The 57671-nt window shown below is 46.2% G+C and carries 66 protein-coding genes, 1 pseudogene and 1 other annotated feature (2 of these 68 only partly in view); of the genes and pseudogenes, 1 reads left to right on the forward strand and 66 read right to left on the reverse strand.

Annotated elements, in window-relative coordinates; genetic code table 11:
- From hisC to BK126_RS12155, 43 genes are all read right to left on the reverse strand, one after another.
- Positions 1–263 carry the start of a histidinol-phosphate transaminase gene (gene hisC, locus BK126_RS11950; RefSeq protein ID WP_076312881.1) on the reverse strand. 835 nt of this gene lie to the left of the window's left edge, so only the first 263 of its 1098 coding nucleotides appear in the window; the start codon lies at positions 261–263; its stop codon lies beyond the left edge, outside the window.
- Positions 264–312: 49 nt separating this feature from the next.
- Entirely contained in the window at positions 313–1119 is an 807-nt protein-coding gene (gene trpA, locus BK126_RS11955) for a tryptophan synthase subunit alpha (protein WP_076313517.1), read from the reverse strand.
- Positions 1120–1127: 8 nt separating this feature from the next.
- Complete coding sequence (trpB, locus tag BK126_RS11960) at positions 1128–2324, reverse strand: tryptophan synthase subunit beta (protein WP_076312882.1); 1197 nt, start codon at positions 2322–2324, stop codon at positions 1128–1130.
- A complete protein-coding gene (locus tag BK126_RS11965; RefSeq protein WP_076312883.1) occupies positions 2321–3007 on the reverse strand; it encodes a phosphoribosylanthranilate isomerase in 687 nt (228 codons plus the stop codon). The genes trpB and BK126_RS11965 overlap by 4 nt, the downstream gene beginning before the upstream one ends.
- Positions 3004–3807 carry an indole-3-glycerol phosphate synthase TrpC gene (gene trpC / locus BK126_RS11970; protein WP_076312884.1) on the reverse strand — a complete coding sequence of 268 codons (804 nt, stop codon included), beginning with the start codon at positions 3805–3807 and terminating at the stop codon, positions 3004–3006. Before trpC ends, BK126_RS11965 begins: the two co-directional genes overlap by 4 nt.
- Entirely contained in the window at positions 3797–4846 is a 1050-nt protein-coding gene (gene trpD, locus BK126_RS11975; RefSeq protein ID WP_076312885.1) for an anthranilate phosphoribosyltransferase, read from the reverse strand. Before trpD ends, trpC begins: the two co-directional genes overlap by 11 nt.
- A gap of 16 nt (positions 4847–4862) precedes the next feature.
- Positions 4863–6413 (reverse strand): anthranilate synthase component I, encoded by a 1551-nt coding sequence (trpE, locus tag BK126_RS11980; RefSeq protein ID WP_076312886.1) that lies wholly within the window; start codon positions 6411–6413, stop codon positions 4863–4865.
- A 462-nt stretch (positions 6414–6875) separates the two neighbouring features.
- Positions 6876–7253 carry a chorismate mutase gene (gene aroH, locus BK126_RS11985; RefSeq protein WP_076312887.1) on the reverse strand — a complete coding sequence of 126 codons (378 nt, stop codon included), beginning with the start codon at positions 7251–7253 and terminating at the stop codon, positions 6876–6878.
- A complete protein-coding gene (gene aroB / locus BK126_RS11990) occupies positions 7253–8356 on the reverse strand; it encodes a 3-dehydroquinate synthase (protein WP_076312888.1) in 1104 nt (367 codons plus the stop codon). The genes aroH and aroB overlap by 1 nt, the downstream gene beginning before the upstream one ends.
- 2 nt (positions 8357–8358) lie before the next feature.
- On the reverse strand, positions 8359–9528 hold the full coding sequence (aroC, locus tag BK126_RS11995; protein ID WP_076312889.1) for a chorismate synthase: 1170 nt from the start codon (positions 9526–9528) through the stop codon (positions 8359–8361).
- Positions 9529–9714: 186 nt separating this feature from the next.
- Positions 9715–9894 carry a hypothetical protein gene (locus BK126_RS12000; protein WP_076312890.1) on the reverse strand — a complete coding sequence of 60 codons (180 nt, stop codon included), beginning with the start codon at positions 9892–9894 and terminating at the stop codon, positions 9715–9717.
- Positions 9895–9961: 67 nt separating this feature from the next.
- Positions 9962–10762, reverse strand: coding sequence for a CheR family methyltransferase (locus BK126_RS12005; protein WP_076312891.1), 801 nt, complete (start codon positions 10760–10762; stop codon positions 9962–9964).
- Between the two features lie 36 nt (positions 10763–10798).
- Positions 10799–11242 carry a nucleoside-diphosphate kinase gene (ndk, locus tag BK126_RS12010; RefSeq protein WP_047911134.1) on the reverse strand — a complete coding sequence of 148 codons (444 nt, stop codon included), beginning with the start codon at positions 11240–11242 and terminating at the stop codon, positions 10799–10801.
- A 141-nt stretch (positions 11243–11383) separates the two neighbouring features.
- Positions 11384–12358, reverse strand: coding sequence for a polyprenyl synthetase family protein (locus BK126_RS12015; RefSeq protein ID WP_076312892.1), 975 nt, complete (start codon positions 12356–12358; stop codon positions 11384–11386).
- Complete coding sequence (locus tag BK126_RS12020) at positions 12355–13158, reverse strand: menaquinone biosynthetic enzyme MqnA/MqnD family protein (protein WP_256702870.1); 804 nt, start codon at positions 13156–13158, stop codon at positions 12355–12357. The genes BK126_RS12015 and BK126_RS12020 overlap by 4 nt, the downstream gene beginning before the upstream one ends.
- Before the next feature lie 56 nt (positions 13159–13214).
- The gene (locus BK126_RS12025) at positions 13215–13817 is read right to left on the reverse strand and encodes a UbiX family flavin prenyltransferase (protein WP_076312894.1); all 603 of its coding nucleotides are present in this window, start codon (positions 13815–13817) and stop codon (positions 13215–13217) included.
- 3 nt (positions 13818–13820) lie between these two features.
- Positions 13821–14687: a UbiA-like polyprenyltransferase gene (locus BK126_RS12030; protein ID WP_076312895.1), complete on the reverse strand. Its 867-nt coding sequence runs from the start codon at positions 14685–14687 to the stop codon at positions 13821–13823.
- Positions 14680–15408 (reverse strand): demethylmenaquinone methyltransferase, encoded by a 729-nt coding sequence (locus BK126_RS12035; protein ID WP_076312896.1) that lies wholly within the window; start codon positions 15406–15408, stop codon positions 14680–14682. The genes BK126_RS12030 and BK126_RS12035 overlap by 8 nt, the downstream gene beginning before the upstream one ends.
- Positions 15409–15433: 25 nt before the next feature.
- Positions 15434–16294, reverse strand: coding sequence for a heptaprenyl diphosphate synthase component 1 (locus tag BK126_RS12040; protein WP_076312897.1), 861 nt, complete (start codon positions 16292–16294; stop codon positions 15434–15436).
- A 134-nt stretch (positions 16295–16428) separates the two neighbouring features.
- Positions 16429–16968 (reverse strand): hypothetical protein, encoded by a 540-nt coding sequence (locus tag BK126_RS12045; RefSeq protein ID WP_076312898.1) that lies wholly within the window; start codon positions 16966–16968, stop codon positions 16429–16431.
- 114 nt (positions 16969–17082) lie between these two features.
- Entirely contained in the window at positions 17083–17307 is a 225-nt protein-coding gene (gene mtrB, locus BK126_RS12050; protein WP_047911127.1) for a trp RNA-binding attenuation protein MtrB, read from the reverse strand.
- A gap of 83 nt (positions 17308–17390) precedes the next feature.
- A complete protein-coding gene (locus BK126_RS12055) occupies positions 17391–17663 on the reverse strand; it encodes an HU family DNA-binding protein (protein ID WP_047911126.1) in 273 nt (90 codons plus the stop codon).
- A gap of 346 nt (positions 17664–18009) precedes the next feature.
- Complete coding sequence (gene spoIVA / locus BK126_RS12060; RefSeq protein WP_047911125.1) at positions 18010–19488, reverse strand: stage IV sporulation protein A; 1479 nt, start codon at positions 19486–19488, stop codon at positions 18010–18012.
- Between the two features lie 899 nt (positions 19489–20387).
- Positions 20388–21149: a hypothetical protein gene (locus BK126_RS12065; RefSeq protein WP_076312899.1), complete on the reverse strand. Its 762-nt coding sequence runs from the start codon at positions 21147–21149 to the stop codon at positions 20388–20390.
- Between the two features lie 58 nt (positions 21150–21207).
- Entirely contained in the window at positions 21208–21561 is a 354-nt protein-coding gene (locus BK126_RS12070) for a 2Fe-2S iron-sulfur cluster-binding protein (RefSeq protein WP_076313518.1), read from the reverse strand.
- A 45-nt stretch (positions 21562–21606) separates the two neighbouring features.
- Positions 21607–22221 carry a hypothetical protein gene (locus BK126_RS12075; RefSeq protein ID WP_076312900.1) on the reverse strand — a complete coding sequence of 205 codons (615 nt, stop codon included), beginning with the start codon at positions 22219–22221 and terminating at the stop codon, positions 21607–21609.
- Between the two features lie 103 nt (positions 22222–22324).
- Positions 22325–22504, reverse strand: a complete 180-nt coding sequence (locus BK126_RS12080; RefSeq protein ID WP_047911124.1) for a DUF2768 family protein — start codon at positions 22502–22504, stop codon at positions 22325–22327.
- A gap of 153 nt (positions 22505–22657) precedes the next feature.
- On the reverse strand, positions 22658–22933 hold the full coding sequence (locus BK126_RS12085) for a stage VI sporulation protein F (protein WP_047911123.1): 276 nt from the start codon (positions 22931–22933) through the stop codon (positions 22658–22660).
- 118 nt (positions 22934–23051) lie between these two features.
- Entirely contained in the window at positions 23052–24092 is a 1041-nt protein-coding gene (locus tag BK126_RS12090) for an NAD(P)H-dependent glycerol-3-phosphate dehydrogenase (RefSeq protein WP_076312901.1), read from the reverse strand.
- A complete protein-coding gene (plsY, locus tag BK126_RS12095; protein ID WP_076312902.1) occupies positions 24085–24705 on the reverse strand; it encodes a glycerol-3-phosphate 1-O-acyltransferase PlsY in 621 nt (206 codons plus the stop codon). Before plsY ends, BK126_RS12090 begins: the two co-directional genes overlap by 8 nt.
- A gap of 12 nt (positions 24706–24717) precedes the next feature.
- Positions 24718–26040 (reverse strand): ribosome biogenesis GTPase Der, encoded by a 1323-nt coding sequence (gene der / locus BK126_RS12100; RefSeq protein ID WP_076312903.1) that lies wholly within the window; start codon positions 26038–26040, stop codon positions 24718–24720.
- A 218-nt stretch (positions 26041–26258) separates the two neighbouring features.
- Positions 26259–27479 (reverse strand): 30S ribosomal protein S1, encoded by a 1221-nt coding sequence (gene rpsA / locus BK126_RS12105; protein ID WP_076312904.1) that lies wholly within the window; start codon positions 27477–27479, stop codon positions 26259–26261.
- A gap of 128 nt (positions 27480–27607) precedes the next feature.
- Positions 27608–28198: a lysophospholipid acyltransferase family protein gene (locus BK126_RS12110; protein ID WP_076312905.1), complete on the reverse strand. Its 591-nt coding sequence runs from the start codon at positions 28196–28198 to the stop codon at positions 27608–27610.
- A complete protein-coding gene (cmk, locus tag BK126_RS12115) occupies positions 28195–28899 on the reverse strand; it encodes a (d)CMP kinase (RefSeq protein WP_076312906.1) in 705 nt (234 codons plus the stop codon). Before cmk ends, BK126_RS12110 begins: the two co-directional genes overlap by 4 nt.
- A 97-nt stretch (positions 28900–28996) precedes the next feature.
- Positions 28997–29230: a hypothetical protein gene (locus tag BK126_RS12120; RefSeq protein ID WP_076312907.1), complete on the reverse strand. Its 234-nt coding sequence runs from the start codon at positions 29228–29230 to the stop codon at positions 28997–28999.
- Positions 29231–29305: 75 nt separating this feature from the next.
- Positions 29306–29959: a flagellar brake protein gene (locus BK126_RS12125; RefSeq protein WP_076312908.1), complete on the reverse strand. Its 654-nt coding sequence runs from the start codon at positions 29957–29959 to the stop codon at positions 29306–29308.
- A gap of 121 nt (positions 29960–30080) precedes the next feature.
- Positions 30081–31424, reverse strand: a complete 1344-nt coding sequence (gene ypeB / locus BK126_RS12130) for a germination protein YpeB (protein ID WP_076312909.1) — start codon at positions 31422–31424, stop codon at positions 30081–30083.
- An 83-nt stretch (positions 31425–31507) separates the two neighbouring features.
- A complete protein-coding gene (locus BK126_RS29395) occupies positions 31508–31657 on the reverse strand; it encodes a hypothetical protein (RefSeq protein WP_177178677.1) in 150 nt (49 codons plus the stop codon).
- A 110-nt stretch (positions 31658–31767) separates the two neighbouring features.
- The gene (prsW, locus tag BK126_RS12135; protein ID WP_076312910.1) at positions 31768–32463 is read right to left on the reverse strand and encodes a glutamic-type intramembrane protease PrsW; all 696 of its coding nucleotides are present in this window, start codon (positions 32461–32463) and stop codon (positions 31768–31770) included.
- 39 nt (positions 32464–32502) lie between these two features.
- Positions 32503–33120 carry a genetic competence negative regulator gene (locus BK126_RS12140; RefSeq protein ID WP_076312911.1) on the reverse strand — a complete coding sequence of 206 codons (618 nt, stop codon included), beginning with the start codon at positions 33118–33120 and terminating at the stop codon, positions 32503–32505.
- A gap of 200 nt (positions 33121–33320) precedes the next feature.
- A complete protein-coding gene (locus BK126_RS12145) occupies positions 33321–33671 on the reverse strand; it encodes a hypothetical protein (RefSeq protein WP_076312912.1) in 351 nt (116 codons plus the stop codon).
- A gap of 110 nt (positions 33672–33781) precedes the next feature.
- A complete protein-coding gene (locus BK126_RS12150) occupies positions 33782–34174 on the reverse strand; it encodes a hypothetical protein (RefSeq protein ID WP_076312913.1) in 393 nt (130 codons plus the stop codon).
- A complete protein-coding gene (locus BK126_RS12155; RefSeq protein WP_076312914.1) occupies positions 34171–34764 on the reverse strand; it encodes a CPBP family intramembrane glutamic endopeptidase in 594 nt (197 codons plus the stop codon). The genes BK126_RS12150 and BK126_RS12155 overlap by 4 nt, the downstream gene beginning before the upstream one ends.
- Before the next feature lie 219 nt (positions 34765–34983).
- Positions 34984–35219: a binding site (T-box leader), on the forward strand.
- 201 nt (positions 35220–35420) lie between these two features.
- Between BK126_RS12155 and serA the strand changes: the two genes are divergently transcribed.
- Entirely contained in the window at positions 35421–37016 is a 1596-nt protein-coding gene (serA, locus tag BK126_RS12160) for a phosphoglycerate dehydrogenase (RefSeq protein WP_076312915.1), read from the forward strand.
- A gap of 95 nt (positions 37017–37111) precedes the next feature.
- Here the strand turns inward: serA and BK126_RS28790 are convergent, their stop codons facing one another.
- The 23 genes and pseudogenes from BK126_RS28790 to BK126_RS12275 form a co-directional block, all read right to left on the reverse strand.
- Positions 37112–39922: a collagen-like protein gene (locus tag BK126_RS28790; protein ID WP_083655868.1), complete on the reverse strand. Its 2811-nt coding sequence runs from the start codon at positions 39920–39922 to the stop codon at positions 37112–37114.
- A 197-nt stretch (positions 39923–40119) separates the two neighbouring features.
- Positions 40120–41577 carry an ATP-binding protein gene (locus BK126_RS12170; RefSeq protein WP_076312916.1) on the reverse strand — a complete coding sequence of 486 codons (1458 nt, stop codon included), beginning with the start codon at positions 41575–41577 and terminating at the stop codon, positions 40120–40122.
- The gene (locus tag BK126_RS12175) at positions 41578–42294 is read right to left on the reverse strand and encodes a response regulator transcription factor (protein WP_076312917.1); all 717 of its coding nucleotides are present in this window, start codon (positions 42292–42294) and stop codon (positions 41578–41580) included. It abuts the gene before it with no gap.
- Between the two features lie 86 nt (positions 42295–42380).
- Positions 42381–43649 carry a cytochrome c biogenesis protein CcsA gene (gene ccsA, locus BK126_RS12180; protein WP_076312918.1) on the reverse strand — a complete coding sequence of 423 codons (1269 nt, stop codon included), beginning with the start codon at positions 43647–43649 and terminating at the stop codon, positions 42381–42383.
- Entirely contained in the window at positions 43646–45322 is a 1677-nt protein-coding gene (gene resB / locus BK126_RS12185) for a cytochrome c biogenesis protein ResB (protein WP_076312919.1), read from the reverse strand. The genes ccsA and resB overlap by 4 nt, the downstream gene beginning before the upstream one ends.
- Before the next feature lie 24 nt (positions 45323–45346).
- The gene (locus tag BK126_RS12190) at positions 45347–45874 is read right to left on the reverse strand and encodes a redoxin domain-containing protein (protein WP_047911104.1); all 528 of its coding nucleotides are present in this window, start codon (positions 45872–45874) and stop codon (positions 45347–45349) included.
- A 211-nt stretch (positions 45875–46085) separates the two neighbouring features.
- Positions 46086–46835: a pseudouridine synthase gene (locus BK126_RS12195; protein WP_076312920.1), complete on the reverse strand. Its 750-nt coding sequence runs from the start codon at positions 46833–46835 to the stop codon at positions 46086–46088.
- Positions 46836–46969: 134 nt separating this feature from the next.
- The gene (locus tag BK126_RS12200; protein ID WP_076312921.1) at positions 46970–47503 is read right to left on the reverse strand and encodes a spore maturation protein; all 534 of its coding nucleotides are present in this window, start codon (positions 47501–47503) and stop codon (positions 46970–46972) included.
- A 6-nt stretch (positions 47504–47509) separates the two neighbouring features.
- Positions 47510–48157: a nucleoside recognition domain-containing protein gene (locus BK126_RS12205; RefSeq protein WP_076312922.1), complete on the reverse strand. Its 648-nt coding sequence runs from the start codon at positions 48155–48157 to the stop codon at positions 47510–47512.
- 34 nt (positions 48158–48191) lie between these two features.
- Complete coding sequence (locus BK126_RS12210; protein WP_083655869.1) at positions 48192–49385, reverse strand: D-alanyl-D-alanine carboxypeptidase family protein; 1194 nt, start codon at positions 49383–49385, stop codon at positions 48192–48194.
- Between the two features lie 118 nt (positions 49386–49503).
- Positions 49504–49866: pseudogene (gene ytfJ / locus BK126_RS12215) on the reverse strand (GerW family sporulation protein); the annotation flags it as partial.
- A gap of 58 nt (positions 49867–49924) precedes the next feature.
- Positions 49925–51376 carry a recombinase family protein gene (locus BK126_RS12220; protein WP_179085541.1) on the reverse strand — a complete coding sequence of 484 codons (1452 nt, stop codon included), beginning with the start codon at positions 51374–51376 and terminating at the stop codon, positions 49925–49927.
- Between the two features lie 366 nt (positions 51377–51742).
- Positions 51743–52555, reverse strand: a complete 813-nt coding sequence (locus BK126_RS12225) for a sigma-70 family RNA polymerase sigma factor (protein ID WP_076312924.1) — start codon at positions 52553–52555, stop codon at positions 51743–51745.
- Positions 52556–52639: 84 nt separating this feature from the next.
- A complete protein-coding gene (locus BK126_RS12230; protein WP_076312925.1) occupies positions 52640–52942 on the reverse strand; it encodes an HU family DNA-binding protein in 303 nt (100 codons plus the stop codon).
- Positions 52943–53014: 72 nt separating this feature from the next.
- A complete protein-coding gene (locus BK126_RS12235) occupies positions 53015–53851 on the reverse strand; it encodes a lytic transglycosylase domain-containing protein (protein WP_076312926.1) in 837 nt (278 codons plus the stop codon).
- A 23-nt stretch (positions 53852–53874) separates the two neighbouring features.
- Positions 53875–54510 (reverse strand): dTMP kinase, encoded by a 636-nt coding sequence (locus BK126_RS12240; RefSeq protein ID WP_076312927.1) that lies wholly within the window; start codon positions 54508–54510, stop codon positions 53875–53877.
- A 1-nt stretch (position 54511) separates the two neighbouring features.
- Positions 54512–54799: a hypothetical protein gene (locus BK126_RS12245; RefSeq protein WP_076312928.1), complete on the reverse strand. Its 288-nt coding sequence runs from the start codon at positions 54797–54799 to the stop codon at positions 54512–54514.
- Positions 54800–54803: 4 nt separating this feature from the next.
- Entirely contained in the window at positions 54804–55067 is a 264-nt protein-coding gene (locus BK126_RS12250; protein ID WP_076312929.1) for a hypothetical protein, read from the reverse strand.
- Positions 55068–55577: a dUTP diphosphatase gene (locus BK126_RS12255; protein WP_076312930.1), complete on the reverse strand. Its 510-nt coding sequence runs from the start codon at positions 55575–55577 to the stop codon at positions 55068–55070. It abuts the gene before it with no gap.
- Positions 55578–55580: 3 nt separating this feature from the next.
- Positions 55581–55784 carry a hypothetical protein gene (locus BK126_RS12260; protein WP_076312931.1) on the reverse strand — a complete coding sequence of 68 codons (204 nt, stop codon included), beginning with the start codon at positions 55782–55784 and terminating at the stop codon, positions 55581–55583.
- Positions 55784–56194 (reverse strand): hypothetical protein, encoded by a 411-nt coding sequence (locus BK126_RS12265; protein ID WP_076312932.1) that lies wholly within the window; start codon positions 56192–56194, stop codon positions 55784–55786. Before BK126_RS12265 ends, BK126_RS12260 begins: the two co-directional genes overlap by 1 nt.
- Before the next feature lie 73 nt (positions 56195–56267).
- Entirely contained in the window at positions 56268–56624 is a 357-nt protein-coding gene (locus BK126_RS12270) for a hypothetical protein (RefSeq protein WP_076312933.1), read from the reverse strand.
- 221 nt (positions 56625–56845) lie between these two features.
- A protein-coding gene (locus tag BK126_RS12275) for a ribonucleotide-diphosphate reductase subunit beta (protein ID WP_076313520.1) crosses the window boundary here: on the reverse strand, positions 56846–57671 show its 3' portion. It continues 227 nt past the right edge of the window; the window shows 826 of its 1053 coding nt (coding positions 228–1053); its start codon lies off the right edge, out of view; it ends in the stop codon at positions 56846–56848.

The raw sequence follows: 57671 nt of genomic DNA on the forward strand, positions 1-57671 counted from the left end.
GCTCCGAAGATAATCTGCTCTCTGCCTACGTGAAGATGCTCAGCTAGATCAGCTGTCAGATCTCCGGCACTTCCATCAGGATAAATACTTAAATTCATCAGCTCAGCCTGAATCGCTTCTCTTGCTTTTGGCGAGCTGCCATAAGGGTTCTCATTGGAGGCAAGCTTGATCACTTCGCTTAACCCCAGTTCACGTTTGACTTCTTCAATGGGCTTCCCTGGTTTATAGACGGGTATGTTAACGATCTGTGATTTAGGTTTCATTGTTAAAGCCCCTCCTCTGTATACTTAATAAGAATAGCTGCAGCATTCGCTACAGCTTTAATTGTGCCACAAAATTCCGGATTTGCAAAAGCCCCTCTTGCTTGGTTGCCGGATCTGACAGTAATGGAATGCTTGTCTCAATCTGTCTAACGATCGCACTCCCTACGACAACCCCGTCACATAGCTTAGAGAACCGCTCCACTTGCTCACGGCTTGAAATGCCAAAGCCAACAGCAACGGGAAGAGAAGTGTACGATTTTACCGTGTCAATAAACTCTTCAACTTCCCGGTGGAACGAGGATCTTTCTCCTGTCACACCGAGCGATGATACGCAGTAGATGAATCCTCTTGCTTTTTTAACAATGTTCTCTATTCTTGTCTTTGATGTCGGAGCCACCAGAGGTATAAGGTGGATATTAGCTTTGTCTGCATAGGCTCTAATTTCTTCCGACTCCTCAATTGGCAGATCAGGTATAATGATTCCACTGATATCGTGAGCTTTCAGTAATTCAAAGAAAGTCTCCAGTCCGGTTTGTAGAACAGGATTATAATAAGTAAACAGTACAAACGGCAGCTTCGCCCCTGCTTCTCTGGCTCTTCTTGCTGCCTCCATGCATGTGCGAATGGTAATATGCTGCTTCAATGCACGCTCAGAAGCCCGCTGGATAACAGGTCCATCTGCAAGAGGATCCGAATATGGAACACCAAGCTCGATGACGTCAGCTCCTGCTGCTTCCAGCTCGAGTATAATTTCAATACTTGTCTCGATGTCGGGATCACCAATCGTAAGAAAAGGAATCAGTGCCGTTTTGTCCTCAGATTTGAGCCTCTCAAACGTAAGATCCATTAGATTCAATTGTATGCTCATGAGAGTTGACCTCCCGTGTATTTCATGATGGATTCAACATCCTTGTCTCCCCGGCCGGATAGACAGATGACCACAATCTGATCCTTCTCCATGGCTGGTACAATCTTGGCCACCTCTGCCACTGCGTGAGCGGATTCGAGCGCAGGAATAATTCCCTCTGTACGGCTGAGTAATTGAAGTGCATCCAGCGCTTCCTTGTCTGTAATCGGAACATACTGAGCACGCTTGATCTCTTTGAGATAGGAATGCTCGGGTCCGACCCCTGGATAATCCAGCCCGGCTGAAATTGAGTGTGCTTCCTGAACTTGTCCGAATTTATCCTGGAGTAAGAGACTCATTGAACCTTGGAATACGCCATGTGTTCCCTTGCTCATCGTAGCCGCGTGAAATTCCGTATCGACGCCTTTGCCTGCAGCTTCACAGCCAATAAGCTCTACGGAGTCGTCATTTAAAAATGGGTAGAACATGCCGATTGCATTAGAGCCTCCACCGACAGCTGCTACAATCTTATCAGGCAGTCTTCCTTCTGCTTCAATAATCTGTCTTCTCGTTTCGTCTCCGATGACGCGCTGAAAATTACGAACCATCAGCGGATATGGATGGGGTCCGACTGCTGAACCGAGAATATAGAAGGTGTCCTCTACATTACTCACCCAGTACCTAAGAGCTTCATTCCCTGCATCCTTCAGCGTCCGGGTGCCCGATGTGACGGGAACAACTTCAGCTCCCAGCATATTCATCCGAAATACATTTAGCTGTTGACGCTTCGTATCCTCTTCTCCCATGAACACCTTGCATTCCAAGCCCAGCAGTGCTGCAACCGTTGCTGTTGCCACCCCATGCTGTCCTGCCCCTGTTTCAGCGATGACCTTTTTCTTACCCATGCGCTTAGCAAGCAGTCCTTGTCCCAGTGCGTTGTTAATTTTATGAGCACCCGTATGGTTTAGATCCTCACGCTTCAAATATATTTTGGCCCCGCCAAGCTGCTGGGTTAAATGTTCTGCATAATAAAGAGGAGTTTCCCTGCCCGAATACTGCTTCAGCAAATAGTTCAATTCCTCATTAAACTCAGGATCCTCTGAAAAACGCTTATACTCCTGCTCTAATTCGATCAGGGCATTCATTAACGTTTCCGGCACATACCGCCCTCCAAAAGGACCAAAACGACCATATTCATCCGGTAATTGCGTCATGCCTTCTTCACCCTCTCCACAAAAGCTGTCATTTTAACGATGTCTTTATGTCCATCTGTCTCAACGCCGCTTGAAACATCTACTCCGTCCGGAGCATAACGACGCACAAGCCCGGTTACGTTCTCCGCATCAAGTCCGCCGGCTACAAACAGCGGAATTCCCGTACGATCAGCCCACTGCTGATAGGGCAGGCTCTTCTCCCAAGCAAAGGTCTTACCGGATCCCCCGCCATATACTCCATCGTAAGTATCGAGCAGAATGGCATCTACTTTACCTTTATACGGGTTCAGCTGATCATGGGCACTCATGCCTGGAGTCTGATTCTCGTGAATGGAGAAAGCTTTAAACACCTGTACCCCAAGCACTTCTCTGACCTTCTGGCAAAAATCCGGGGATTCCTGTCCGTGCAGCTGAATCACGTCCAGTGGAGCTTGATCGAGTACGTCTGTAAGCTCTTCCCAATCAGGATTAACAAACACCCCTGCTGATCTGGGAGAAGGTATGGCTTCCCATTCATTCAGTACCTTACAGAGCTGCGCTGCATGTTCCGCAGATACTTGGCGTCTTGACTTCGCGAATACAAACCCAATAAAATCAACAGTTAAGTGCTTCATTGATTTTAGCACTTCAACGTCCTGAAGTCCACAAATTTTTAGAAGTGGTTGATCCTTCTGTACCGTCATTTCCTCACCTGTTCCCCTGCACCCATAAGCTCAAGAACAGCCTGACTCACATTATCCTGGCGCATAAACTGCTCGCCGACAAGGATGCCTTTGGCACCTGCCTGCTTCACATATTCCACATCTTCCGGTGTGCGAATGCCGCTCTCACTGATTAAGGTGACATGCTCAGGCACAAGGTCTGCAAGTTCAGCGGTCGTTTCAAGTCGAGTTTCAAATGTACGAAGATTGCGGTTGTTAATCCCGATTAGAGTTGCGCTGCCAATATCCAGAACACGTAGTAACTCTTCCTTATCATGAACTTCTACGAGTGCATCCAGGCCCAAATCCCGTGCATAGCTTATATATTTAGACAGCTGGGCTGAATCCAGTATGCTTGCAATAAGCAGAACCGCATCCGCACCGATGATCCGGGCTTCCGCAATTTGCTTCTCATCAATAATAAAATCTTTGCGCAGCAGCGGAACGTTAACCTGCTGACGGATTGCTGTCAAATATTCGGGCTTCCCTTGAAAGTAATGGATATCTGTCAGCACCGACATACAATCTGCACCTGCGGCCTCATATGCCTGGGCTATGTCGACAGGATCGAAATTACTCCGAATTAATCCTTTTGACGGAGAGGCCTTCTTTACTTCAGCAATCAGCCCCATTCCCCTCGCATGCTCCTTGGACAATGCTCTTTCGAAGCCTCTCGTAGCCGACAGTGCCGCAATCCTTTTTTCCGCCTCGTTCATGTCGAATACACTGGATAATGCTGCGACTTCTTCCTTCTTCGTTGCGACAATTCGATCAAGATACATATTCATACTCTCCCGTCTTCTGTATAAGCTGTGTCAATTTATCGGATGCTTTACCGGAATCAATGGCATTTTTGGCCAAGTGAACCCCTTCTGCGATACTTCCTGCAAGTCCTGCTACATAGATGGAAGCCCCTGCGTTTGCAAGAACGATATCCCGATATCCTCCCTGCTCGCCGGAGAGCACACGTTTAATAATGTCTGCATTCTCAGTAGCTGTTCCTCCAAGGACCTGCTGCAAAGGATATACCTTAAGTCCCAGATCATCAGGGTGAATATCATAGGTTTGAACAGCTCCATCCTTTAATTCCGATATCTTCGTCCGGTCTGAAATACTAATCTCATCAAGTCCATCATAGCTTGCTACGACGAGTGCCCGTTTCAGTCCAAGTCTGCCGAGCGATTCCGCAATGGCTTCTGTTCTGGTTACGTCATATACCCCGAGTACTTGCCGGTCTGCTCCAGCTGGATTGGTAAGCGGCCCAAGCAGATTAAAGATCGTCCTTACCCCCAGTTCCTTACGCGGTGCAGCCGCATACTTCATGGAAGGATGATATACCTGAGCGAATAAAAAACAAATATTGATCGCATCCAGGCAGTCTCTCGCCTGCTCTTGATTCAGATGAATGTTAACTCCTAGTGCTTCGAGTACATCCGCACTCCCTGCTCTTCCGCTTGCAGAACGGTTCCCGTGCTTCGCAACCCGTACGGATAAAGAGGAGGCGATGATGGCGGAAGCCGTTGAAATATTGAATTTGCTGATCCCTGATCCCCCGGTTCCACAGGTATCCAGCAGATTGTTCTGCTCTGTGTGGACTCTCGAACAGGATTCTCGCATTGCTTCAGCAAATCCAGTAATTTCATCAACCGTTTCTCCTTTTAGCCGCAGAGCCGTCAGCAGTCCGCCGATTTGTGCTGCAGTCGCTTCTCCGCTCATAATGTGACCCATGACATTCCTTGCTTCAATCTGCGTTAGATCTTTGCCTTCCATGATGCTCATGAGGCCTTGCTGAACAGCATTTCCTGTGATGATGGTGCTCATCGTGATCTCCTCCTTATCAGTTAGATGTATAAATATAGTCTTGATTCGCGTAGTTCTGTGGCACAGCTGCTTTTGGAAACATTTGTTCAGCATATCGAATTGCCGTTAGAAGTGCCTTCGCTTTGTTTACTGTCTCTTCATATTCCATCTCGGGAACCGAATCCCAGACGATGCCAGCCCCTGCCTGAACATAGGCCTTGCCTTCCTTGAATATAATCGTGCGAATCGTGATACAGGAGTCCATATTCCCGCTGAAGCCTAAGTATCCGATCGCTCCAGCATAGGCACCACGTGCTTCACGCTCCAGCTCTGCAATGATCTGCATGGCTCTCAGCTTCGGTGCACCGGATACAGTACCTGCCGGTAGACAGGATAGAAAAGCATCAAAGAAATCCTTATCCTCCCTTATCGTACCGGATACATTCGTCACCATATGCATGACGTGCGAGTATTTCTCAATCTCCATAAATGAATCGCATTTTACGGTTCCAAACTGACTGACCTTTCCGATATCATTACGGCCGAGATCAACGAGCATCAGGTGCTCTGCACGTTCCTTCTCGTCCTGAAGCAGGTCTTGAGCTAGACGCTCATCTTCCGCAGCTGTTGCTCCTCTCGGTCTCGTGCCAGCGATTGGCCTAGTTTGAACCCTTCCGCCGTCGACCTTGACAAGCGCTTCTGGCGAGGTGCCCACGATTACTTCTTCTCCAAGCTTTAAATAATACATATACGGTGATGGATTCAGTGTTCTAAGCACCCGGTATACCTGAAGCGGAGATACCTCGGTCTCAATATGAAAGCGCTGGGACAGCACTACTTGAAAAATATCCCCTGCACGGATATATTCCTTAGCCTGTTCAACATTGGAAATAAACTGATCTTTTGTCAGATTCGACTTCACATCACCAAGTTCCACCCCATTTGGCATAGAATGACGATTGGCATTTTCCTTCGGTCCTTCATCCGCTAATATCCTTGCGAGCTTCTCCAGCTTCTGATCCACTAGCTGATAATTACGCAGAATATCCTCATCCCGATCCCCTGGTGCTACATGAACGTTGCCTATTAACAGCAGCTGCTGCTTCACATGGTCAAATACAATGACCTGGTCGCAGAACATAAACTGAATATCATCCATCTGAAGATCATCAACCGCATGCTTCGGCAGCTTCTCGTAATACTGCAGCAGGTCATATCCGAAAAAACCGATCGCTCCGCCCGTAAACGGCGGCAATCCGTCCACCATAGGACTTCGGTACTGCCTGAGCAGCGCCTTTAGCTCTTCTATCGGCTTGCCTTCCATTTGTTGTCTTCGTCCATCGTGCTCTACAGTAATAACTCCGTTCTTACCGGAGATCGTAATGAAAGGATCGGTGCCGATAAATGAATATCTCGCCCAATTGCTCCCGCCTTCCACACTCTCTAGCAAAAATGCGTATTCCTGCTCTGCGAACCGGCTGAATAATCGGATGGGTGTCTCCATATCAGCAAGAATTCGCTTAACGACAGGAATCAGATTATATTCCCTGGCTTGCCTAAGTACCTCTTGTGCTTCTATATTCAACATCCTTAAAACACTCCCTTGAGCTTAAGATGGGCGAAAGATGAAGTTCAAGAAGTATGCGTGTATGCAAAAAAACCTCTACGAGACTGTAGAGGTTCATTAACGAATATATGAGTATGTAAGCATAAGAAACCCAAAGAAAATATACTTACCCTATAGTGATTACGCCAATAACATCAGTAGCAGAATCTATTATTAATAATCCTGTACTTACAGCTAATCAGGGTATCTATATTCTTATTCTTCCTGTTTCTCAACTCTTCAAAGGCCTTGCCTTATGCTTAAAGGCCAAGGACTTCTCCCATTTCATCAGCCATGCTACCGTCATGCCTTATGCACTGCCGGCCACAGCCTTCTGATAATGGCTAAGCTCTGCTCTACTCATCAAACGTCTTAACTCTTCTCATCTCTGCTACAGTTCACTATACATAGTTTAACTCGTTTTGGCAAGGTTCTATTTACCCTTTAGCTTTCAGCGGAAGCAGCCAAATCTGGACGCAGTGCCTTCGCACCGTTTAAATAAACATGCTGAATTTCCTTCTGTGATTTCGCTGTATTCACATGGAACATAAAGCGAATGCACTTCTCCAGTGCCCCTTTGACAGGAACCTCCAGGGAGCACATTAAGGGCACAAGCTCCCATCCATCCAGCTCACGGATCGCTTTGGCTGGAAATGCAGCATCAAGATCTTGCGTAAGTGTAATCCATACACTGCAGATTGCTTCCGGCTCAAGCTGATTACGTTCTACGATCTCTTCAAGCAGCTTCGAAGTTTCCTTCATGATTTCAACTTCCGTGTTGCTCGTTACCGTCGTTGCCCCACGTATACCTCTTGTGTACATCATACGTTTACTCCTCTTTCCTTCAGCCCATCTATAACATCCCTGACGTCCTGTACCCGAACATCATTCGCAACGACAACTTCACCGATCTTGGTCGGGATGATAAAGACCATTAGGCCTTCTCTAAATTTTTTGTCATGCATCATGGCAGCCAGAATATCATCTGTACTGATGTCTGCCGGAAGTGAAGTCGGCAGATTCAATGCTTCAAGCATGCGCTTGGTCGTAGTGTATAGCGCCGGATCAGCTCCTCTTAATACTCCGAGCTGTGCGGCACCAACCATCCCGATCGAGATCGCCTCACCATGAAGAAATTTGCCATAACCTGCGATCGCTTCAATCGCATGACCAATTGTGTGACCCAAGTTAAGCGTTGCCCGAATCCCATTTTCTCTTTCGTCCTGGGATACGATATCTGCCTTGATCGAACAGCCGCGCAGCAACCCATACACAAGTGAGTCCTTATCTAAGGAGAGCAGCTTATTCGCATGCTCTTCACACCAGTAGGCAAAATCCTCGTCTTGAATCAGTCCGTGCTTCAGCATTTCTGCAAGACCTGCCGAAACTTCCCGTGGAGGCAGCGTCTTCAGCGTATCCACATCATACAGAACAAACTCAGGTTGGTGGAATGCACCGATAATATTTTTGGCAAGCGGATGGTTGACCGCTACCTTACCCCCTACACTGCTGTCATGAGCAAGGATTGTTGTCGGAATCTGCACAAATCGAACCCCACGCATATATGTAGCGGCTACGAAGCCAGCCAGATCACCGACGACTCCTCCGCCAAGGGCTAGAATAGCCGAGCTTCGATCAAGACCTCCTTCGATCGCAAGGGTCATCATTTCCGTGTAAACGGAGAGAGACTTGGACGTCTCTCCGCTCTGAACCACGGCGGATACAACCTTGTAGCCTTCTTGCTCTAAGGAATCCTTTACAATCTGCAAATAATGCGGTGCTATTTGATCATCCGTAATAACCATGATCGGACTCTTGCTGCTTACTCCGTGCTGAGCCAGTTGGCTGCCTGTCTTAGCAAGCAGACCGCTTCCAATATAAATAGGGTATGAACGCTCGCCCAGGTCAACATTCAGCGTCTTCATGATTAGTAACGCTCCAATTGTGCATTATAGTTATCCAGATTGGCTCTGATCTCCTCAATGGAATCTCCGCCGAATTTCTCCAGAAACGCCTTGGCAATCTCCCAGGCAACCACATGCTCCATGACTACACTCGCAGCAGGAACTGCGCAAGCATCCGAACGTTCCACTTGAGCCGTGAATGGCTCTTTCGTATCAATATCGACACTTTGCAGTGGCTTGTATAACGTAGGAATCGGCTTCATTACACCGCGTACTACGACAGGCATGCCGTTCGTCACACCGCCCTCAAACCCTCCCAGGCGATTGGATGCACGATGGTATCCCTTATCCTCAATGTACAGGATTTCATCATGGACCTGTGAACCCGGAATCGTACCCGCTTCAAATCCAATACCGATCTCGACACCCTTGAAGGCATTAATTGACATGACGGCCTGTGCAATACGTCCATCAAGCTTACGATCATACTGTACATAGCTTCCAAGCCCGACAGGAACACCTTCCACGATACATTCTACAATGCCGCCAATGGAGTCCCCATCTTTCTTGATCTGATCAATGTAAGCTTCCATCTTCTTCTCTGTTTCAGGATCGGTTACACGAACTGAGGAAGCTTCTGTACGGCTGCGCAGCTCTTCGATCGGGAGTTCCTCATACGGAGCTTCGATCTCACCGATTCGCAGCACGCGGCCGGCAATTTGTATCCCGAACTCAGCCAGAAGCTGACGTGCAATGGCTCCCACCGCCACTCGTACCGTCGTTTCCCGAGCACTGGAGCGCTCAAGCACATTTCTGAGATCCTTCAGATTGTATTTAAGTCCACCATTCAGATCTGCATGTCCTGGCCTTGGACGATGGATTCTACGCTTCTCTTCATCAGTGCCTTCAATCGGCTCAATGTTCATAATATTACGCCAGTGCGTCCAGTCCTTATTCTCAACGACCAGTGCTACCGGCGCTCCTGTTGTATATCCATGGCGTATACCGCCAACAAATTCAGCTGTGTCCTTCTCTATTTGCATCCGACGCCCGCGTCCGTACCCCTTCTGGCGGCGATGCAGCTGAAAATTCAGCTCCTCAAAATCTACTTTCATATTACTTGGAAGTCCCTCTACGATTGCTGTCAATTGGGGTCCGTGCGTTTCCCCTGCGGTTAAATAACGAAGACTCATAATACGTTCCCCCTTTATACTGTTAAGCTTTAAACTGCTAAAATGTTTAATCTTTGATCATTATAGTATAGCATGTTATGTTTGACAAGAATGGATCTGTTTTCGCCCCATTCCAGTTATGCGAATGGGGATATATGAAGAAACGCCTATCCTCATAACGGGACAGGCGTTTCTTTATATGCTCCATTACTTGCCAGTCGTTAGTCCAGCCCGCCATGACAGCTCATGACGATCAGCATCAGACTGAGACTTGATCTCACCAAGCATCCGCTCCATTTGAGTCGTGTCCAGCCCGATGATCTGGGCACACTCCCGGATATTGATTAGCCCTTGTCTATATGCAGTGATTACCGTTCTTTTGTCCATTCTTTTACCCCCAAAAAGTCTTTACGCAGATAGTTCCAGTATTGGGCAATTCATACTAGAACTATACTTAAATAGACTTTTGGTAAAAAAAGGTGTCTGCCGAAACCAAGTTATATTGAGCGGGAGAAAAGATCTGCTCTGTGCTTCCCACGAACAATACCCCGCCCGGTCTAAGCGCCTTGGCGAACTTTTGATACAGTAAATGCTTCGCCTCTTCCGTAAAATAAATCATGACATTTCGGCAAACGATGAGATCAAAACCTTCCTCAAATGTATCAGACAGCAAGTTCTGCTTGCTAAAGCGCACCGCCTGTTTCAGCCTGCGATCAATATGAAACTGAAGCCCATCCTCTGTAAAGTAACGTCTGCACACGGACTCAGGCACTTCTCTCAGTGAACGCTCCAGATATGTACCCTTGCTGGCTCTGGCCAGAGCCCCTTCATCAATATCAGTTGCGAGCAATTCCGTCTGACTTAACAAGCCCAACATATCAACAATCATAGCCAATGTATACGGCTCTTCGCCTGTAGAACAAGCGGCACTCCAGATCTTGAGCTTCTGTTGATCCCGGGTCAGGCTGGGCAGAATGCGATCCTTAAGTACTTCCCATCTGTTCCGGTTCCGCCAAAATTCAGAGACATTGATGGTCATTCGATCCAGAAATTCAAGAAATAAAGCTTTGTTGCGGGTCATTTCCTCAAAAAAGGATGCAAAGCTCTCATGCCCGTGCTTGTTACGAAGCGTCGTAAGTCTTCGTTTCATTTGGGCTTCTTTGTATTGCGAAAGATCAATACCCGTGGCCTGTTTTACATTACGAACAAATAGCAAGTAATCGGATTGCGTAGTTTCCATCTCTAGATTGGACACATGAAACCTTCTTTCTTAGGAAAAGAACCGCACATTTTATGTCCAGACAGCAATCGTTTTATCATAAGCAACCAGTTCTTCTTCTGCAAAGAAATTACGGAGCTCTCTGGCCGCACTCTCTGGGGAATCAGAGCCATGAATCAAATTATGTGGAGTGATCGCCGCAAAGTCTCCCCGAATCGTGCCAGGAAGCGCTTCTTTCACATTTGTCTTGCCGATGAGCATCCGTGATAGAGTGATGATGTCTTCACCTTCCCATACCATCGCAAATACAGGTCCGGAAGTAATGAAGGACACCAAGTCATCAAAGAAAGGCTTGCCATCATGCTCAGCGTAGTGACGTTTAGCTTGTTCATCTGTGACCTGTACAAATTTCCCTGCCACCAGCTTAAACCCCTTGTCCTCAAACCGGCTAATAATACGTCCAATCAATCCACGCTGAACCCCATCTGGTTTCACCATTAAAAAAGTACGCTCCATCGTCTATTCCCTCCAGGCTTTGTTTAAGAATCAGGGCGTATCTTAAACTCAAAAAACAAATTTCACTCCAGTGAGTTATAAGACACGCCCCAGCTAGCTGCATAATGACTTTCGACTTGCTTTCTTGATGTTCCTGCCAGGTTAATATGAACGTTTTACAACAAAATGAGCGATATCCCGTAGATTTTTCTTCGTCTTAATGTCAGGAAGTCCTTCCAGTGCATCAAGAGCTTTATTCATATATCGGTCAGCGAGCGCCTCAGCTTTAGCCATTCCACCGCTTTCACGAATCATGCCTACTGCAGCTTGCACGGACCCCTTGTCTCCATCTTCATGAATCCGATGAATAAGCTGGAGCAGGTCCTCCCGAATACGCTCTTCCTGCAACGCGAAAATAACAGGTATCGTAATATTGCCCTGAAGCATGTCACTTCCGGGCGGTTTGCCGAGCTGCTTCTCTGTGCCTCTCAGATCAAGCAGATCATCCTGAATCTGAAAGGCCATGCCTACATTGTAGCCATAGCTGTAGAGTCTTCTGCACACCTCTTTATCGGCACCGGCTGCCACAGCCCCAAGCTGACAGCTGATCGCGATAAGGAGTGCTGTTTTGCGCCGTATCCGCAGCAAATAGTTACGTACACTTTGATCGGTGTTAAAGAAGTCCCTGATCTGTTCCATTTCGCCAATCGTCATTTGCACCATAGCCTTCGCCATCGTCTGATGGATCAGCGGATTAGGCAGCTCCGCTATAATCGACATGGCACGTGCATAGATATAGTCACCCGTATACATCGCGATCCGGTTGTCCCATTTCGATTTGACGGTAAGCTGTCCTCGTCTTGTTTCCGCATTGTCAATTACATCATCATGAACAAGCGACGAGGAATGGATCAGCTCAAGCGGAACTGCCACGTGCTTCAATACCTCGATGTCATAGTTCCCAAACTTCCCCCCAAGCAGGACAAAGACCGGTCTAAGCCGTTTGCCGCCTGCTTTAAGCAAGTGCAGTGACGTTTCGGCAAGCAGAGGCTCACTCGTTTCTACACCGCGGTATAACTCTTTCTCTATATAACTTATATCCTTTTTTAGTGCTGTCAAAATATCAAGTAGTTTCATTCCGTCACCCGTATCAGCTTATTCTCATTCCAGAGATCCACCTGGACCTCATGCTCCATGAGACCAAGCTCATGTGCATAACGGAAATACAGTTGCAGCCCTTGCAACTCATTTTCGCCAAAATCATAAACCAAATTTCTAAAATACGCATACCAATATGCCTCAGAACCGCCAATGTGCTGTACTGCATGCTTAACAACGGGTGCAAGATCACGCAGGCTTGCAGTCTTGCTGCTATAAAACGCATCAGCAATCTCTTTGACAGCATCTCCATTGTTGTCCGCGTAACTTCGATTTACTGCCCACACGGCATAAGTCATCTGGTGCCCAGTATACCGATACCATAACTCACCCAGATCGTAAACATAATAATCATGGTCTGCCCAGGAAGCTTTGATGGCATGGTCTCCAATAAGCAGAGCAGCATCTGCATTCTCCATCATACTCTCAAGTTCAGGCTCCATCGTAATATAATCAGGATTACCCTCATAGAACTTCGTCATAATCACTTTGAGCAAATTTACTGAGGTTGCTGAAGTATTGGTCAGTGCAATCGTACGGTTTACGATAGATTCAATGGGTTCCTTGCTGAATAGCAGAATGGATTTCACTTCTCCCCGGCTGCTGACTGAAATATCCGGTAACAGGAGTAATCGATCCGATGCCATGCCGTATGCAAAGGAAGACATCGCACTTAAATCCAGTGATCCTTCATGTATTCGTTCATTCAATCTGGCAGGCACCTCAGTGACCAGCTCTGCCGGATTCGTAAGCGCAGCCGGCTCGAAGTAGTGATACATAGGCCATGCATTGGTGTAGCTTATTTTTCCGATGGTGGTTACTTGATGTAATTCCTTCAATTCTCCTCCCCCCATCTCTTAAATAAGTTATGCTCGATGTGAAGAACATCCAGTACTTTACCCACCAAGAAATGGATAAGGTCATCCATCGTTTTAGGATGATAATAGAATGCCGGCATCGCTGGAATCATTTTCACACCAAGCCGGCTCAGCTTCAGCATATTTTCCAGGTGAATCGCATGAAGCGGAGTTTCCCGGGGCACCAGTACGAGTGGACGTCCTTCTTTCATCATGACATCAGCCGCCCTGGCCATCAAGTTGTCCGAGGCTCCATGCGCTATCGCTGATAACGTCCCCATTGAGCACGGCATAATAATCATGCCATCCATTAAGAAGGATCCGCTTGCAATAGAAGCCCCTATATCGCTAACAGGATGATATATAAGAGAACCGGGTCGGTTCCCGAACTTCTCGTTCAAAATCCCTTCCCGGTCCGAAACATTCCAGCCTAGTTCTTCTTTTAACACACGCCAGCCTGCATTCGAAACGACAAGATGTATCTCGTAATCCTGATCAAGCAATGTCTCGATCAGCCTGACTCCGTAAATACTGCCACTCGCGCCCGTTATGCCGACAGCGAGTCTTTTTAATCTATTCATAGGTCAGATCACCACCGCGTCGATAAGAGTAAACAATAGAATGACCATGCTGACCCAGCTGTTCAGCGTAAAGAATGCGGTCTGTACCCGGCTCATATCGTTTGGTGACACAATCATATGCTCGTATATTAGAAGTCCGCATGATATTAGTATACCTATTGCATATATCCAGCTCAAATCGGTCATGAAAAATAAGGAAATAAATCCGATTGCCGTTATGATATGAAAATATTTTGCGATATTCAATGCACCTTGGGTTCCAAATCGGGAAGGGATGGAATACACGCCTTCCTTCTGGTCAAAATCAATATCCTGACAAGCATATATTATATCAAAGCCAGCCGTCCAAAAGGCGGCAGAGAGATATAGCACAATTGCAGCAAGATTTATTTCCCCCGTCACAGCAACCCACCCGCCGAGCGGGGCTAGTCCAATCGTCAATCCAAGCACAACATGGCACAGCCATGTAAACCGTTTAGTATACGAGTATATTACGAGCATAAACACCGCAATAGGCAGCAGCTTCATCGATAAGGGATTAAGCTGTGATGCGGCCCAGAATAACAGAATAAACGATATGATTACAAAAATAACAACTTCACTTATCTTGAGCAGTCCTGCAGGTATGGCTCTTCCGGCTGTGCGCGGATTTTTACCATCGATCACCCGGTCTATCATTCGGTTTAAGCCGAAGGCTGCACTCCGAGCTCCCACCATGGCGAGCAGAATCCATCCAATCTCAGCCCAGAATGGCAGCCTTTCATTTATTTCTGTAGAACCAAGGATGGCTCCCATAAAAGCAAATGGCAGAGCAAATAAGGTATGCTCTATTTTAATCATTTCCAGAAAAACACCGATCTTTTTAAACATGCTGACTCTCCTTGCTCCCAATATGTAATGCTGCGATTCCGCCTGTCAGCGGATAGGACCTCACATCCTTGAGTCCCGTTTCCCTGAAGATGTGTTCAAGCTCTTCTCTTCCAGGAAACATCGCTAGAGAGTCAGGCAGCCATTTGTACTGTTCGTAGCGTTTAGCAAGAAGCTTACCCATAAAAGGCAAAATACGTCTAAAATAAAAATAATAAATCCCCTTAAAAGGCTGCCACGTCGGCTTTGACAGCTCCAAACATACGACCATTCCACCCGGCTTGACGACCCGCTGCATCTCTGACAGCACTTGTCTTAGGTCCGGGACATTGCGAAGACCAAAGCCAATGGTTACATAATCAAACGAATGATCTTCATAAGGAAGCTGCATGGCATTTCCTTGAACAAGCGTAATTTGCTGATCTCGACCCTGCTGTGCCACCTTCTCCCGTCCGACTGCAAGCATATTGCTGCTGAAATCCAGTCCATTGATGTGACCTGTTTCACTTGCTTCTGCAAGGCTGATCGTCCAGTCGCAGGTCCCGCAGCATACATCCAGCGCCGTTTGCCCACGCTGCACATTCATCTTCTTCATGGTGAACTTTCGCCAAGCCTTGTGACGCCTGAAGCTGAGCGTGTCGTTCATAAAATCGTATTTAGTAGCAATGCTTTGAAACACCGAATGAACGTGCTGCTCCTTCGGATTCTCCCCTTCATGCTGCATGTTCGAACCACCTTTTATTCACTTATCAAACAACTTTGCCAGGTGCTCTGTATGTACGGTACGATTCCATCATCTTCAAGATTTCCTGTACAACCACCTGATCGCTTATTTCATTCTCAATAAATCGTTCAGTATCATTCACCGAATGACGAAGCTTGTCCGTTAAAAATTCCTGTGTTCTGTGCTTAAGCGTGAGCTGAATCCATTCATTAGGCTCAAGCTCATTCCTGTTAAGGGCTCCCTTAACATTGGAATCCGTATGGCCTAGAATCTGATAATAAGCAAGACGATAACGAGAGCGTTCCATATCTCTCACATGTTCAATCTCCTCAATGAGCATATCGAACAAACTAAATGCGCTGAGGACTCGATCGAACAACGAGACTTCTTCAGCTGAGATCATGCTCTGAAAAGAAAGAAACAGCTGCTTCTTCAGCTGCACGGATTCGTTAACGTATTCCTCTGCTGTAACCAGCTGTCGTCTCATTCGATTGTACAGATTCATTTTCCGCTCGTTCACGATGCAGATTCCTTCACTGAGGGATGCTACAACGGAGATTTGACCTGCTGCAGCCAGAAGTTGATAGAACCTCGCGCTGAAATAATCGCCACCAAGTACTTTTAGCTGACGAGATCGCATCTCCTGTTCCTTCAGATCTTCCTCATGAACATCGATCATCTCATGTGTATCAAGACCCATTTGTACAAGTGCAGTAACGAGGGAATATAACTCACTATGCTCCGCTGATCGAACCGGTCCACGATTCAAAAAAAACGCAAGCAGCCGTACACGGCCATCAGGAAAATTCGGAATTTCCGTATGCCGCTGAATCATATCATAGTTTGTATATTTTTTTGCAAGATTAGGTACGCGGTATGTAGTCATCCTGATCCTCCGAGCCATTAAATAAGTAACGTATCAATTGCATAAATAAGAAATTAATTCAAATAGCATATATTCACAATCTTATCTATTATAGCATACGATCGAAATGATCGCACAAGCATCATTAACCCTTTTCAACGTAAAATGAACTGTCTGCGCCATAAATTCGTCTCCGACATATGAAACCATATTTTAAGCTCCTCAGGGAGCTCAGCGCTCTTCCAGGTTTCAAGCAATTGCAGTGCTTCAAGACTCCACTCGCTCCGCCTGATATCTGCCGATAACAGCAGATGACGGCTTCCCGTCCAATCATCCTCAGCCAGAACCCGCAGCATCAGCTGCTGCACATTAGCGGTCTCCTCAAAAGAAAAGGATGCGACAGTCGCTATATCTTCGTAAATATCAGATGGATCACTTGATTCATCTGCTGCTCTCAAATCAATAGTGAGAACATTGCTGTTCCAATTCACTTTGCTGATCTGTGCCTCAAGCTTCAATTCATGCAAGTAATCGACCAGATTGTGGTCCTCCAGTCTAATCGGATCCCTGCTCTGCAGAACCTCGCGGGCATCCTGAAGAAAGGAGTCTTTTTGAATGGAAACAAATGTAGCTAGCAGCATGAGTGTACTTAATGAGATGGAAAGGACTATGAGAATGACTTTTTTCTTCTTCAAAAAGATTCGCCTCCCATTTCCTATTGTGAGCTCGTAAGACAAGGCCCATACCTCATTGTACAAAGAAAAAAAGCAGGCTATGCCTGCAATTTGAAGTCGCGTAAAAATAAGCGGTTATTGATCTGTTTCGATCTTCCCATGCTTGGTCATCACTTCTGCTTTGCCCCGCACTTTGATTGCTGAAGTATGATCTGTGAATTGGGCGATCATGACTTCACCTTTATCGAGCTTCTCCGTGTGATGAAATCTTGTATCATGTCCTCGGGTCAGTCCAATGACGTGCACACCGTTCTCTTTTGCCTTAATCACGATATAATCGCCGCCTAATGGAATTTCCATGCCCACTGCCCCTTTTCAATTAAATGAAAAAAGCCGTGAACGTATTCACGGTCTTTTTGGTTACCTGGTCGTATGTAGAAATCTTATTTGATTCCATCTTTGAGCGCTTTGCCTGGTTTGAAAGCAGGAATTTTGCTCGCAGGAATTTCGATTTCTTCACCTGTCTGCGGATTACGTCCTTTACGTGCAGAACGCTCGCGTACTTCAAAGTTACCGAAACCAACGAGTTGTACTTTATCTCCATTTTGCAGAGCTTCGGAAATGGCTTCGAATACAGCATCCACTGCTTTCGTAACATCCTTCTTCGACAATTCAGTTGCCTCTGTAACTTGTGCAATCAGATCAGATTTATTCAAGTGTATTCACCTCCTGAAATATCTTAAGTGTTATACTGTGTTTCCGTTTTACCGCAAAATATACGTGGCTAGGCTATTTTTATACTAATAGGTTCATATGCCCGGCTCATTACATCCGCGCCAAGAAGGGGAAATATCTAGTCACAGGACTATATTTCTCTTGAACGGACAAACTTTATAGTAATACAGTCAGAATACAATTTCAAGTGAATTCAGCGCTATATATAGTTAAAATTGATAGATTCTTCGTCGTTTTATGAGCTAATGGTCCATTACACCGTTTATGGACAAGCAAAATAACCGAAAAGGATATATCCTTTCGGTTATTTTAGTGACTAGCCTGAAGTTACAGAATGATGGCGATCAGTCCGCCAGAGCCTTCATTAATAATGCGTCCGAGTGTTTCCTGCAGCTTGTATCTTGCATTATCCGGCATCATGGCAATCTTGCCTTGAATGCCCTCACGTACGATGGAATGAAGCGAACGGCCAAACATATCTGAATCCCATACCTTAATCGGATCATTCTCAAAGTCCTGCATGAGGTATCGTACAAGCTCCTCACTCTGCTTCTCTGTGCCTATAATCGGCGCGAACTCAGACTCGACATCCACCCGAATCATATGGATCGAAGGCGCAGTCGCTTTCAGTCTGACACCAAATCTGGTTCCTTGACGGATCAGCTCCGGCTCATCAAGCGCCATTTCAGCAAGCGAAGGTGCGGCGATGCCGTAGCCTGTCGTTTTTACCATCTCGAGCGCTTCGGCAAAGCGATCATATTCTTTTTTCGCATGAGCAAAGTCCTGCATGAGCTGTAACAGATGGTCTTTGCCCCGAATTTCAATACCCACCACTTCATACAGAATCTGATCATACAATTCATCGGGTGCGTAGAGATCAATCTCTGCAACGCCCTGCCCCATATTCATCCCGCTGAGTCCAGCGCGGTCAATGAATTCATATTCCATGAACTGAGACACCACACGATCGACATCTCTCAACCGGCGAATGTCTTTGACTGTATCGCGCACGGAATTTTCATAATTCGAACGCAGCCAGTGATTTTCATTCAACACCATGACCCAGCTCGGCAAGTTGACGTTCACTTCATGAACCGGGAACTCATAGAGTACTTCTCTCAGTACGCCGGTTACATCATCTTCTGTCATGGTCGCTGCGCTTACGGTCATTACTGGAATATCATATTTCTCTGCGAGCTCGGCACGAAGCTGCTGTGCTTCTTCACTTTTCGGCTTGATGGAGTTGATGATCAGAACAAATGGCTTGCCGACCTCTTTGAGCTCAGCGATGACTCGCTCCTCGGACTCCACATAGGACTCCCGCGGAATTTCGGCAATCGTTCCATCTGTCGTTACGACAACACCTAGCGTCGAATGCTCTTGAATTACCTTACGTGTTCCAATCTCAGCTGCTTCCTGAAAAGGAATTGGCTCCTCGAACCATGGCGTCGATATCATCCGTGGTCCATTCTCATCCTCGTAGCCTTTTGCTCCTTCTACCGCGTAGCCTACACAGTCTACCAGTCTCACATTGACATCAAGACCGTCGGCTACCTTGATCTGCACTGCCGTATTTGGCACAAATTTGGGCTCTGTGGTCATGATGGTTTTACCTGCAGCGCTCTGCGGCAATTCGTCTACTGCGCGGACACGATCGGAATCACTCGTAATGTTTGGCAATACGATCGTTTCCATGAAGCGTTTAATGAATGTGGATTTTCCTGTGCGAACTGCGCCGACAACACCGAGATAAATGTCCCCGCCAGTGCGTTCGGCAATGTCTTTGAAAATGTCTACTTTTTCCAAGTGAAATCCCCTCCTAAAAATACTCCGAAGGAAAAATGCTAAAGAGCATCCGCTTCGTTTTCAATCAGACGTTAAACCCTGTAAGCGGTAGAACAGCTTATAAAAATTGCCCGGAAGTCGTCCGCCGCCGACAATCACATTCTGATCAAAGAGAGAAGATGAGCGGCGTAACTCGTACATGCTTTTGGACTAGTATCATAGTATGTACATGACCACTGCGGTATGACGCCTTTTCTAAAATTTCTATCACCAGACCGGATTTTTCTGATGATAGACGTCACCCTCTGCAGTCCATCCACACTAAACATATGACTCTCAGGAGCTTTTTAGAACGTTCGGCTATTGGCGTTCCATTTTTAGTTCCCTCTCAGGCGTTCCATTTTTATCTCCTTCTCTCCGGTTGCTTCGCAAAAGTCGTTCAGGATCTAAAAATTCCACTCAAGTTTTTTTGTAGGTAGTTCGAGGTGGTCGTTCGCTTAAAGGACTAAACGCATTCCTTCTTTAGCTCCCTCTCAGGCGTTCCATTTTTAGTTCCTCTCAGGCGTTCCATTTTTACCTCCCTCTCTCCGGTTGCTTCGCAAAAGTCGTTCGGGATCTAAAAATTCCACTGAAGTTTTTTTCTAGGTAGCTCGAGGATGGTAGTTCGCTTAAAGGACTAAACGCATTCCTTCTTTAGCTCCTCGCGACGTTCCATTTTTAGTTCCTCTCAGGCGTTCCATTTTTACCTCCCTCTCTCCGGTTGCTTCGCAAAAGTCGTTCGGGATCTAAAAATTCCACTGAAGTTTTTTTCTAGGTAGCTCGAGGGGGGACTTCGCTTAAAGAGATACTTCGCTCAAGGGCACAAGGCGCTGCCATTTCTAGGCACAAAAAAACCGCCAATCTGGCGGCTTCGGATACATTTATTCTAGGACTGCAATGGGGGCAGAGCCATCCCAATGATACGGCAATGATTTTACTGGCACATGATGTGAACGCTCCGTTAGCAGTTCTCTAAGATCCTCAGTTTCGGAAGGGGCAAGCTGCTCCCGCTCAATCACCTGCATGATGTCCACAGCATAATCGGCATATACATTTCCGTGATCATCGAGCAGATAGGGAAGAACTTCTCCAGAGTATACACTCTTTAATTCCTGCAATTGATTGGCCCCGCTCTGCAGCTTGTCCAGATCCACCCGAAATATACCGGGTGATACCTCCTCTGAGACTGGCCATTCATCATGTGCAGATTTATATGTCTGAACAGAACGCTGAACATCGTTTACACGCTGAACCGTTGTAAGGTCCATCACCTTTACAACCGGGTCTGTTTCTTCGTTCTGAAGCAGATAATATACGCTGCCTCCTTTTTCGAATGCAGTATTCGGTATATCATCCAGGTATCCCTGCTGCTCCAGCTTGTTCAGGTCAATTCGAAACTTTTCGTATCTTGGAGTCTCGTTACCAGCCGTAATCATAGGCAAAATATGCTGGTCTGACTGGAAGGAATCAATCGCATTCTGAATTCTGTTAACACTGTCGTCATAGTTCACAATTACAGCCTCTGATTCACTGCTTGTCCCCGGATACATACAGCCCGTCAGCATGACCAGGGTCAGTAGAAGTACGCCGAGAACAACGACCCGAAGCCTCCCTTTAGCGAATCGTACTTGATTATGTGACATCGCAAAGTTCATCCTATTCTAAATCAATATGTGAATACGTTAAAAGAGCTTATCCAAATTACCACAATTCATCACGATCAGCCTGCTGTTTCTCGAGCTGCTTACGGATTGCGGCCTTTAATTTGTCCTCTGGAAGCTCTACGACGACTGAATCACGGATCACCGCCTGACAAGCAAGCCGGGTTCCTTCATTCAGCCAAATTCCGAGCTTGTTTATCTCAGCCGTACTTGGATCACTCAAGTTCTTGCGCTCCTGCTCTTGAACCTTCACCTTGCACATCAGGCAGCCCGCCTTCCCCCCGCAGCGGGTAGGAATATGGACTCCTGCTCTTCGCCCAGCTTGAAGCAACGTTGTGCCCTGCTTGACCGTAATTTCCTTGCGCATCGGCAAAAACGTTACCTTCACACTCATCATTAACTTCCTTCCTGCAAGCATTTTCACTGCTGAAGCTAGTGTTTAAATTCTAGTATTTAGCAGCCCCTCTATCCTTCTTAAATCTTGATCTGACCAAACATTCCTCGCAATGAGCTCTTGAATAAGGGGCAAATGCTGCTCCAAGCTCTCACTGATTTTTGTAGCGATGGGAATGTAACGATCCTCTCTTTGACGCAGTACATTGAATAGCAGCTCATGACTCAGTGGAGTTAACTTCACCATGCCTGCAGCTCCCCGTACGCTGTATGGTATTGCATATGAGCTTAATAGCTCGACTTCTGTGCGATAAAATGACCCCTCAGTACATATCTCAAACCCACCGGACAGCTCAACAGCGGAATCCTCAACTCGATAATGGCTTAACAGAGAAGTGTAGGTGCCGCTCCTGTCCAAGACCTGTTCGTCTATTTGCTTGTCTAGAGCGAGCCTATGCAGTAATTTGGCAACCCGAAGATCCGCATAGATATCAATATCATTCGGAGGCTTAGAGAGTCCAACACCTTGGAGCATTAAACTGCTGCTTCCTCCCAATAACCAGAGATAGTCATTTGTATTCCACATGTTGATTAATAATTTCAAAGATCGATCCAGCACCTCATCATGACTCCATTCATTTGGTGAAAATAGCCCTGCCAATCGGCTCACCTTCCCTTTTATCCTTTAAGTATATATCTTGATGCTTCAGTAAGCTCGCCGCATATATGTTATAGCAGGGATTCATCAATATCATTCATCGTTGCTACATGATTGACACTACGCCGCTGAAGAAACCAACTAACATGATAATAAAAGCAATGACGGATAAAATCCCTTTTATTATACCCTTAGTTTTGGCTCTGGCAAAAGTAATGAGAAAAACAGACACTCCCATAATCAAAATTGCGATAATGGAAAGCCACATTTTATCCATTGCACTCATGATTTGCTCCCTTTCGCTGCAACATTATTTTAGGTACGTTTGTCCATAAACATGACCTATTATATCATGAAAAACAGTACTGAACTTCCAAATAAAAGAAAAAAAGAACAAAGATCACAGGCTGCTGCCTCGCTCTTTGTTCTAGATCAGACCTTATTTCTTTTTCATCATCATTTTCATGATTGCTTCCATGTTGCTTGGATTCATACCGCTCTTTTTGACAGCATTTACGATTTCTTTAATCGTTTCTTCACTGACCGGTATATTGGCCATGGCAGAGACCTGCTTGATTAATGTCCGCAGCTGTGCTTCATTTTGCATTGTAGAAGGCTTAACCGTGTTGGCCAATTTTTTGACGGCCCCTTCGGATATTTTCTTACCGGTCTTCTTGTTAATCGCATCCAAAGCATCCTTAGAAAAATCTCCCATTTATTCCCCTCCTCAAGACAAAAACTCACAATATCATATGAGCTGTCTTAGGGAAAGGTGATGGACTCCACAATTCTAGGGCTCCAGCCTACGATGAGAACGAGCGAGCTTAAATTCTTTATTTATGCCATTGCTCCCAGGTCTCAAGCTTCATAACTTCCATCTCCGTCTTCGGATCTCGACCCATAAGTGCTTCTACTGCCGTACGACTGTCCTTGCCTGTGAACAGCACTTGATAGAGCTGATCGGCAATCGGCATCTGTACATTGAATTTGATCGATATGGCGTGAGCGGCCTCCGTAGTACGGATACCTTCCACCACCATCCCCATTGCTTCAAGCACTTCATTCAGCGGTTTGCCCTGACCGAGCGCATATCCAGCCCGCCAGTTCCGGCTATGTTTACTCGTCGCAGTTACGACAAGATCCCCAACACCCGCGAGTCCAGAGAAGGTGAGCGGATTCGCTCCCATTTGGACACCGACTCTCGAAATCTCGGCAAGCCCTCTCGTTATAATCGCTGCTTTAGCATTATCTCCAAAGCCAAGCCCATCCGACATTCCTGCACCGAGAGCAATGATGTTCTTAAGTGCTCCAGCCAGTTCAACACCCACTTGATCCCGGTTGGTATAGACCCTGAAGTTAACATTCATGAATAGATCTCTTGCATAGTTTGCCTTCTCATCGTTTAATGCCGCCACAACAATCGTTGTAGGATTCCGTTTCACCACTTCTTCGGCATGACTTGGCCCTGACAAGACAACAATATCGCCTTCGGCGGAATCCAATTCTTCCGCTATTACTGCGGACATCCTTTTTAAGCTGGGAAGCTCAAAACCCTTGGTTGCATGAATTATGAGCGTACCCTTAGTATAGTGCGGTTTCAATTGCTGAACCACAGTCCGCATCGCAGAAGAAGGAGCCACAATAATTATAGCGCTCGTGCCCTTTACGGCTTCTTCCATGTCACTGGAGGCTACAATACGATCTGACAGAGTGATGCCGGGCAGGTAACGGCTGTTTGTGTGCTGCAGATTAATTTCTGCCGCCTGCTGTTCACTTCTCGTCCACACAAATACATCATGTCCATTGTCAGCGAGCACGCTTGCAAGTGCAGTTCCCCAGCTTCCAGCTACCAAGAGCGTTACTTTTTTAGACAACCCGGTTTCCTCCCTTCGAAGAACTCGATCCTAACTTATTCTCCTTACCCTGAATCAACTTCGTAATATTTGTACGATGTCTCCAAAATGCAAAGATACAAATGATTAAGCTTGACCAAAAGAGAGGCCATGGATATAGAAGAATAAGCAAAAATAATGGCGTCAAAAAGACGAATATTAAAGAGCCGAGCGATACATATCTTGTGATGAAAATCGATAGAATCGCGATAATTCCTGCATACAAAGCAGGCAGAAAACAGAGGGTCGCTAATACACCAATAGCGGTCGCGATCCCCTTTCCACCACGAAATCGGAAGAATACGGGCCAGTTATGACCTATAATGGCACTGATACCGGAAAGTGCGGGAACCCAGGCCGAATCGCCTCCCAGCCATTTACCGATCCATACGGCTGCAATCCCCTTGGCAATATCGAGGGCCAGTACAAGTATGGCCGGCCCTTTGCCAAGCGTTCTCAGCGTATTCGTGGCACCTGCATTTCCACTTCCATGATCCCGAATATCAATACCCTTCATCAGCTTGCCAAATAAAAAGCTAAAGCTTACCGATCCCAGAAGATAGCTGACGATTACAGCTGTGATTGACCAAACCACATTGATTCTCTCCTAACTCTCATCAGACTTGCGCCGAGTAAATATTCTGATCGGTGTACCTTCAAAATTAAAGGCAGCACGAATTTTGTTCTCCAAGTAGCGCTCATATGAGAAATGCATTAATTCTGGATCATTCACGAATACAACGATTGTCGGAGGCTTGACGGCTACTTGTGTTACATAATTAATCCGCAGCCTTCTTCCTTTATCCGTTGGTGGCGGATTAATTGCAACTGCATCGGATACAACATCGTTAAGCAGATGTGTTTGTACACGCATAACATGCTGCTGAGATACATGCTGCACAACAGGAAGCAATTTTTGTAAACGCTGTTTCGTTTTTGCAGACAAAAATACGATAGGAGCATACGTCATGAATAGGAAATGATCACGGATCTTCTTCTCAAACTCATGCATTGTTTTGTCATCCTTGTCTACAACATCCCATTTATTCACAACAAACAAGGAGGCTTTACCCGCCTCATACGCATACCCTGCAATATGCTTGTCCTGCTCGATAATGCCTTCTTCACCATTAATCACGATGAGAACAACATCTGCTCGTTCAATCGCACGCATCGCACGCATTACGCTGTATTTCTCGGTCGTTTCATATACCTTACCGCGTTTACGCATACCCGCCGTATCAATTAATACATAACGTTGTCCATCTTTTTCAAACGGAGTATCGATGGCATCCCGGGTCGTACCCGCAATGTCACTGACAATCACTCGTTCCTCGCCCAAAATCGCATTAACCAATGAGGATTTTCCTACATTCGGACGTCCAATCAGAGCAACCCGAATAACATCCTCATCATACTGGTCCTCTTCAAGTTCAGGCAGATTGTTCGTAATGGCGTCCAGCAGGTCGCCAATCCCGGTACCATGACTTCCTGATACACCAATTGGATCCCCGAAACCTAAAGAGTAGAACTCATAAATCAGATCGCTTCGACCGATATTATCCACTTTGTTAACAGCTACAATTACCGGCTTGCCTGAGCGATACAGCATTTGAGCTACTTCTTCATCTGATTGCGTAACACCTGTCTTCGCGTCACACATAAATACAATAACATCCGCTTCTTCGATGGCGAGTTCAGCCTGCATACGGATGGATTTGATAATAACATCCTCACCGTCAATTTCAATACCTCCGGTATCGATGACGCTGAAAGGCTTGCCGTTCCATTCTGCAACACCATATAGCCGATCACGGGTGATGCCCGGCTTGTCTTCCACAATGGCCAGCCGGTCGCCGATGATACGGTTAAAGATTGTTGACTTCCCCACATTCGGTCGCCCAACTATAGCCACAACGGGTCTTGCCATAAATACACTCCTCCTGTCACATCTTACGCTCATATCATAGCAAAAAATAGTTCATTTATATACATAGAACTAAAGATTCAAGAACAAAACGTATATATTTTGTGACCTTGTTATCCTAAAAAACACGTTTCGAACGACAATCGGCGAACCCCGGAGGGTTCGCCAATTCCATTAGCCACTATACACTGCCAGATATAAATCTTATGTTAAAGTGATGATCATTTAAATTTGCTAAGCTTGTCGCCAAAACGCTCACCAAGTGTAATGCTAAGTCCTTGGTTGCTCAATGAAACGTTAGGGTTGTCGATTTCCTCACGAGGTGCATTTTTGGACTTCTCTGCCCGAGGAGCTGGAGCCGGAGCTTCTTCTGTCTCCTTGATGCTCAGGCTAGCACGCTGTTCAGCAGTGCTGAGTTCCAAAATTTTCACTTGCACTTCTTGACCTTCTTTTAGCACTTCATTCGGAGTCCCGATATGCTTATGAGAGATCTGGGAAATATGAACAAGACCCTCTACACCTGGAGCGATCTCTACAAACGCACCGAATTGCACGAGACGTTTAACAACACCAGACACGATGTCACCCGTGTTAAATTGCGTAGAAGCCGTTTCCCATGGACCCGGTTGAGCCGCCTTGATACTAAGGCTGATCTTGCCTTTCTCAGGATCCACTTTCAGAACCTTAACATTGACTTTATCGCCTTCGGAAAGGACATCAGCTGGTTTATCCACATGATTCCAAGCAATCTCGGAAACGTGAACCAGACCATCAACGCCGCCTACATCAACAAATGCGCCGAATTGAGTCAAACGCTGTACGGTTCCTTCGATTTCTTGGCCTTCTTTCAGCTCAGCGATAACTTTTTGTTTGTTCGCTTCGAACTCAGCTTCCAGTACATCTTTTTGAGAAAGAATGACTTTATTCGCTTCACGATCAAGCTCTTTAACTTTAACGCGAAGTGTACGTCCTTTGTAGTCGCTGAAATCTTCAACGAAATGGCGTTCTACCATAGAAGCAGGGATAAATCCGCGTACGCCTACGTCTGCTACCACGCCGCCTTTTACAACATCAGAAACGGTAACTTCAAATACTTCACCAGATTCGAAATGTTTCTCAAGCTGCTCCCAAGCATTTTCGCTGTCGATAGCGCGTTTGGAAAGAACCAGTCTTTCTTTTTCATCATCGATGCTTACTACCTTGCACTCTACCTCTTGGCCTACTTGTACAGCATCGCCAATGTTGTCCACTTGCAGGGAAGAAAGCTCGCGAACTGGAATCACACCGTCATATTTATATCCAATGCTTACATAAGCCTGGTTATCCTCCAATTTGACAATGGTTCCTTTAACAGTATCCCCTTTTTTCAAAGATACGAATGAATCCAGCTCATCTTGGGTTGCTGCTTCTGTTACTTCTTGATTTTTAATCTCTTCCGACATATCAATACCCTCCTCAATTCAAAAACCCCATTTATTTAAACCTGCCAAGGCAGAGTTCAAAACATTACTGCATAAACCTGTTAATCGTAGCTTTCCATAAAATATAATGAATCATGCATCTGCGTTTATTATGGCTGAGAAGGTACTCCCGTCTTGGTCATCTCGTCAATCTTGGACATAATCTTCTCTGTAGCCCTTTCAAGCGCATCACCTGAAGGATCATCTTTAAACTCATCAAGATTTACAGGCTTGCCATAGACAATTTTCATCTTGCGGAACAGCTTATATTCACCGATTATTGCCGCCGGCACCACTGCTGAGCCGCTGCGCAAAGCGAAGCTCGCTGCCCCCTTCTTGCCAATTCCTCCATCGTTGTTGCGGCTGCCTTGTGGAAAAATACCGAGCACTTGTCCGTCTCGCAGTATGTTAAGGGCCGTCTTGATCGATTCCTTGCTGACGCCTCCCCGCTTTACAGGAAAAGCACCAACAGCCTTCAGGACAGGGCCAAGGACCGGAATATCAAAAAGCTCGCTCTTCGCCATAAACCTTACCTTGCGTTCAATCTTAATCCCAAGTGTAGGCGGATCGTAATTACTGATGTGATTACAGCATAACACCACTCCACCGTCACGGGGAATATTTTCTCTTCCTACAGCTTCTAAACGGAATAATACTGTATAAATGAATCTCAGCAAACCCCGACCGATTGAATAAATCATAAATCGACCTCTCTCCCGACTTCGTAACAGCGTGACACAATATGCTCAACAACTTCATCAATACTCATCGAAGTCGTATCTAGTACGATGGCATCATCTGCTTGACGGAGTGGAGAAATCTCCCGTTCCTGGTCAAGCTTGTCCCGAGCAGCAATATCTGATTCAAGCTGTTCCAATGTCAGGTCATCGGTCTTCTCCAATTCATTGAACCTCCGAAGTGCACGTTCCTTAACGCTGGCAGTCATAAAAATCTTCACTTCTGCATCTGGCAACACGGTAGTACCAATATCTCTGCCATCCATAACCACTCCTTTACGGAGCGCCATAACTCTCTGCAGTTCAACAAGATGTGCTCTCAAATCTTCAATCTGAGAATATAGAGACACAATCCCGGTTACTTCTCTTGATCGTATAGGTCCCGACACATCTTCACCGTTAAGGAGTACTTTCTGCCCATTCGCATCCGGGACAAGCTCTATGCTGAGCTCCCGTAAGTGCTTAAGAACTGAATCTACATCTTCCGGTTCAATTTCATGGCGAAGCATATAGTAGGTAACCGCTCGATACATGGCTCCGGTATCTACGTATATGTATGAGAGTTCACTCGCCACACGTCTGGCCACTGTGCTCTTTCCCGCACCTGCCGGACCGTCAATAGCCACATTCAACTTCCCGTTCTCTGCTGCTTTCTGGCTTGTCAACGGGCCATTCCTCCTCAAACTTAAGCCTCAAGAAAAAAGCAGGCATTGCCTGCGACGTGAAAATTATACCACACAACCTACGCTGATGCAAAAGCGTTCACTCTTCATTACCCCTAATTTCAGATCGTAAAGCGGGCTGAAGAGGAATTCCTTCCATGTTGAATACAGGGGATAATAAAGGGGCAAGCCCGGGTATATGGAGCAGTACTTGAATAATAACCAGCAGGGTTATTAGGCCGATTATGATCCGCTTGATAATATGCTCTATTTTGTTGCTGAATTGAGCGAACAACTTCTCATATTCCTGACTTGCTTCCTGATCGCGGCTCATCTGCAGTCCCTCCGACTTAGAGTTTGGTAAATTATGCCCTGGGAGAGACTAGCTTATTCTGTTCTGTGGCTTCTTTTATCTTCCGCGAAAATCCAACTGACGCTCAAAACAGTATTTAATTACTTTTTGGCGCTCCATATCTGTGATACGTATAAACTCTAACATGACTAAGCGTCTTCCGCTTTCCAGCTCTTGAATTCTTACGACAGAAGCTTCAAAGGGGACATGCTCAATCTCACCATTTTTGTAGGGAAGCAATAACCAGCACGACAGGCTCTGTCCTTGTTCCAAACTGTAACTGTTGTGTTCAAAGAATGAAAGTCCTCCCCCGCTTACATCATCTGTATAGGCTAAGAATCTTGTGAAGTCATGCTTGAATTTGACAGCGAGCTCCAGCTTCGCCTGAACGCGTAAATAATTGCGGCGCTGAACTTGAGATATTTCATCTTTAGAAGGTCTGCGTATCTTGATGAGTCGAATAACATCCTCTTTAAATCCTGTGACATATGTATTAAAAAAATGCTTAACTCCGCCTTCCGACACAAAACTAGCCGCCAGTTCATCTCCTAGTCTCAATCGGTGCAAATACTTACCCTCAAGCATGGGCACTTCTATACTAATCGAATCTTCTTCAACCTCGGCTACTCTTGACTTGTATTCCAGCTTCTTCTCTTTGTCCTCTGTTGAAGGAATTTGAACATATAAAACTTCATTTACTTTCGGATTCAATGCCAATCTCCACCTTAGAGCTTATTCATAACACTAAGGGATATTATACCATGTGATGAAGATCATACGTATATGCAAATAAGCTCCTCTCTTATCAAGAGAGAAGCTTACCTTAGTAACACTATAAACGGTTGGTTTGTCCTGGCACAACCTCTACCGCTTCTTCTATACCTGTATCGCTGTTCAGATAGATCCGATACTGCGAACCATTAATTTTGCCTACAAACTGATAGCACATCACTTCATCGCTGAACTCATTTTTAATGAGCGCCTTACGAACCATGCTGACTTTGAAGTCAGGATTCAGCTTCGCTTTGGCATCCTTCATTTTCATTTTCGGTGCGTCAAATTTCCGATCTTCTTGGTGTTCATTCAGAAACTCTGTCGCCTGTAGGCCGATGACCTCACCATTATCAAGAGCTACACGCACCGTAATTTTTTCGGGATACACAAGTACATCCTCATGCTGACGAACATAGGTGAAATTCCCGAGATTATCGTATTCATTGTAAGCAACCGCCTCCATCTCGCGATAGCCCTTCTTCACCAGAAATTGATCTGCCTTATTCATTGCCGTTTCTCGGTCGACTTTCTTCGGACCCACTTCTCTCTCATCATTGTAAGAAATAAGCAAACCACCGTCAGCAGTAAAATCCATACTTACTTTATGTCCGTTCGGATGAACGGCCGAAGCGGTATAAGATCTGTGATCTGTTCCCTTTCCGTTCTCCGTCACTTGAATCTCTTCTTGATTCAGGTCAGCGAATTTTTGTGCTTTGCGTTTAACATCGGCAGTGGTAACTGGTACACCGTTCAATTTGCGAACCTGGCGCTGTTCATACAAGCTCGATACCGAAGGCCCCCATTCAAGCGGCGGATATTCCCCGACTTTTTTATTGACGGAGCGGAAGCCATCCACAATTCCATTTTTCACTTCTTTATCACTCGTCATCGCCATTTCAGCATCCGACCACTTCAGATGATCATTGAGTACGCTCATTTGTACATTATCCAGATCTTTGTTAATCTCTTCCGTATTTTTGTACAAGGTTTGCAAGTTCTTTTTCTCTTCATCCGTCAACGGATTTTTCGTTAAATCACGAATCGATGCTTGGTAAGCAAACTTGGAAATGCGAGATAGCAGCTCCTCTGTTTCCGTAAATGGAAGTGTTCTGATTGGAAGCTGCGCGATCTCGTTCTGCGCCTCACTGCTCAGCCTCCAAACATTCATAAGTCCCTTACGGTGCATCCCTTCAGATGCAGAGCTGACCGCAAGTGTATTCCCCAGCTCGGAGTGAATCCGGTCCATATTATAGGATAAGTCGTGAAACGCTCTTTGATAATGATTCTCGGATTGAACCATGACGCTGTTCTTTTGCTGGTTTAGCTGATATCCCCAGATGATAGCACCTATGAGCAGCACTGTCACAATAGGAAACAGAACCGAGCTTATTCGTCTGTACATCTTAATCGTTACTCCTTCCTTCAGGTAAGATGACCTTATTGTGACAAGAAGAAAGGAAGCTTATTCATCATCGTACTTAAAATTCAAATTACGTCCTCTTCAATCTCAAACCGATCTCGATTATCACAAATGCATTGCTTGAAGCCGGTCTCGATCTTTCCACGTTCCTTCTTTCCCCGGAGCACAAATCTTTCGCCGCACTGCTTGCAGCGGATCCTTACCTTCACTCTCATTAATAAGCCACCTTCCTCTTCACATTTAAATTCATTGTAGACAACAAAAAAACACACTCGTTGTAAGCAGCTTGAAAACTGCTTGAATACAACAAGTGTGTCCATATAAATTACAGATTAACCTCTTCTTCTCGCTTAACGAATCGAAACGGAGAGCGATTATTCGCCCGGTAAACCTTGCCCATCCCTCCATACCAGAGAATGACCATAATGGGAAGAATAGACCAATACAAGCCTCCACCCTTATTCAGCACAATGTCATATATTGCATGCCAGAATATTGGCAAGATGAGAGACATGGCGAGGAATTTGTTCCTAAGTTTCTGGGAGTCAGAGAACTTGGCTCTGCCTGTGTAGTACCCCATAATAACGCCGAACATCGCATGTCCCGAGACCGGTAATAGAGCACGAAACAGCATAAGTCCAAATGAGGCATTTCCAGCCCATGAATACAATACATTCTCTACTGTAGCAAATCCAAGTGATATGGCTACTGCATAAAGGATGCCATCATAGGGTTCGTCAAACTCAGTGTGGTGATAAATGAAATGAAACATAACGAGCCATTTAATCACTTCTTCCACACCCGCTGAGATGAGCCCAGCATGAAGGTATGGATTATGACCAAGCCATAGTTCAAGTCCCCGCTGGATAATCATAATTGGGAATACGGTCAGCATACCGAAAAAAAACATCCGAATAACGACATGAAGCGGCTCTGCATCGTAACGGTCTTTGAGATAGAAATAGGTCAGCAAGGCGAGTCCCGGAGCAATTGCTGCGGTTAAGACCGAAAACAGAAGCACCGTTCATCCCTCCAAATTGTTTTCCTTAACATTTATTTATTATGCGTCATGACGTTTAAAATGCTCACAAATTGTGGCGACCGCATTCTCCGCCATTACCAGCTTTCCATATTCCTGAAGGACTGCCGTCGTCACCGAGCTTCCTTCTCCAAATTCAGCAAGCAGAGCAATTAACGCACCGTGCTGCTCTGTATCAACTTCATCCGGTTCAAGGTGCAGGAACCATTTGTCTTGATAATGATACAACCGACCGGCTCCAGTCACTTTATTGCGAAGCATATGAGCTGCTTCAATCAGAACTTCAAAATCCTTGAAAGTGTACATGACCGAATCGCTCTGTTCCAGTGTCACTTCCATTTCGTAAATTTCATCCGCGATGTCATCCTCATGCCCTGCGCCATAACGTTCGCGATCATATTTCCCTCTGGTCACAATAACGACCATTCCTTGAGCAGGCAAAGCAAAAACCTCAACAGCTAGTGGGCCTGTAGCATCAAATCCAAGTTCTGTATATGCTTGATCCATCATTTCTGTAAACAGTTCGTGAACTTTAGGCTCCTCTTGCCACATATCTTCCTTTTGGATGCCTCGCTCGCTTAAATCGTCAAAAGTAAGGAAAATCCGTATCTTATCGTGGCTTAAGCGTTCTATTTTCATACAGGATCCTCCCCTTGTATCATGCATGTGTTATAAATAAAATATGTTGCTATTTCGTGTTGTGTGCTGAAAATGGATTATGTAAGTATGTTATCATTTTATACCCACAATTGCACGCAATAAAAATGATAAAAAAAGAATCATTAGCAGCCCTTTTAAAAAAGGATCTGTAATGATTCCATGTCAAATCCCTTGCTTTTTTACACGCCTGGAATCACCGTGTGTGATTCTTTAAGCACTTGCTCGACTTCTTTTTTGACATCTGGGTTTGATCGAATAAAGGATTTGATCAAGTTCATGTTCTCTTCTCTTTCTTTCGGTGAAACCTGATGTTTGACAACTGTGCTTTTTGCATCAATGACATGTGAGTCAATTCCTGCTTTGCTCAGCATGCTTTCCATACCAGGAAAGGTCATGTCCATCATCTTTTCCTTCGTGTTGTTCAGCATTCTGCGGGCATCCCCTGATGTAGGCATGTGTACATTTCTAGCGAGCAGCGAGCTTGCGACAGCACCCAGTGTTATACCGAGCAGAAAAGAAGATGTTCTCATATTGATAAAAACCTCCTTGTATGATTAATGCACATCTATTGTTCGCTTATGTCGACAAACTCATGCGTATTAAATACAGGAAGTTCTCCAAATGATTAAAACTTTATAAGTCATAGCAACGTACGAAGCGGCGGTGCGCCAATGATCCCCCAATATACAAGAGCTCCAGTGAGCAATATAAAGATGATAATCAGTGAATTAACAAACCATTTGCTTAGACGTATTCGCTGTGAAGGAAATAAGTCAGATCTTGTAGGAAGAGTTTCTGCTTCCTGTATTTTTTGCGATGATTTTTTTGTATTTGGCTGCTGTTTCTTCTGCACTCTTGATAATGTAGCAGGAGCAGAAGCTACCTTCTTTGATAAGTTGTGCTGTGCGCTCTGCGCCGTGTTATTACTGCGAGTCGGTTTATTAGGCTGATGATGATCCTTCTTGCTTCGCTGCTTGGTTTCTCTCTTTTTACGATGGCCGTATCTTTCCGCCCTGCTAAGTTGATTAGTCATTTTCCCCTCCGAAAACGAATGGCGAGTCCGGATATCAAATCGATTAAGAAATGGCACAGTATCGGGGCCCATAGTGTTCCGGATTGCTCATAGATGTATCCCAAACCATAACTTGACAAAAATACCCAACCGGTTGGGAGCCAATGATTAAGGTATCTGAAGTGAATCAATGCAAAAATAATGCTTGTCCAATAGGGACCAAAGGCATGCTGAATTGCTCCTCTGAACAATAATTCCTCACAGACAGAGACAATAGCCGCTATACATACAATATGCCAGATCGGCCTGTTCTGAAACAGCATGTTATTAATTCCACCATCATCCATGCTGTCCTCGGGCATGAAGGATGATAAGAGAAAATCAATGATAAGCATAACCGCAGCAAGACCTAAGCCGTAAATGACAAAGCTCCATCCATCCGGCAGTGCAAGGAGATCAAGCGGGTTTCGCTGCTGAAAAAAAATCCATACCAGTCCGATGATCAGGGTAAGTCCCTGAGTCAAATACAAGTTGATAAGCAAAAGGCGATCTGTCAGTTGATGAGGCTCTATCCTTTGCAACTTAAATTTCCTGCGCTGTTGTTTCTTCATTATCGCCTCTTCTTACTCCTATTCTAAAAATTGTATACTGAACAATAGTAGTCTAATTAAATGATAGCCAAAATAGATCAGAGATTCAAGAAACACATCCAAAGAGCTGTCTATACAAGAGGCAAATCGACGTTTAACGACGTTCATCTTGTTTAGTGGGTCAACTATTGACATGGTGATGTAACCCATGATACATTATGAAAAAATTCAATATGAATACGAAATACGAAGACGGAGAGAAGGTCCGGGTAATATAACAGAGAGCCGATGGCAGGTGGAAATCGGTAATTAATCGGAGAACCTTTAGCACTCCTGAGTTATTGCATTGAACGTTAAGTAGGTGCAATCGAATGATTCCCGTTAAGAATCCGGTCATGTATAAATGACCATTGAGGCTTTTGCTTGTGAGAGCAATCGCGAATTAGGGTGGTACCACGACAACTCTCGTCCCTTACTATGGAGATAGTATGAGGATTGGGAGTTTTTTTTGTGTATTCAGATTATTTTCACGAAGTACAAATCCTTACAGCATCACACTCTATTACTGCGACGCATTACTATTTTACCGAGTTTATGAAATGGCCCTGCTCAAATGTTATATTAGAGCGCCGCTTCTTAATCTATATTAGTTACAATGATCAAGGAGGAAGAGATTCATGTTAAAAGTATTGGTATCTGATCCGATCAGTGATTTGGGAATTCAGCAGCTGGTGGATGCTGAAGATGTAAGTGTTGACAAGAAAACGGGACTTAGCGAAGAGGAGCTTGTACAAATTATCGGTGATTATGATGCGCTTCTGGTCCGCAGTCAGACTAAAGTAACGCGTAAGATTATGCAGGCAGGAAGTCGCCTGAAGGTTGTTGGGCGTGCAGGTGTAGGGGTCGATAACATTGATTTGGAAGCTGCTACAGAGAGAGGTATTATCGTTATTAATGCACCTGACGGTAATACGATTACCACTTGTGAACACACTTTTGCCATGATGATGGCTTTGGCCAGACATATTCCTCAAGCTTATGCCAAGACCATTAACGGGACCTGGGATCGCAAAACCTTCCTTGGCGTTGAACTAAGAAACAAGACGCTTGGCGTACTCGGTATGGGCCGAATCGGAAGTGAGGTCGCGAAGAGAGCCAAAGCATTCGGTATGAACATTCTGGGCTATGACCCATTCCTTACTCAAGAACGTGCTGAGAAGATGGGAATCACTCTTGCTAGCGTGGATGAAATTGTGCGACAGGCCGACTTTATGACGGTGCATACACCACTGACACCTGAGACCAAGCATATGATTGCGCGTCCTCAATTCGAGGTTATGAAAAGAGGTATGCGAATTATTAACTGTGCACGCGGTGGGATCATTGATGAAATGGCACTCGTTGAGGCGGTTGACGAAGGAATCGTGGCAGGAGCTGCTTTTGACGTATTCGAAAGTGAGCCCCCTCAAGCGGATCATCCGTTCTTGACTCATCCTAAAATTATTGTAACTCCGCATCTTGGTGCATCCACTGTTGAGGCGCAGGAAAATGTAGCCATTGATGTATCAGAGCAGGTGCTTCATATCTTGCGTAACGAACCGTTCAAAAACGCGGTAAATATGCCGCCTGTAGCTGCAAGTGTCATGAACGTGATCCAGCCTTATTTCAAATTGGGAGAGACACTGGGTAGTTTTGCAGCTCAAATCTCAAATGAAGCAGTACAAGAGATCCATGTTGATTACGCAGGAGAATTGTCTGAGGTGGACACTCAGCAGTTGACGCGTTACATTTTGAAAGGGATTCTTGAACGCCATCTTGGAAGCGAGGCGAATATCGTTAACTCCCTGCATCTTGCCAAGACTCGGGAGATTAATGTAGTCGTATCTCAAGCACCTCGTACAAAAGGATTTACTAATCTGATTACCGTAACGCTCAAGAATCAGAAGGAACAAGAACGTCGTATTGCTGGAACCTTACTTGCGGGATACGGCGAGCGGATCGTAAGACTTGATCATTTCCCTGTCGACTTCGCACCGGAAGAGCATCAGATCTTCATCTCACATAACGATAAACCGGGTATTATCGGCCGCGTTGGTACTCTGCTTGGCGAGAACGATGTTAATATCGCATCCATGCAGGTAGGACGGAAAATTGTGGGTGGAGCAGCTATCATGATCCTGACTGTCGACAAGGAAGTTCCTAAAGAAGTCCTTGAGAAGCTCACTCAGTTGCCTGAGCTGAACTCTGCCAAAGAAATTATTCTCAAAAAATAAGACTAAGCTATCATAGTTACAGATGAAGCATGAAGAGAGCTGGCCATTCGGCCAGCTCTTTTTTTTGAAATGGAGGTACCTATACTTATAGGATGTTATGAAATACGGTGGATGGACCACACAATCCCTGGAGTACCCGCTCCACCAAGATCCAAAGCAACAGTTAAGCCATTAGCTGCGTAGAAGAGCCCTATAACGTCACCTGCCGTGAGCTGTACATCCCCTGTTAGTGTGACCGTTCCATTTCCGAGAATGGCTCTTAAAGTAAGAACTAAGGCCACGTTAACGTTGAGAACAGGGAATAATCCACTTATCAATGGTGTCGTTGTTGGCGAGGTTCTTTGCACAACAAATGCGGGATTAACTCCTGCTCCTAAGGAAATAGAGAGTGCTGCGGTAGTAGAATAATTGATGGTCGCATTAATCGTATAACGGCCTGTTGTTGGAACTGTAAAGTTCCCTGTAGCTTCATTAAATGTCGCACTATCGTAATAAGGGGCAGTGACTGTCCATCCTGTCAATTGAGTACTAGTCGAAGTAGACACCGCAGGAAGAAACGCGGAGAACCCATCAGTTCCTACGATCGTCCCCGTAGCCCCTGTAATTCCTGTTGCTCCCGTCAGACCTGTTGCCCCAGTTGTACCCGTTAAGCCAGTGGTTCCTGTTGCACCTGTTGCCCCTGTTAGTCCAGTGGTTCCCGTGGCTCCGGTACTTCCTGTAGCTCCCGCTGTTCCTGTTGCACCTGTCTCTCCGGTGGCTCCTGTAGGACCTGTAATTCCTGTTGCTCCGGTACTTCCCGTCACTCCCGTTGTTCCTGTTGCACCCGTCTCTCCGGTGGCTCCTATCGGACCTGTGATTCCCGTAGCTCCGGTACTTCCCGTCACTCCCGTTGTTCCTGTTGCACCCGTCTCTCCGGTGGCTCCTATCGGACCTGTGATTCCCGTAGCTCCGGTACTTCCTGTCACTCCCGTTGTTCCTGTTGCACCCGTCTCTCCGGTCGCGCCTGTCGGACCTGTGATTCCCGTAGCTCCGGTACTTCCTGTCTCTCCTGCTGTTCCTGTTGCACCCGTCTCTCCGGTGGCTCCTGTTAGTCCAGTGTTTCCCGTGACTCCGGTGGTTCCCGTGACTCCGGTACTTCCCGTCACTCCCGTTGTTCCTGTTGCGCCCGTCTCTCCGGTCGCTCCTGTCAGACCTGTAATTCCTGTTGCTCCGGTACTTCCGGTGACTCCTACTGTTCCTGTTGCACCTGTCTCTCCGGTGGCTCCTGTCGGACCTGTGATTCCCGTAGCTCCGGTACTTCCGGTGACTCCTGCTGTTCCTGTTGCACCCGTCTCTCCGGTCGCTCCTGTCAGACCCGTGATCCCCGTAGCTCCGGTACTTCCTGTCACTCCCGTTGTTCCTGTTGCACCTGTCTCTCCGGTCGCGCCTGTCAGACCTGTCGCTCCCGTCACACCTGCTCCGGTCGCACCAGTACTGCCTGTTACCCCAGCTCCTGCAAGCAGCGTATAGTCGGGTGACGTGCCTGGTGTACCGCTTGGTGCTGCCACATTCGTTATATACGTACTGCCAAGGTACGTAACCACCTGTCCTGCGGGATAGCCTGGCGCCGCAAGCGGATCAAATGCTACTACTCCACTTAACCCTACTCCTGTGGCTCCCGTGACTCCTGTTGCACCCGTCGCTCCCGTCACACCTGTTCCGGTCGCACCGGTACTGCCCGTTACCCCAGCTCCTGCAAGCAGCGTATAGTCTGGGGACGTGCCTGGCGTGCCGCTTGGTGCTGCCACATTCGTTATATACGTACTGCCAAGGTACGTAACCACCTGTCCTGCGGGATAGCCTGGCGCCGCAAGCGGATCAAATGCTACTACTCCACTTAACCCTACTCCTGTGGCTCCCGTGACTCCTGTCGAACCTGTCGCTCCCGTCACACCTGCTCCGGTCGCACCGGTACTGCCTGTTACCCCAGCTCCTGCAAGCAGCGTATAGTCGGGTGACGTGTCTGGCGTGCCGCTTGGTGCTGCCACATTCGTTATATACGTACTGCCAAGGTACGTAACCACCTGTCCTGCGGGATAGCCTGGCGCCGCAAGCGGATCAAATGCTACTACTCCACTTAACCCTACTCCTGTGGCTCCCGTGACTCCTGTGGCTCCTGTAGCTCCAGTTGCACCGGTTTGACCAACACTTACGAGAAGCGTAAAATCAGGTGAAATTCCTGGTATACCTGCTGGATTCGCTGTTTTTACTATATATGAGCTTCCTTCAAAAGTAACAATTTGACCCGGCCCATAAGAACCTGAATCTACTGGATTGTAATCAACCGTCTGAGTTAACCCTGGAGGCCCTGCAGGACCGGCAGGGCCCGGAATACCTTGTGAACCTGCTGGTCCTGGTGGTCCTGGTGGTCCAGCAGGGCCTTGCCCACCGCTTCCTAATCCTTCAGAAGCTATGGTTAATGCTACACTTGTAGCTCTTATAATACCGACCAAACGGTCCTTCTCTTCAGGTAAGATGAGCAGCAGCAAAGTAACTTCTAATAAGTCATCCAACAAATCTTGTATATTAATGATGGTGTTCAGTTTAACAAAAGGCGTTACTTCTGAACTGGCAATAGTTAGCTCCAGAATGGACTGCAGTTGTGCTTTTACGACTCCAGGGAATGAAGAATGATTAACAAATTGCAGAAGATCCCGCAAGGTTCGCTGAAGCGCAGAAATATTCAATATAATCGACTGTGATATGGCAGCCGGAGCGGTTTTTTGTAAAACGGTCAAGAGATGATTGAATCGTTCCAATTCATCCAGCATTATCGAAATTCCGACAAACCGGTCATTTGAGGAGTTACCGTCAGAACCTCTTCCCAGAAGCGACCGAATACTGACTCGTTTGCGTTTCTTTGACATTATTCACACCCTCCTTACATCAATTCTATGACGTATTCAACCCATACTTACCTACACATACTGCTCTGAATATATTCGGCAAAAGATAAAATGTTCCACGATGAACAAGATTTATCTCTATGGTTCAACAAAAAAAGCACCCCTTAAGGGTGCTTTTTACGATGCTTATACCATATTTCAATGAATATTACGATGATCTAAGTATTATGATGCAGGGCTGCCATGACAGGAAGAAGAAGACGGAACTCTGTACCTTCCCCAGGGATACTGTCGACCTCGATCGTCCCTTGGTGTGCATCAACAATATGCTTAACAATTGCAAGTCCCAGGCCCGTACCTCTGCCTACGTCCCGGACTCTTGCCTTATCTGCTTTATAGAAGCGTTCAAAGATAAAGGGAAGATCATCGCGTGGAATGCCTTTACCTTCATCCTTAATTCGGATTTCAATATAGCTTGCGTTAATCTGTTTCGCAATAATTTGAATTCTTTTATCGGAAGGTGTGTGTCTGAATGCATTATCAAGCAGATTTGTAAATACTTGCTCCAACTTGTCTTCATCTGCCGCTTCCAGGACAAGGCTCTCATCCTGATGAGTATAATCTAAGATTAGTCCTTGTTCCTTGGCCGCTACGCTGAACTTCCGATACACTCTTTCCAGCATTTGATTTAGATCAATTTTTTGCAAATTAATATCCGTATGTCCAGCTTCCATACGAGCCAGATCCAGCAAATCCTTAACCAACCTGCCCATCCGCAGTGATTCATCTTGTATTACCTGTAACAGCTCTTCACTTTCTTTGGGGGAGGCTGCCATACCATCGAGCAGTGCCTCGCTATAACCCTGAATCATGGACAGAGGTGTTCGGATCTCATGCGAAATATTCGCAATAAAATCACTACGCATTTTTTCCAAATGCGCTTCTTCTGTCACATCTCGAAGCACCGCGACTGCTCCTCTGCTTCCTTGCTCGCCGTGCAAAGGCGCCATTTGGATCGACCATACGCTCTGCTTCACATGAAGCTCAGCACTCTGGTCCTGACCTTCAGTAACCACCGAATAAAATAAAGGTCTGAGCGGTGGAGGAACATCCTGAATGTTCGAAAAAGAATGTGCTTGTGAACCATGCTTCTCATCAGCGTCAGTCCAGTCAATGCCTTGCCATATCGACATTACTTTTGCTCCAGGAGGGTTGGTCGAGATCAGCCTTCCTTCTCCATCGAAGGATACGACGGCATCTGTCATGCTCCGAAGGACACTTGCTACACGCTCCTTCTCATGATTCAGATTCCGAATCGTATCCTCCAGCTCATCAGCCATATGATTAAAGGTATTAGCAAGCTCACCTATTTCGTCACTCGTTACAAGGGAGAGCCTTGTTCCATAGTTCCCTTTGCGGATTTCATTGGTGGCTTTGATGAGCTTCTGCATAGGCTGAGTAATTTTGGTAAACAAAAACAGCGCAAAAAACGTCGTCAAGCTAAAACCAACAATACACACGAGAACAAACATTCTTTTGATCTCACCAGATTCATCTGCTGAAAAATTATTGTCGATGTAGGGAAGTAAGAACACCCCTAGTGTCATAAGAACACAGGCTACGAGCAAAATGATCGTATACCACAGTTTTCCAACGAGTGATTTCCAAAAGTTCACTTATTTCGGAACCTCCAATTTATAGCCCACGCCCCACACCGTTGTGATCATGGAAGCCGCTTCAGGAGAGACGCGATTTAATTTTTCGCGCAGACGTTTAACATGAGTATCTACGGTACGAAGATCTCCGAAAAATTCATAATTCCAAACATCCTTCAAGAGGTCCTCACGTGAGAATACCTTGTCCGGAGAAATGGCCAAATAGTGAAGCAGCTCATATTCTTTGGGTGTTAAGCTAATCTCTTCACCGTTCGCTGTAACCCGATGGGCATCATGCTCAATCAGCAAGTGTGGAAACACGATGTTATTGCTCGAGTTGTTCTCCTTGGATAGATAAGCAGTTTCAGATGAACGGCGAAGAATAGCCTTGACTCTGTAGATCACTTCCCGGGGACTGAAGGGCTTGACCACATAATCGTCTGCTCCGACTTCAAATCCTTGGACTCGGTTAATTTCTTCACCCTTTGCTGTCAGCATAAGTACCGGAGTTGACTTGGCTTGCCGCAGCCGAGTACAAACTTCAATTCCGTCAATACCAGGCAGCATGACATCAAGCAGAATCAAACCATAATCTTCAGATGTCGCCTTATGTAGCGCCGTTTCTCCATCCTCAGCTTCGTCGATCTCATAGCCTTCCTTTTCCAAGTACATTTTCAACAATCTTCTAATTCTTTCTTCATCATCGACAACCAATATTCGGTTCTCATGTTCTGCCATTAGCAAGATTCGCCCCACTTTCCCAAAATCCAGTCTCCGTAGTATGCGCTAGTTGAATGTACAATATATAAAAGGACCGTGATTGTTTATTCTGTTCCTGCATAGGAGTGGAGACCTGAGATAATTAAATTCACGCCAACTAATGTAAACATTACAATTAAAAATCCGATCACTGCAAGCCACGCTGAATTTCTTCCCTGCCAGCCCTTGGACAGACGCAGATGCAGATAAGCACTATAATACAGCCATGTAATTAAAGCCCAGACTTCTTTAGGGTCCCATCCCCAGAAACGTCCCCATGCAATCTCTGCCCAGATCATAGCAAATATGAGTGCTCCGAGCGTAAAGATCGGGAAGCCAATCGCTATAGCACGGTAACTAATCTCATCCAGATCATCCGGATCAATATCTTTTAAATGTGGACTGATTGCTCGTCCTAGAGGTTTGCGAACAACGAGTCGCAGCAATCCATATAGAACAAGACCAGAAACAACTGACCATATCACTGTATTGAGCTTGCGGCCTGCATTTACACCATTCATCCAAGAAGGAGCTTCGAATAATGGTTCCTTCATACCAAGGAATGCAGTGTAGCTTTCGGTTTCACTATTGTAGGGTGCCACAATCGGCGGCATATGATAAATTACTTTTTCTATTGTACTATTATCGGTCCCCCCAGTGTCAACGTCAGCTGCTGCCTGCTGCGTGAAGACCGCTTCGTATCCACTAGCTCGAAATGCAAACACGGTACCGATAAAGCCTATTACAATAATAATAACAATCAGCGTGAATTCAACCCATCCTTGCTGTTTCTTATCAGATTTCGCAGAACTGTCAAATTTAACGGTCCGCAATAAATACATAAGACCTGCCGCAAATCCAACGGCAAAGAAGGACTCTCCGAGCGCAGCAAGAGTAACGTGTATATTGAGCCAAATCGACTGCAAAGAAGGAACTAGCGGCTGAACCTCCTGTGGAAATACGGCTGCATAGGCCATCAGAATAATGGTAATCGGAAGTGCAAATAGACCCAGAAGCGGTGTTTTGTATATCGCATATAAGACAATAAAAGCGATGATGACCATCATTGACAAGAAGGACATAAACTCATACATATTACTCACCGGAATATGCCCCGCGCCAATCCAACGTGTAAAGAAGTAGATTAGTTGAGCCACGAGTGCAGTTGAGGTTATAATCAGTCCGATTTTACCCCATTTCTTCACATGGACGATTGGATCCCGGTTGCTGAATTTACGGCCCATAATGGCAATTGCATATACAATAAACGCAGCACAATATAAGAAAAATGCGATCAGAAACGCATTGCTGCTAAGATCGAGTAAGTTGTTCACGCTTTGTTTCCTCCGTTATCCAAGAGTTTTTCGTCAACGATGATATCCAGCTGCTGAAGCACATCCGCTACCTCACGCCTTAAACCAAACCAGTTCTTGTTCGTATGTGCACCAAGCACGAGAGTTCCGTTATCTATTCGAATCCATACTCTCCGATGCTGCCAGTAGAATCCGAGAACTAGACCAAGCATCACAATGGAAGCTCCGACCCATACAAACGGCATCGCTTTATCAATTCGTATATTCAAATATGAGGTCGATTCAATAATATCCACATTTTCCATCCCATCCACATTCAGCTCAAGGGGCATACTGCCACCGTTTAGACGTTCATTAATCACATTTTGCTGGAAGCGTTCCTTATCAATTTCGAGTGGAAAATATAAATACTGTATCCCTTCTTCCGGAAGATCAGGACCAGTAATGGCGAATAAAAAGGCCGGCGCGTTCGGATTCGGTGACTTAGAGACCGGTACCCCTTCATCATTTAGTCCAAAATCCATATACTTCTCTTTCAGTGTTAGTGAATACGGGCCTGCCTCATAATGCTGCTCCGGATTCTGCATATCCAATTGAATCTTGCCGTAAGAGGTACCAGATGCAACATCAATGACCTCAGGAGATACGGAGCGAAGGATCGGCGTAAGGTCAAAGTCATATTGGTAAGCCTTCAAGCCCTCATAATCCAGCGGGTCGTTGACTCTTATAAAATGATGCTTAACCTCTTCAAGCTGAGGCGTCTTGGACGGATCTGTACAATCCGCAGTACATTCGTACAATTTAGCTTCCGTCTCAAACAGCTTAGGAACAATCCTGCCAAGATTCCTGAACTCCTCCGGTGTTTCTTCCTCCGAATAATACTCCACTCTAAAATCAATGTTCTCAAGATATAGTGTGGTATCAGGAATATTCTTGATCTCCCCTTGCGGAAATGAAATATGCTCGTCCATATGCAATCCAGGCAGTCCTCTGGCAAGAACGGCCAGCAGGAAGATGATCAGACCAATATGAATGACATAAGGTCCCCAGCGGCTAAATCGATATTTCTCAGCAAGCAGTGCAGAGCCGTCTGTTTTTACTCGATAACCTTTCTTTTTGAGCGGCGCAACCGCTTTCTTAATCCATTCTTCTGCTTCCTCATCTGGAAACGCAGTTTGGTATGTAACCCGCTGCCTGGTTAAGAATTGAATATGCTTCGGAATACGTTGTTTGCTTAATGCCTTGTATAGCGGCAGTACCCGGTCTAAGCTGCATATAACCAGTGAAGCACCAATCATGACCAGCAGCAGGATAAACCACCAGGATTCGTATGTATGAGACAAGCCAAGTAAATAATAAATATGCCCGATTGTTCCGTATGTCTCTTTGTAATAAACAGATGGGTCCATATTGATAAAAGCATTTTCCTGCGGATAAATGGTGCCCAGCATCGCTCCGAGCAAAGTGATTACAATGAGATATATGGCTACTTTGACGGAGGAGAAGAAATTCCAGACGAGATCAATGATGTTCGGATCGCTCTTCTGTGAACGTCTGGCTATCCCGTCGTATCGCATTTCCAGCGGTTCGGTTGATTCAAGATCCTCCAGATGCTGAGGCTTGCCGCATGCTTCACAGAGCACTGTTCCTACTGGATTTTGATGGCCGCATTCACATTTTGTATTTTGAATCATGATGTCTCACATCCCCCTGTTTGCTCAGTTTGAATTCACCAGTTGCTGGATATGATACTCGAGTGTGTCTAAATTCAGCTGACCTTCAAATATTTCAGAGATCTTCCCATCCTTGGAAACAAAGAAAGTGGAGGGCATCGGTCCTACAGCAAAACGGCTTGTCGCGATTTTTTTCTCATCGTACATAATTGGAAAATCAACTCCAACTTGGCGCACAAAATTGTTAACCGTCATCTTGTCTTCACCAACATTGATCCCGATAAAGGCAACTCCCTGCTCTTTCCACTTCTCCCATTGCTCCTGCAAAGCCGGCATCTCATCAACACAAGGCTCACACCAGGTTCCCCAGAAATTAATGACCATCGGCTGACCTTCGAATTGATCCAGCTTGTGAACCGCCTCATCTATGCCTAACAGCTCGAAATCTGGAACTGAATCCCCTACAACAGGCTTGCCATCCGATTTGGCCGTTGAAGAGAATATTGCATAAGCACCTAAAATGACAATGAATATCAAAATAACAACCTGAACGGTTCTCTTTGATCTCCCCATCGTAAATACTCTCCTTTTATGACAATCTTGTCCAATTCAACTTCTAGCCTAATTATAACGAAAATTGTCACAAATCTGCGTCTGTTTTTTGAAAATTATGTGTCTTGGAACGGTTAGGATGAAATGAATAACAAAAAAAGAACTAAAGCATCAAGGTTATCTGCACTTTAGTTCTTTCTCGTCGTTGTCTTTTTGGCCGGCTATTTTGTTGTTATCTGCGCGATTTCTTCTTAGAAGGATCGGATTTTGCCGACTGAAGAAGATTGTTGATCTCTTCAGCAGTCAGGTGACGATATAAGCCCCGCTTCAAATTCTGCAGCAGCAGTCCACCGAAGGAGATCCGCTTCAATCGAGTCACGGGATGATTGATCGCTTCAAACATCCGTCTGACCTGACGGTTTCTTCCTTCATGAATTGTAATTTGGATAACAGCTTCGTTCTTCTCCGTATCTACATCCTTATACTCCACTTCTGCCGGAGACGTCATCCCGTCTTCGAGCATAATTCCATCACGAAGCTTGTCCAGTGATGTACCGTGCGGTACGCCTTTAACCGTCGCCAGATAGGTCTTCGGCACATGGTGCTTCGGATGTGTCAGCAAATGAGCAAACTCACCATCATTTGTAAGCAATAGAAGCCCTTCCGTATCGTAATCAAGTCGGCCTACAGGATAAACGCGTTCCTTAATTCCCTTAAGATAATCCGAAACAATCTTTCTCCCTTCGGGATCTGAAGCACTTGTGATGACACCTTTGGGTTTATTCATGATCAGGTATATCTTCTTCTCACTTCGAATCGGTTTACCATTCACCGTAATGATATCTTCATCGGGATTTGCCTTCGTGCCAAGCTCAGTCACGACTTCTCCATTCACTTCTACTTTGCCGGACAGTATGAGCTCTTCGCTCTTGCGTCTGGAAGCAATTCCCGCCTGTGCGATAATTTTCTGTAATCTCTCCATTTTAAATAAGTCACCTCAGGGATTAATGATACCCATCAGACAGAGAAATAACAAGGTCATGAACAGGAAAATAGCCCCTGAATCTCTCATCCATTGCATGAGATGTATTCAGAAGGCCATTTACTGAGCTTAATTTATCCAAATACGAGCAGACAAATCATGATGGCTGCCACAAATCCAACGATATCGGAGAACAATCCAACCTTAAGCGCATACCTGCCATTTCGAATTCCGACTGCCCCAAAATATACTGTTAATACATAAAGTGTCGTGTCGGTACTTCCTTGGATGGTGGAAGCGATTCGGCCAATCATAGAGTCAGGTCCATGCGTTTGGATAAGGTCTGTCGTAAAAGCAAGGGAGCCGGTCCCTGTTAAGGGTCTAAGAATACCCAATGGAAGCACTTCAGGAGGAACGCCCATCCACTGAAACAGAGGTGCTACAAGCCCTATAAAAAAGTCCAGAGCGCCTGATGCCCGAAATACACTGATGGCTACCATCATTGCGACCAAGCTTGGAATGATGGATATCGCCGTGCCGAAGCCTTCCTTTGCCCCATCGACAAATGATTCGTATACTGGCACTTTTCTAAAATAGGCATATACAGGGATAAAGGCAATAATGACAGGTATTGCCCATGTCGAAATGAGATTGATAAAGGACAGCATGTAAGCTCACCCTTTCGAGGATGATTCAATGATCGGCTTATTGAGGCGGTTTTTTGGAGGTGATGGTGCCTTAGGTGTCGGTGTTCTGCTTCGGAAATATCGATCGGCTGCGATAGCCGCAAATGTAGCAATTGCTGTCGCCATCAGTGTAGTGCCTACAATTTCAGCAGGATTTGCTGAATGGTAATTCAGCCGAATCGCAATCAGCGTGGTTGGTATAATGGTGATGCTCGCTGTATTCAGAGCCAGCAATGTACACATGGCTGGACTGGCTGTCGTTTTGTCCGGATTTAGCTCCTGAAGCTGCTGCATCGCTTTAATTCCCATCGGTGTCGCTGCGTTTCCGAGTCCAAACAAATTGGCGCTCATATTGGATAAAATATATCCCATTGCCGGATGCTGCTTCGGAACATCCGGGAATAGATAGGATACAATGGGACCTAGAAGCTTCGCTACTTTATTCAGCAGACCGGAATCCTCCGCAATCTTCATCATCCCCATCCAAAAGACAAGAACGCTGATCAATCCAAAGCATACGGTAACTCCCGTCGCTGCCCCATCAAAAGCCGCCTGGGTGACAAGCTCAATATTTCCCTTCGCTGCAGCAAATACAAATCCGATAACAATCATGGCAAGCCAAATCAGGTTAATCATCCGCGATCCCTCCCACTTCGATCACTTGCTCCTTCTAATTAAAGAGCTGGTCAAACACTCTCTTTAGAGAGCCGAACAGGGAATTCCCTTTTAACTGATCATAAGGAAGAGCAATGGTTTCTGCTGCTTTGTCCTTTGGAATGAAGCTGCCTTTTTCATAGACGGGTACCTCACCGATCTTCGCACCATTGAGAAGAAATTCAATCCTCCCCTTCAGCCCGAAACTGGCATCTGCCGCTTCACTCCGAGCTCCTGATTCTGACTGTTGATTGTAGAGCACCAGCTTGGTTCGAACCTCCCCGGCCTCTCCCGTTAGCAGTGGATATTTGAACGCATTCCCTGTAATATATTCATATTGCTGAATGGACTGCCCCTTCGCTGCCAGCTCGTTCAGCGGATAATGCTCAAAGCCGTAATCGAGCATATTCGCATGATCATTCCAATCATTCCCATCATTTAAAGTTACGGCAACCAGTTGCTGACCATTACGCGTCGCCGAGCTTACAAGACAACGTAAAGCTTTTTTGGTATAGCCGGTTTTCACTCCATCTGCACCCTCATATAAACGGAGCATTTTATTTTTGTTGTGCCAATCATAGTCCCAGGATTCTTCGGGGTTGGGAGCCTTGTGTTCCTGTGTAGCAACGATGCGTTTAAAGTCGGCGTTATGCAGTGCATAAGCGGTCAGCTTGGCCATATCCTCAGCCGTTGAATAATGCCCTTCTGCATCCAGCCCATGCGGATTTCTAAACTGGCTATGTACAAGTCCGATCTCGTCAGCCTTCTTATTCATCAGATATACAAAGCCTTCCTCCGAACCTCCGATATGCTCTGCAATAGCCGTTGCGGCATCATTGCCTGAACGAAGCATCAAGCCAAAGAGCATGTTCTCAAGCGTCATCTTTTCTCCTAGTTTCAAGTACAGCGACGAGCCTTCTTTGCCAACTGCATTTTTACTAACTGTAACCGTGCTCTTCAAATCCCCCTGCTCGATCGCTACAATTGCGGTCATGATCTTGGTCAGGCTGGCAATTCGCATTTCCTTCTCTCCGTCTTTGCTGTAAAGAATCCGGCCTGAGGTCACATCAATGAGAGCGGCTGTCTGCGCATGGGTACTGAGCATAGGGGCTTCTACATGACCAGGTTTATGGTCAGCATGCGCTGGAATGGGTAAGGTAAATAACGACAACACCAAAGGCAATATAGTTATTTTCTTAAAGAGATTCATTTGCTTCCCTCCGGGTCCTTCGATTCAACTTGTACTAGTCTATGTATGGACAGGCGGAAGTATGTCCAACAAAAAGTCCCCTCCTGTAAGCATATGCCTCGGAAGGGACTTAAGTTTATTACACTTCGTAAGTTGGGGCTGTGGACGTTGCCATCCCTGAACCCATATTGTTCTTCTGGAAGATGTTCTGAATTTGATCAATGACCTGAGGTGCAGAATCAATGATCTTCTCAAACAGATGAGTTTGATTATCAAGAGGCACAATGTGTACGCCCTGCTTGCCTACAACAAGAAATGCGATAGGCCGGATCGATACGCCTCCGCCGCTACCGCCTCCGAACGGGTTAGCCTTGGAAGCGGAATTCCCACTGCTATTGCTGCTCTTAGACTCCGCTTCAGTATCGAGATGAAAATCACTTCCCCCTGCTGCAAAGCCAAATCCAACACGGCTGATTGGCAGTATTACTGTGCCGTGTGATGTCGGTGAAAGAGCCAACTAGCAACAGGTCAGAATTTGACCGTTTAGACGTGCTAAACCCCTACAGAAAATTTACCTTTACCGTAGGCTTACTGTCGATTGTTTCCCTAGACCATATGATACTATGGATGATCGACTTGTACGCTCTATTGCACGTTTTAGGGTCATCGCTTTCTGTGATTACTTCTCTTACATCCCTGATCGTAACTAGCATGTCCTCGTTCCGTGCGTTCTGTGTATTGTCTGACTCCTTCTGTATGTACTCATACTCTTGGGTCAGTTGGTGCAGAACAGCTTCAGCTTTATCCTTACGGTCAGCGAATACCTCGTCTGAGTAAACGCCCTTCTCGTAGGCAGAGTAGATACGATCAATTGCCTTCTCTTGCTCCTTAATTTCCTCAAGCTTCTTCTCTGACATCGCTAAGAGGTTACGGATGTCATCCAGGGTTACGCCCTTCTTGATGGCTTCCTCTAGCTCCACCTCTTTAAGCATAATCGCTTGAAGAACACTCTCCTCTATGACCTCCATACTGATACCCATATTGATGCATCGGTTACCCCAGTGGTCACGATGCTTACAGGATTTTAATAGGTCATGAGGGCGGTTGGAGCGTTTCTGAATCGCTAGTGTATTGCCACAGAAAGCACACCTTATGATCCCTGAGAAAGGGTGTTTCCCTGCCTTCCCTGCGTTAGGTGTTTCGCGCTCCCTGCTGATAATGAACATGATTTTGTCATGCTCTCGTTGAGTCTTGACTGCCTTGTGAGCATTATTTACGATCACCCATTCTTGCTTGGGCTTCATGATGATCGTTCCCATCGTAGGGTGCTTAGTCTTCTTACCTACGATGACTTTACCGAGGTGAACCTCATCACAAACGAGTCGTCTCACAACCTCGGGAGTCCACAGTTGATTGCGTGGAGAAGGGATTCCCTTCTTATTTAAGTCCCATGCTATATCAGTAGTCGTATACCCGTTGAGTACTCCCTCGATCATAGATCGGTACACTGGGAGGTTGCTCTCGTCAGGCTCAGCCTTCTTTGTCAGGCGGTTATAAACGTAAGGAAACGGTGGTGTTCCGTTACTCCAATTTCCTGCTAGAGCACCCCGCCGCTTGCCGCCGCGCATACGTCTTGATGTTGCCTTGTACTCCTGGCGGGCGATCATCCCTTGGAAGTCTGCAAGCATCATATCGGACTCATCATTAAGGTTGAATACCTTTTGAGGGGTAATAATAAGGGTGTCTGATAGAGCAAAAGTTTTCTCTATCTTAGACTGGTCAACCTTATCACCCCGCCCGAGACGGTCATAGTGAATTACCACTACAGCGTCATAAGACTGTGCTTCTACGTCCACGAGAAGTTGTTGCATTTTAGGGCGGGCAAGGATAGAATCCCCTGTCCCGATCTCCGCGTATTCGATGTACTGCCAGTCATTCTTTAGGCACAGCTCGACAAGTTCATCCCTGTGTCTGTCGAGGTCTTTCTCCTCATCTCCCCGCGATTTACGCAAGTAGATGGCTACGTGCCGTATGTCGTGTTTGTCGTATTGACTCAAGGTTCTACCATCCTTCCTTGGCTCTTTTACTAACTCCTCACGGAATTTCTTTCCTCAGTTTAATACAAAAACGCCTATCTGACAACAGCAGAATAGGCGTTTTATCGGTCTTAAGTGTGGTTGGCTCTTTTAGCGGCTTTCATCTCTGAGAGTATCTTGATGAACCGCTCACAGGCTTCAGGGGAAGGAGACCCGCTCACTATTAGCGTACTGTGACCCATATCGACCACAACATCCTTCACCACACTCTGCTCTTGTTGAACTTCCTCGCTCATCAGTATCAATCCCTTCCCCCTAATCTTTTCCCCTGTTCAGGTCACCTTATACCCCGACCTTCTCCTGGTGTGTATCCAGTATCCGAGCAACCTTTCGCATAATCCTTGACACCCTCATTTGGCTAATGTCTTCGAAGTCAGCGGTCTGTGTTTGATTGAAACCTTCCAGTCTCCGCTTCAAGACATTAAGCTCTTTCTCGTTCAGCTTCCGCTTTACCGAGTCGATCACAGCATCAACGTATACCTTATCAACCACCCCGTCCTCGATACCCTCGCCACTGTCGATGATGTCCATGAGGGTTACTACTTGGGACTGAGCAACGTCCATACCTACAGGCTCATCCAGGTACTTAACACCCTTCCCCACCTGAAGTGCTTTGGTGATCTTCTCCTCATCCTCGTCAAGCAACAGGGCAAGATCAGCGGAAGCAGGAAGGTATCCCATCTCATGCTCTAACCTATTGATCCTGTTAATCAATTCATTAGCCGTGCGGGTAGGACGGATGATACTTGCACTGTCTCGAAGGAAGCATCTAATCTCCCGCACAATTGCTGTGACAGCAAAGGAACTGAACTTAACGCCACGCTCCGTGTCAAAAGCCTTCACTGCTTTAAGGAACCCCATTCTGCCAAGTTGGAGGATGTCGTCTTTCTCTACGCAGTGTTTCTTGACGATCACTTCAGGCTTCCCAATGTACTTGTGAACCGAGTGCCAAATCAGGTTCTCGTTGACTAACATGCAGTCACCTAGGAAGCCCTCGTCTACTTTGCATCTTGCAATATTGCCCATGTAATCCATGGAGTAATGGTCTTTGTTGACCGCTAAATTAACCTTGATGTGTTCAGGTAAGTTGTCCATCTGCGTCCTCCTGGGTGATTTTTGGGTATAAAAAAGCGGGAGTCCGTTGGATTTCAACAAACCCCCGCCATTGGCTTAGAAGGTCTACTTCTTGCCTTGGATGCGGTCTTTAAGCGGCTTGGTCATCTTAGCGACCACAGTCTTGGTAGCGTGGATAATCATATCCTCACCAGTCTGCGGGTTCTTCGCTTTCTTCTCTCCTCGCTTACGGTTGAAGAAGTTGAAGAAGTTCGCAAGCTTGACATCCTTACCTGCTTCAAGCTTTTCGGTCACCATATCGAACACAACGTCGATACGCCGTTCCGCTTCCACTTTCGTGAGGTTTTCTTTCTCTGCCAGTTCAACCACAAGGTCTTTCTTGTATACGACTTCGTTAGTACTCGCCATGATGTAAATCCTCCTCAGAATGATGAATGTTATGAAGCTCTTAACCGTAGGTTAGTGCAGTTTCATGAAAACCTAACGGTGTTTACTGGCTTCCTCAAGCATCCGAGCCATTCTGTCATGGTGTTCCTTGACACTGTTGTAATACCAGGAACGCGCCTTCCCTCTGTCCACATTGCCCTCACCTTGGTTATAGGCGATGGTGGCGGTTCGGAGGTTGCCATCGTACCTGTCCAACAGATAGCTTAGGTACTTGATGGAAGTTTTGATGTTGGTCTTAGGGTTGCTAAGCTGACTACGACTAACACCGAAAGTCTCAGCAGTGCTAGGCAGTATTTGAAGGAGACCAATTGCTCCTGAGGATGACTCAACGGCGTTCTTGAACCTACTCTCCTGCCACATCATAGCCATGAGCCACATTGTGTCGATTTCGGTACCCTTGGATAGGCTATCAGCCCACCCAATGTACTGAAGCAGTTTCGTCCTGCTGACTGGCATCTCATTGTGATCTTCGATGTATTGCTCCATAACGTCAGCGATCAGGTCGTGAGTCGGGGGAACAATGGCCGACTCCTTCTTCTTCTTCTCAACCGATACTATCTTAACCTCGACCTTATCTTTCTTAGGCGTGACCTCTGCCTTCTTGACTTCCTTGGTCGGTTCCGTTTCCACTTTCTGTGGTTTAGGTTCCGTCTTCACTTCCTCTTTCTTCGGAGTCTCTAACTCCAAGGTAGTGATAAGGGGAGTAAGTTTTTGTAGGGCTAGAGGTTGCTCATGAACCGATTCAGTGACGGTAACTTTACTTGCCACAGGCTCATTCTCTGTTCCCTTAGGGGTCGCAAGACCTCCGTACATCACCACCGTTGCTACTGCCACCGTAGTGACTACTGCGATTCTTTTACGAGCGTCCAAGGTAGACTCTCACCTCCTGTGGTTTATTCTTCTGCCGCCACCTCGGGGAACTGTGCACCAAGGTACAGAGTTTCGATGTGTGACATAAGTACCTCATGTATCTCATCGGGAGTAGCTGTATTAGCGTCGATGACCTGGATCAGACGGTCTTCTTCGTCGGACAATCTACGAGCCAAGGTCTGGTACACGACCCGCGCACGTCTCTGTAACTCCTCGTCCATTTCAAGAATGTCTCGCTCAGGCTTACGATTGAAGGAAGTCTCTGCCGAGATGTCCAGGATGAACGTCAGATCGGGTTGACGAATCTTCTTAGCAAGCCCGCGAAGCCAATCAAGGTCTACGCCACGAGCCACCCCGAAAGCTAGATTAGACAGAGTGAAGCGATCAAGTATCAGGAAGTCACATCCAGTTTCCTCATACAAGAGGATGTCTTCCATGAAGTCCTGGCGATCCGCTTCGAGGAGCATGTGAACAGCTTCAGTGGTCAACGAGATGTCTCCCTGGAAGTAACCCAAGAGAACCTGACCGATAGGGGTGTGGTAGCGCGGGAAGCCCGCGACCGCCACATCATGACCCTTTTTCTTCAGTGCAAGGAACAGCTTGTTGACCTGAGTCTCTTTGCCGCTTGCATCAATTCCCTCTACCGAGATGATTATCATGTCAGTCCTCCTTCGATAGGAACTCATCGAACTTGCTAACCATCTTGAGGTTAGCCGTAATCTCCTTGTCGATGTCAGATTTCTGTGTACCAATGTCGTCGAGCTGAGACTTCAACTTCTCCTCACGCCTTACTGCTTCGTCTTTTGCGGCAGTAAGCTCACCAATAGCAACCCCGATACCATCACGAGCCTTCTGAAACGTCCGAAGGTGAGCGTTGACCTTACCTTGTGCCCGCGCCATGCGGTGCTGTGGAGCCTTGAGGAATAATGACAGTAAACGTTTGAACATATAACTACCTCCCGTAATGGTTGAATTTATTCAGCGGAGCAAGAGCCACTATCGGATGAACCCGAGTCGCTTCCGCAGTTGTCATTGCTTTCGTACCCACCGCTGTTGCCTTCGTAGTAGGTCGTTGTCGGAGTGGTATTGTAGTAACTGCCGCCGCTAGAACTGCTTGATCGAGGTGACTGTGAAACGCTTGGTCGGCGGGAGTTGAAGCGTCCCGTCTTGGTTCCCTGGTGATTGATTGGTGATCGTGCAGTTGGTTTACTAACACTCACGAGTTCATCTCCCCTGCATTGTCGAAGCTCGTCCCGAACCCGCCGCGATCAGCGTTGCCCAGTCCTGCAACTTCGTACAACTCCTTCATGAACAGCGGCAGGAATACTGCTTGGCATACCTTGTCGCCATCGTAAATCGTAGTTGGCTTGTCCGTTTCGTTCTTGAACTCAGCCGCCCACTCGTCTCCATCCCCGCAGAACAAGGAGTCCATCACGCCGACACCGTTAGTCAGCTTTACTTTCCACTTGCGATACGTGGAGGATCTCTGGAACAGCAGACCTACAGCTTCCATAGGAATCTCTGTCGCTACATTCAGTGGGATGACTGCTACCTCCCCAGGAGCAAGATGAATAGGTTCATCCAGTCGTGCAAAGAGATCGTACCCTGCATTGCGGGGGTTCTCCTTGTTGAAACCTTGGCGGCTAGTATCCATACGCTTGTAGGGAATGAACCCGTGAACCTGGGCAATCGCCTTACCCTTCTTGCCGCAATTCTCGCAACCCATCGTTTACTCACCCGCCTGATATGTCATAAGCACCGCATAAAACGGTTTGCCGTAGGACTTGTTGTAAGTGGAGGAGAACTCCATCCCTAAGACTAGGGAGGTTGAGTTCTCGTCTTGCCACTCACTGATCTGCTTGTCCAAGGCGGCTACAGATGCCGCCGAGAACGTCTTCACCTTGAACGATTGAGCGTATTTACTGATCTTCATCACTTGCCACCATCCAACAGGTGAAGCTTAGGTGCTTCAGGGAGGATAATCTCAGGAGTGTTCTGCTCAGCCTTCTTCTCCTCAACCAGGGCTTCAAACTCTTCCTCGCTCAACTCTTGAATCTCAAGATCGAGAGTGGTCGTCAGGATGTAACCCATACCATCAGTGAGGTGGACGTTGAAGAATGTCTGCGGCTGTTCATTGAAGGAACCATCCTCATAGTTGAATCCGATGACAGCTTTCTCGTATCCCGCCACAACGCCCGCGAACCATACGTTTACTTTCGTAGTGCCGCCCGTAGGTGTTTGAACCTCGTGCATGTTCGTTGGTGCGTGAACGTACTTACCGATCATGCTTGCTACGATTTCCTCCGTAAGAACTTGATCCTTCGCTTTAATTACTTGTGCCATTTGTAATTCCTCCAAATTTGTATTTGAGCTTTTCGCTCTCTCACTTTCTCTATACGACACGGTTCGACCTGAGTTAAGCGTACTTTTTCAAGTTTTTCAGGATGTCGATTTTACTGCCCGAATCAATTGGCGGGGCGTATGAATCCTCAAACTGAGTGACGATAATCTCCCGTGATTTCAACTGCAACGTGACCAGTACACTGCGCCCGTGGAACTTCATTCGAGACTTCACAAGGATGCGATTCTTGTTCCCGTCGAGAACATACTCGGCTATATCCCCATTAGCCAGTGACTCCATTACATTGGCTCTCGAAAGACCTTGCTTGAGCATTCCTGAAAGGCACTCTTGAGTGAATGTGAAATTACCGTCCACAAACTTCAAGATCGCTTCTCTTTCTAGTTGGTTAATACTTACTCCATCTTTCCGCACGACTTCACCTCCCTTAATTTCTCTATACGACATGAATAATTGGCAGTTAAATTGGGCATAAAGGTGATGTGGTGCCACACGCTATACACGAATCTGCGGCTAGTCGCAGGGGTTTTGTCGTGTACATACCTGGGAAGAACAAAGCCTAAGGCTGATCGGGACGCTGATCGGTCTATTCGTGCTGTTATAAAGAAAAAAGCACCCCGAAGGGTGCCTTATAATTACTTCTTCTTACGGTTTTGGAGCTTGTCGAAGCCGTTAGCTGTAGACACTTTGGCATACTGCTTGGACTTAGCTTCAAAGAAGTCCGTCTTGGTGGCGTTAAGTGCTTCGTCAGAGAATGGACGAATCCAAGGCATAACGTTCTCCCCTTCAAAGTGCTTGCCTAGACCCATCATCACCAGTCGTTGGTTGGCAACCCACTTTACATAGCTCTCGAACTCATCGAGGTCTACGTTATCCAGTTCACCAAGTACGTGATGAGACCAAGCGATCTCAAGGTCAACTGCGGTACGGAAGGTCTCAACAGTCCACTGCATGTTCTCCTCAGTGTTCAGTTCAGGGTAATCCTTAAGAAGCTGTTTGAATACTTCAGAGAAGAAGTACACATGCTGACGCTCATCCCGTTGGATATAGGAAGCCATCTCCGCAGTACGCATCATTCGCTGACTTCCCACCCGCGCCAAGCTATAGAAGAACGCGAACCCAGTGTAGAAGTCCAGTCCTTCCAAGATGATGTCAGCCACCAAAGACTTGAAGAAGGTCTGAGGGGTTGGGTTATCACGGAAGTCCTGGTACAGCTCTCGGATGAATAGGTTACGCTTCAGCAATACCTCATCCGTTTTCCAGTACTCGAACACTTCCTTCTGAGTCTCATAGTCTGCGATGGACGACAGCACGTAAGTGTACGACTGGTTATGGATGATCTCCTGTTGACCGATGATGCCGCAGATCGCTTGCAGTGACGAGTCCGTAAGATAATCCTTCACATCTGCCACGTACATACTTTGCATGGAGTCCAGTACTCCCAGGAGACCAATGATCTTC

This window comes from Paenibacillus sp. FSL H7-0326 (assembly GCF_001955535.1).
Classification (GTDB): Bacteria; Bacillota; Bacilli; order Paenibacillales; family Paenibacillaceae; genus Paenibacillus; species Paenibacillus shunpengii.

Coding starts and splice junctions, on each gene's coding strand:
- trpB (WP_076312882.1), bottom strand. CDS start 2,324: ATGACGCAATTACCGGATGAATATGGTCGTTTTGGTCCTTTTGGAGGG.
- BK126_RS11965 (WP_076312883.1), bottom strand. CDS start 3,007: ATGACGGTACAGAAGGATCAACCACTTCTAAAAATTTGTGGACTTCAG.
- trpC (WP_076312884.1), bottom strand. CDS start 3,807: ATGTATCTTGATCGAATTGTCGCAACGAAGAAGGAAGAAGTCGCAGCA.
- trpD (WP_076312885.1), bottom strand. CDS start 4,846: ATGAGCACCATCATCACAGGAAATGCTGTTCAGCAAGGCCTCATGAGC.
- trpE (WP_076312886.1), bottom strand. CDS start 6,413: ATGTTGAATATAGAAGCACAAGAGGTACTTAGGCAAGCCAGGGAATAT.
- aroH (WP_076312887.1), bottom strand. CDS start 7,253: ATGTACACAAGAGGTATACGTGGGGCAACGACGGTAACGAGCAACACG.
- aroB (WP_076312888.1), bottom strand. CDS start 8,356: ATGAAGACGCTGAATGTTGACCTGGGCGAGCGTTCATACCCTATTTAT.
- aroC (WP_076312889.1), bottom strand. CDS start 9,528: ATGAGTCTTCGTTATTTAACCGCAGGGGAAACGCACGGACCCCAATTG.
- BK126_RS12000 (WP_076312890.1), bottom strand. CDS start 9,894: ATGGACAAAAGAACGGTAATCACTGCATATAGACAAGGGCTAATCAAT.
- ndk (WP_047911134.1), bottom strand. CDS start 11,242: ATGGAGCGTACTTTTTTAATGGTGAAACCAGATGGGGTTCAGCGTGGA.
- BK126_RS12015 (WP_076312892.1), bottom strand. CDS start 12,358: ATGAAACTACTTGATATTTTGACAGCACTAAAAAAGGATATAAGTTAT.
- BK126_RS12020 (WP_256702870.1), bottom strand. CDS start 13,158: ATGTATCACTACTTCGAGCCGGCTGCGCTTACGAATCCGGCAGAGCTG.
- BK126_RS12025 (WP_076312894.1), bottom strand. CDS start 13,817: ATGAATAGATTAAAAAGACTCGCTGTCGGCATAACGGGCGCGAGTGGC.
- BK126_RS12030 (WP_076312895.1), bottom strand. CDS start 14,687: ATGTTTAAAAAGATCGGTGTTTTTCTGGAAATGATTAAAATAGAGCAT.
- BK126_RS12035 (WP_076312896.1), bottom strand. CDS start 15,408: ATGCAGCATGAAGGGGAGAATCCGAAGGAGCAGCACGTTCATTCGGTG.
- BK126_RS12040 (WP_076312897.1), bottom strand. CDS start 16,294: ATGACTACATACCGCGTACCTAATCTTGCAAAAAAATATACAAACTAT.
- mtrB (WP_047911127.1), bottom strand. CDS start 17,307: ATGGAAATTCCATTAGGCGGCGATTATATCGTGATTAAGGCAAAAGAG.
- BK126_RS12065 (WP_076312899.1), bottom strand. CDS start 21,149: ATGTCACATAATCAAGTACGATTCGCTAAAGGGAGGCTTCGGGTCGTT.
- BK126_RS12070 (WP_076313518.1), bottom strand. CDS start 21,561: ATGAGTGTGAAGGTAACGTTTTTGCCGATGCGCAAGGAAATTACGGTC.
- BK126_RS12080 (WP_047911124.1), bottom strand. CDS start 22,504: ATGAGTGCAATGGATAAAATGTGGCTTTCCATTATCGCAATTTTGATT.
- BK126_RS12085 (WP_047911123.1), bottom strand. CDS start 22,933: ATGGGAGATTTTTCTAAGGATGCTTTGGATGCGATTAACAAGAAGACC.
- der (WP_076312903.1), bottom strand. CDS start 26,040: ATGGCAAGACCCGTTGTGGCTATAGTTGGGCGACCGAATGTGGGGAAG.
- rpsA (WP_076312904.1), bottom strand. CDS start 27,479: ATGTCGGAAGAGATTAAAAATCAAGAAGTAACAGAAGCAGCAACCCAA.
- BK126_RS12110 (WP_076312905.1), bottom strand. CDS start 28,198: ATGATTTATTCAATCGGTCGGGGTTTGCTGAGATTCATTTATACAGTA.
- BK126_RS12120 (WP_076312907.1), bottom strand. CDS start 29,230: ATGAGCCGCGATCAGGAAGCAAGTCAGGAATATGAGAAGTTGTTCGCT.
- ypeB (WP_076312909.1), bottom strand. CDS start 31,424: ATGTACAGACGAATAAGCTCGGTTCTGTTTCCTATTGTGACAGTGCTG.
- BK126_RS29395 (WP_177178677.1), bottom strand. CDS start 31,657: ATGAGAGTGAAGGTAAGGATCCGCTGCAAGCAGTGCGGCGAAAGATTT.
- BK126_RS12140 (WP_076312911.1), bottom strand. CDS start 33,120: ATGAAAATAGAACGCTTAAGCCACGATAAGATACGGATTTTCCTTACT.
- BK126_RS12145 (WP_076312912.1), bottom strand. CDS start 33,671: ATGAGAACATCTTCTTTTCTGCTCGGTATAACACTGGGTGCTGTCGCA.
- BK126_RS12150 (WP_076312913.1), bottom strand. CDS start 34,174: ATGACTAATCAACTTAGCAGGGCGGAAAGATACGGCCATCGTAAAAAG.
- BK126_RS12155 (WP_076312914.1), bottom strand. CDS start 34,764: ATGAAGAAACAACAGCGCAGGAAATTTAAGTTGCAAAGGATAGAGCCT.
- serA (WP_076312915.1), top strand. CDS start 35,421: ATGTTAAAAGTATTGGTATCTGATCCGATCAGTGATTTGGGAATTCAG.
- BK126_RS28790 (WP_083655868.1), bottom strand. CDS start 39,922: ATGTCAAAGAAACGCAAACGAGTCAGTATTCGGTCGCTTCTGGGAAGA.
- BK126_RS12175 (WP_076312917.1), bottom strand. CDS start 42,294: ATGGCAGAACATGAGAACCGAATATTGGTTGTCGATGATGAAGAAAGA.
- resB (WP_076312919.1), bottom strand. CDS start 45,322: ATGATTCAAAATACAAAATGTGAATGCGGCCATCAAAATCCAGTAGGA.
- BK126_RS12190 (WP_047911104.1), bottom strand. CDS start 45,874: ATGGGGAGATCAAAGAGAACCGTTCAGGTTGTTATTTTGATATTCATT.
- BK126_RS12195 (WP_076312920.1), bottom strand. CDS start 46,835: ATGGAGAGATTACAGAAAATTATCGCACAGGCGGGAATTGCTTCCAGA.
- BK126_RS12200 (WP_076312921.1), bottom strand. CDS start 47,503: ATGCTGTCCTTTATCAATCTCATTTCGACATGGGCAATACCTGTCATT.
- BK126_RS12205 (WP_076312922.1), bottom strand. CDS start 48,157: ATGATTAACCTGATTTGGCTTGCCATGATTGTTATCGGATTTGTATTT.
- BK126_RS12210 (WP_083655869.1), bottom strand. CDS start 49,385: ATGAATCTCTTTAAGAAAATAACTATATTGCCTTTGGTGTTGTCGTTA.
- BK126_RS12225 (WP_076312924.1), bottom strand. CDS start 52,555: ATGGACAACTTACCTGAACACATCAAGGTTAATTTAGCGGTCAACAAA.
- BK126_RS12230 (WP_076312925.1), bottom strand. CDS start 52,942: ATGGCGAGTACTAACGAAGTCGTATACAAGAAAGACCTTGTGGTTGAA.
- BK126_RS12240 (WP_076312927.1), bottom strand. CDS start 54,510: ATGATAATCATCTCGGTAGAGGGAATTGATGCAAGCGGCAAAGAGACT.
- BK126_RS12245 (WP_076312928.1), bottom strand. CDS start 54,799: ATGTTCAAACGTTTACTGTCATTATTCCTCAAGGCTCCACAGCACCGC.
- BK126_RS12255 (WP_076312930.1), bottom strand. CDS start 55,577: ATGGGTTGCGAGAATTGCGGCAAGAAGGGTAAGGCGATTGCCCAGGTT.
- BK126_RS12260 (WP_076312931.1), bottom strand. CDS start 55,784: ATGAAGATCAGTAAATACGCTCAATCGTTCAAGGTGAAGACGTTCTCG.
- BK126_RS12265 (WP_076312932.1), bottom strand. CDS start 56,194: ATGGCACAAGTAATTAAAGCGAAGGATCAAGTTCTTACGGAGGAAATC.